The following is a 57,671-nucleotide window of genomic DNA, read 5'->3' as shown; positions in this document are numbered from 1 at the left end:
CCATAGGTCTTATTTTTCTATCCATAACAAAAGACCTTGAAGCTTCCCTTTCCGTCAATATATGCCGGAATCCAAATCCGCAGCAGTCGTACCAGGTGGAATAATCGGCAACCTGAGCCCCCAGAGCAAGAGCGACGCCGGTTGAAACGGCAGTTCTTTTTCCTGCATAGATGTCTTTATCATAAATACAATCTTCTGGAATCATCTTATAACAATGACAGGCAGGATGAACAGTCGTAATAATATTGCTTAAATCATATTTTCTAAGTTTTGCTATTTCAAATCTCATGACATGAACCCACTCGCTGTAATGGACTATTTCTTCCGGAATTACAAGGTCTCTGCCTATTTTGTGCATTATTCTTCTGACTTCATCTCTCAATTCTTTGTTTTCAACAAGCAGATTGCGCATTTCTTTATAATCCCCAAAAGACGTTGCGCAGTGTATTAACGGAAAAAGTCCTAATTCGTAAGCCCTATGCCAATTTCTGACTGCAACCGCAGCAAGACCGACCGGATTTGAAGTTGCGGAACCGTGATAATTCCACGCAGTACAGGAAGTCTGATTTCTTTCGTCAACATACTCCGTACCGAATTTATTCATAAACCATAGAAGCGACACCGGATAGCCGGGGATATTTCCGCACTGTCCGCAAGATTTATGATGCCATAGTTTTGTTGTAGGTATCTTCTTCTTCCAACCAAACAGAGTTTCGGCTTCAATAGGTTTGTGCTCGTCCGTAATGTGAATTACTTTCAGTTCGCCTTTTGCTTCAAGTTCTAAAAGTTCATTATGAATATTTTCAATTTTTCTGCCTGCGATATGTCTAAAGTCTGATTTAACATCGGCAAGCCCCAATCTGTTCCTAATCTCAATAGCCATATTATGTTCTCCCGATTAATTTACTAAAAACGTACAAACAAAAAAAATAAAAAGTATAAATATAATTATTTTTCTCGTTTTATTTATATTTTCTAAAACTGCAAATACAATTGTTTTTCTTGTTTTATTTATATTTTCTATTTGTTGCCAATTAATAAAAAGCGCAAAAAGAAATGTACAATTTTTTAATCCTATTCATACTTTATTTATTTATTTTTTCTATCTGCTTTTTTATTCGCTTCTGACATCATCCACAATATCTTGAATTATCTCATACAGCGAAGGATCAACCACTTCGATAATTTTAAATACGCCTGCTTCCTCAAAAATGGTATAAAGCTCTTTCATTGCTTCAGGAGCAACATCCCACGCAAGATTTGTAACCTGAAGCGTCGGCATAGGAATAGCTTTTCGTTTTAACGGCAGATCCTCGGATGCATAACCTATATGAGGACCCCAGTCAGGAAAAAAATCAGGCTGAATCATATCAGGAGATAACTGATTCCCATATGCAGTCAACTTTAAAAGAACACGAGAATAAGGCTTTAAAACTTTTTTTGCGGATTCAAATCCTCTTCTGACGGATATTTCTCTCAATATCGCAATAACGCCGCCGGGGTTATTTAAGAACGGACAAATCATAGCACACGTAAAACACTGAAAACATGCCCACACGTACTCATCCATCATTCCCCATACAAGCGCGGGGTCATTAGATTTACAATTTTGAAGAACCATCCTTGGAGAAAAATCAAAAAACCTGTGCGGTGGACATCCTCCTGTGCATACTCCGCAATTCAGACAGCCTCTCACATATTCTTCATATCTGAAATCTTTTTTAGCTTCTTCAAAAATTTCCTTTTTAAAATCATTAGAGACAATACTTACACCATTTTCATCATATTCCATTATTTATTGTCCTCCTTTTAATTATAATATTGCATATATTTAACATTTATATACTTATATATTTACATAGTTATATATTTGCATACCTATATGTTTATATATCAATTTAATTTACTAATTTAGTTTAAAACATCGCAATAACGCAGCAATACACTGCTATAAAACAACTTACAGTATAACATATTGTTTCTATTATATATTATGACAAACAACAATGCAATCGTATAATGTATCCTTAATTCTGCAATAGAAAGTTATCTGCTCGGAAAAGGTGTCAGATTAATTTTTTTGCAAATATTTTCTTTGTTAATTGAACTACTCCATATGCAAAAAAATAAAATCTGACACGCTTTCCTTATATTTTGCTTAACCGAGCAAAGAAATACATAAATATTTTCTATTGCAGGATTAAGGTAAATTGTTTCTATTATATATTATGACAAATAACAATATACCGTTATAATACAACTTACAGGGTATCCTCTATATTTTCGACATCTTCAGCTTTTTGTTCCGCCGCTTTGCTGAGCATATCAAGTTCGCTTGACGAATAGAGGCTCATCTCCGTCTTTCCGCCGGCATGAAGTATCTGCAGATATTGAAATATAGTAACAAAGAATAATCCGCCTATCATGTTGCCCAAGATAGTCAGCGGAACAAATTCAGCTAACCATGGAATATAGGTCATCCCCGAACCTGAATTTATTGATATTAATATTTCGGAAGAAGCGACGACTATATGGCTAAAAGACCCTATATAAATCATAAAGCCTACCGTCCAGATTATAATTATTCTTGCCAATGTTCCGCTGGATGCAATTAAAAGCCATGTCATAAGCGTAATGAGCCATCCTGCAAATATACCGCTCAGAACCATAATATAAGGCGAACGGGACATATAACTGTGTGCTACCGTATGGATATGGTCAATAACAAAAACAGGCAGAAGCAGTCCTAAAGAGCTTGCTATAACTATGGCAAACAGAAAAATGCCTCCCATGTTGCCGGCTAAGGTTAATCCCCATAGTTTAAATAACTTATTAATTTTAGTTTTTTTAGCCAAAACGGTAGTTACTGGGAGTAAAAAGTTTTCCGTAAAAAGTTCGCTTTTGCCTATCAGCAGAAACATAAAACCTATCGGAAAAAACAGAGCGCCGAATATTTTAGACGTAGGTCCTCCGACCAATGGTTCAGTAGCTCCTGCAACGTAAGAGGAAGCTATAATACCGAAAGTTACGTTCATTCCGGCTATTAAACCGGACATAAACATTTCTAGCCAGCTCCTCTTAAGTCGTAGCAGCCCTACTTCGGCGGCGGCTTTAAATATTTCCGACGGTTCCTTGCCGCCGGGTTTTTCAACCCTGTTAATAGCGCCTATTCGATTTTTTGTTTTTTCTAAAATCTCGTTTATTTTCTTAGAAAGATATAACGAATGATGAATTTCATCGGCAAGATTATTTTCTATTAATGTTTTAACCCCTTCGTCTTCGATGATTTCTAAAGCAGCGGTATAATCGTTAATAGCAATTTCTTCAAGTTTTAAATCAATCCTCAGCATATCTAAAGGAGCTGAAACCTGATGTGAAGCATCTGTTATTCCCTTCTGGATATCGCGGACTTCGCTTACAGAGCGCGGTTTTCCTCCAAGCTCGGTTATTTTGTCTCTTATGTTTATTATATGACCGCTTTCGCTTGAGGCAAAAGATTTTAAAGTCTGAATAAGCGACGGGTCGTCAAGATTTTTTGATTGCTGAAGATATAAATCCCTTCCGGCGATCTCAGCGTTTAGGAATTTATGCAGAAGTTCTATTATCTGGTCTTTATTGAGGATATTTTTGTGTTCCATAAAATTATTAGTATTTGGTTTGTTTTAATTGTGTTCTAATTATGTTATGCTATGCTACGCTTTATGTTATGTTGCGTTTTATCTAATTGCGTTAATTTATTAAGTAAGTTAAACAACAAATTACAATAGCTATATTTATCGTGTATAATAAATGACTACAAATGACTACAAATGACTACATAGAACATACGCACTATTTCAATTATATCATACATTTTATACTTTTCAACTAAACAAAAGTTTAAGACGTGAATTCAATATCTAATTGACTTTTAAGTCATTTTAGCGTATCATCATCTCAAATAGCTTTATTGTTGTTATTTTTATGCCTGTCATTAATTTATACAGCTGCATAACATATATTTATAAACTAATAATTATACAGATATACATTTATAAACGTTAAAAAATTTCGTAAACCGTAAATAATGAACGGCAAAAAAATTACTATCACAAGTGATTCTGATAAAGCCACAAAATCTTTACTTGTAGCTATACTTTCTACGATAGCTTTGGCAGATTTCGGACTCGGGTTAAACACGGTAGTTTTGCCTTTATACGCTAAAAGTCTCGGCGCAAGCATAGTTACTATAGGTTTAATAATCGCCTCTTTCGGATTAGCACGCATTTTAATTAATATACCGGTCAGTATATTAAGTAAAAAATTTAAAATGCAGTTTATGCACGTCGGCATGTTTATGATTTTACTCGGAGCTGTCGGATACTATTTTTCCACTTTTTACGGTGAATTGTTTATATTTAGATTTTTAGAGGGATTCGGGTCTGGAATTATCAATACGTCTTCGATGATAATGCTTACAAAACATCTCTATAAAGATGAAAAAAGAGCAAAGGTATTAAGTAAATATATGATAGCAAGACGGCTGTCTATGGGATTAGCGCCTTTCATCGGCGCCGCCGTGGCTTTCAAATTTCATTTTAAAAGCGCCTTTCTGCTTTACGCAATATTGATGCTTATAGGCTTTTCAATTTCATTATACAATAGAAAATTATTGAAGAAGTTTTACAATGGGGAAAAAGCAGAAAATAAAGAAAATAAAGAAAAAGAAAATGAATCGGCGGCAGTGATAGAAAAAGCAGGAAAAGAAGAAAAAAATGCAGCGAAAATTAATAAAACAAATACAGGTACAATGAATGAAGCTAATGCAATAAATGGAATTAATAAAATTAGCAAAACCAACACAGTAAATGAAGCAGATAAAATTAGCAAAACCAATATGGTAAATGGCGTCAATAAAATTAGCAGAGATAACGCAGAAGCTAACACAATAAATGAAGTCAATAAAGCAGATAAGAAAGACAAGAAGAAGAAATATATAAATTTAATAACAAATATAAGTTTTATGCTTTTATGTTTTTTAACATTTTCTTTTTTCTTCTCAAGAATCGGCTCTAGAAGAGAACTTGTACCGTTGGTAGGGGTGGGCATAGTACATATAAACCAGGCTTATATCGGACTTCTTGTATCAATATCCGCATTAATAGGCGTGGCGCTGACTTATTACTCGGACAGGGTTATTAATAAATTAGGTATAAAAAGGTCGATAGTAATATCTTTTGCTATTTCTGCCTCAGGCATACTCTGGTTTATAATATTTAATAATTTAGACGGATTTATCGCCTCAATTCTGCTATTAAGTGCCGGAGGCGGATTTTCTGGACCGGCAAGAAATTTATATCTTATGGATAGTGTGGATAAAGTACATTATGAAGAAGCAATAGGAATTTACAGGACATTGAGCGATTTAGGATTTGTATTAGGACCTGCCATCATCGGCTTAGTTTTCAGCTATTACAATTATCTCTCCGCCTATTCTGTTGTTGCGGCGATGCTAATTACGGCGGCAATTTTATTTGGAGCTTTTGCAAAAAGCTACTGACCAGATACTGACCAGTAGATATTAACACGGCTTCACTGCCAATAATAAAAACATTTGATTTTAATATCAGTGAAGTTTGTGTGCTACAATATATGGAACTGATTTGACGTATGCTGCATTGCAAAACATTTGATTATGCTTAAATCAGTGAAGTTTGTGCGGTTAATAAAATGCGATGAACCTCCCAGCAATAAATCCTATCGCCGCTGCAATGCCGCCTATTATAACAACCTCCAGCGCACTTTTGAACGGCTTTGTTTTTGTTATTTTAGATTTTGCAAGTCCGGTAAATATCAGCACGAAAATTGAAAATAAAATGGAAATAACTACGGCAATGGACGAGTTTTTAATAAAAAAATAAGGCAGCAGCGGCGGTATTCCGCCTGCCAAAAAAGACACTCCCGTATATAAAGCAAGTTTTATAGGATTTTCATGATAATCGCTTCCTATACCAAGTTCATCCGATACCATAAAACTTAGCAGCAGCCGCCTGTCAGACATCAATCTTTTTACAATAGGTTTGATTTCTTCAACCGTGAAGCCTTTGTCCTGATATATTTCATATATTTCTTCTTCTTCATGCGCAGGGTCTTCTTTTATTTCCCTTTTTTCCCTGTTTATTTCCTTCATATAAAATTCATTCTGTGATTTCGTAGCAAGATAGGCGCCGAAAAACATAGATATAGTGCCGGCCACAACCTCTGCCATGCCCGACATAAGGACTATTCTGGTATTTACAAGAGCGCCGGTGACACCGGCTACAAAACCTATTGTAGTAACTAATCCGTCGTTGATGCCGAAAACAAACTCTCTGACAAGCCTGCCCTCAGGGGTGTGCCAATTTTCATTATGAAATTTTTTAAGCGGATCTGTCGCCATTACCTAATTTTATATTGTATTGTATTATTGTATTATTGTATATTTATGCAACTTTTTTATTAAATATTGATATATCTATCTATCTATTTATCTATTTATCTATTCTATTCTATTTATTTTATTTATTTTATTTATTTTTTTAACTATATTATTTATATTATTTATTTAACTATACTATTTATTTTATTTATTTTCATTCAGCTATGAATTGTTTTATTTAACTTCTTATTTAACTTCTTATTTAACTTCTTATTTAACTACGAGGATTGAACAAGGCAGAGCTCCTATAAGCCTTTGAGCCGTGCTTCCGAGGAATATTTCTTTAAATTTCTCTTTTGCCTCGCCTTTATATCCTATAACGAGCAGCTTCTTGTCCGTTTGCTCTATAAAATCCGTTATCTCTTTACACGGCGTCCCTTTCCTGACGGCAATATTGAGATTATTTTTTTCTTTAGAATATCTATAGCGCAAATCCTCTATTATACCCTCAAATTTTTCGGCAATGTCATGCTCAAATGATTCAAGCGCGTTTTTGTCTAAATTTCTGATGTATTTTTCGTCTATAACTGTAAACAACGTCATAGTTTTAATGATATCGGACGGTATCTTGTCTAAAACTGTAATTGCTTTAAGGGATGATTCTGAAAAATCCGTCGCAAAAACTACATCGGTAAATGTGTTTTTACAATCCAGATTATCTTTTTCGTCATTTTTTATAAGACTAGACGAATGCATCAAGACTCGCTTGGTTATTAATACCGGTTTACTTGATTTAGCGATTATATCGTAAAGCGGCGAATCGTAAAATGAAAAAAAAGAATTTACCCTTCCTGCGGTTTTTTTATCAAGAACAATAAAATCAATATCTTCCCTATCCGCCTCTTTAACTATTTCATCGGCAATATTGCCTACTTTTATGACGTAACTTACGCCGAAACCGTACTTTTCTAAATTTTTTTTAATATCTTCAAGCCTGATTTCCGATGTTTTTCTTATTTTTTCTTCGTCTTCTTTGTCGTAGCGCGAATAAAGACTATGCTGAAGTTTTTTTATATCAATAACATGAATTAAAACAATTTCTTTAAGTCCAATTTTTACGAGATTACCGAAACAGTCAAGATTCTCAAAAAAGAATTCGCCAAAATTAATGGCATAAAGTGCTGTATTTAACATATTATTGAATTAATATTTTTAAACGACTGTATTAATATTGTTATTGATTGGCACTATACCGCCGCGATTATTATAATATTTTTCATTGCTCTGCATAACTTTGTTTGTTAACGCATTAACACTGCTGACGTCGTTCTGGAAAGAAACCGCTGTTTTACGCGCAACTGCGACAAGACTCGACGTATCCTGTGAAATATTCGGTTGACTTGCTTGCGGCTGCTGAAAAGATGAGATGCCGGCTATCATAATACACACCCTCCCGTGATTATTTTTGTATAATTATGTTAGTATTTTAGTATTTTTCTATTTTATTTTTATTATTTTATTATTTCTTCTTCTAATCTTTTTGTCTTTTTACAACCTATTCTTTATATAATAGTGTAATGTAAACAGAGTATAGAATCAAGCAAAAATTACAATCTGAAAATTATATATAATCTGAAGCATAATGCTATCTTATTTGTGAACTTGTATTTTTTATTCGCCATAGCAAAAAATTCAGATATGAACCGCGTAATATCTGTTTTTTAAATTACTCACGCTTTATGCGGCTTGCGCATACTATTCTAATGTATAAAAAATGGGCAGCAGCGCGTTAATTATTATTAGCATTGTTATTAGCCACTTCATTTTCTACGAAAATAATAGTAGTGGTAGTGGTAGGGCACTCAGTACCGACTTCCGCGCTGACAGACCTGACCGTGCCGCCTGCAAATCCGTTGGATGTAATAATCCAAGTAGATTTACATTGACTGCTTATTGGCGGTTGTGTTGTATTTGGTTGATATTGTTGCACCACAGCGCAAAACGCAGGTGTATAATTATCAACGCCGATATTCGAACCGCCAGAATAAAGATTATAACTATAAATATAATATGGAGGCTGGGTTAAATTTCCATCGGAAACACCGTAAGGCAAAACAACATTATTCGGACAGTTTAGACCGGTCGGTGACGTACCTGAAAAACCGGCAGGATTGAATGCAGTAGTATTGTTACCGTTATTACCGTTATTACCGTTATTACCATTATTACCATTGTTACCATTATTACGATTATTACTGTTGTTGAGCTCATACGCTGCAATTTCTATACCTGATTTAGCAGCATATTTCGCGGCGGCACTTGTTAAGCTCTGTCTTGAATTTATGCTGCTTGAAGCCATAAGATACGCAAAGACGGAACCAGCCAGCCCCATTAAAATAATTATAATAATGGCAAATATTATAGATATTCCGCTATTTGACTTTATAACCCTGTTTTTGATAAATTTTACCATAATATCCTTTAGATTTTTTTCTGTAAATTTATATTAATTTTAAATAAAGTCTTTAATAATATTTTTAGGATTTTTTCTGCAAATTTATATTAATTTAAATAAAGTTTTTTGATAGATTATTATCAATATGGTTATTGAAAATTAATACTGCCGATATTATTCGCAACTGGGTAGTCAGTAGTAGTTCCATTGCTTGTGGTCACCTGTTTATATAATACATCATTATTTATACAAAAAACTATTAATTCTTCATTACTTCCGCCCGCAATAACAGTCGGCGGCGTATATTTATAAAACGCAATTTCGCTTGGCTCACATGGACTTGATTCACCGGGCAAACAAGCTGTACACGTCTGCTGCGAAGAATTTGCTGACGGCGCGGGTACAGAACCGTCGGCGCATGCAAGAATAATGGGACCGCTAAAACCATTTACATTAGAACTTATATCATTGAGGCTATTGGAAGCTAAGGGACATATTGCACCCGCAGACGGTACCGGCGGCTGATTGGTAGTGGGTGGCATCGCCGCTTCTTCAGCGTTTTTTCTTATTACGGAACTTGCATTGCTAAGAGAATTACTCATATAAAGTGAATTTTCATTAGATACATAATTGTTTATTCCAAACATTATTACCTGATATAATCCGACAGCCATTATGCCTGTCAGCAGGATTGTCATAACTAATTCTATGAGCGTAAATCCGCTATTATTAATGTACATGCCGTTTCTAAATATATTATCTTTTTTTGTCTGCTCTTTGTAGTTCTTGTGAAAATCTTCAGATATTTTCAATGTTTTTTTATCTTTTTTATGTTCGGATTGCTCTAAAATTCTTTTCGTCAGATTCATATTTTAAAATTCCTTCTTCTTACTTCTTTAGAGGTTCTTTATAATCTATTCGCATAGACTGCTACCATGCCCTTACGGACGAGTAATTATATCGGCAATGGTAGGTAATATTATAATTATAGTTTTTCCATATTTTTTGTAAATAATATAAATTTATTGCTAATTTTGAGGATTATCTATAATAGTAGAAAATCCGCTCGTCACGCTTCTCTGCTCGCCGCTATTCTTATCGCTCGGATTAACAGCGGTTATCGTAAACTGCGCAGAGCATGATGTTGATATTGCGATGTTATTAGTTGTCTTCTGGGCACATACATTGTTTGCAGAATTACCACCAGCAGCCGGCGGAGGTGATGACGGAGACGGCTGCTGACCACAACCTACAAGACCGGTAGATATGAGAGAAATTAGACCGGCTACCAATAATATTTTTTTTCTTTTTCTTAACATTTTGGTATTTTCCTCCATTAATTTAACTGTCTAAGTACATTAACCGCCGGTATTGGTATTATAATAATTTGTGAAAATCATTGTAAGCGTAACGCTGGGATAATTAGCGTCTGCGGACGGATTAAAAGAAGATGTGCAATTTCCGCCGTCAACGTTATTATTAAACCATTCTGTTTTTACGACGGCTAATAAAATATAACTGGTATCGGCTTGAGGCTGTACAGGTGAAGAAATAGGGGATGGATTTATAGTAACATCGCCTGAATTAAAGCCCGTCGGGTCATTTAAAGTTATATACTGCGTCGGATATTCATTTGTGCCGCTCGGATAAAAAGCGGTATAAAAACATTCATTGTTAATTTGCTGGACCTGAGGAGACTGGAAAATATAGCTGTCTATTGTTGCACCTTTACTCCATATACTGCCACTGCTACCACCCTTCGATGACGCCGCATTAAAATTGCTGCATACGCCGTTTGTGTTGCCTGCTGTATTTATGACGCTGCCGCCCTCACTGCAGTAATTTAAATCAGCCATATATTGTTTAGCCAAATTTGTTGCGGTAATTTCATTCGCAATCCGTACGCTTGCTGCAGAACCTGCTATAAAACTCTCCAGTATAGCAGTTAAAGATATGCCGAGTATTATAATAGTAATTACTATTTCCAGCAAACTAAAGCCTTTTCCATTTTTAAGAATATTTAAATTCATATACTACTAGTAGTTGCCGTTGGGAGACATTGAAGGCATAACTGCTTCCTGTAAAATATCGTTATCCTGATAAATATACTGCATAATATAGATAACCTTGCCAACATCTCTGCCATATTGAAGTTTTTCATATTCATTTGGAACATATCTGAGCGTTCTGAATAGTATCGGATATCCGTACAAATTTTTTTGAATCAGCTGGCTTAACGGTATAACCGTAGAATTATTAGAAACCGCAAATTCCAGCCAGCACACGCCGCCTGTGTTAAATACCGCTTCATATTTTACTTTATTGAAAGTATATTCATACGCTTTAATTCCCGAATTTTTATAATTATATTGCTCAAGCTCATTCTGATAAAAATACAATGTGTTCAGCGGAATTCTTTTCATACGATATTTTTTTTGCATCTGTTTATAAGTATTTCCTACTGCGGCATAAGCATTGATGCTGTTAAAACCGATAAAAGATGCTGCGGCGGCAGATACGGCTAAAATAATAAACATAAAAATCAATAATTTTTTTTTCATAAAAAATTATAGCTCAGATACCCTCATATAGATACTCCCATATTTATACAGGGTAGAAGAGCTGTCCTCCGTGTTTTAAAAGTTTCAATCAACCTTAAATTTATATATTTAACCGAAGCGTTGATTTTCTCTTCGTTTATGGTCTATTTATTATAAATTTATATTTCTATATAATTTGTCATAAAATACTAATATTGTCAATATATTTTTACTTTTTATAAAATTTTTATCTCCTCTGCTTTTTATGCTATATAGATGGCATACACTTATATTCCCTGCAAGATTTTAATCTTATCGTCGTCCGAGAATTTTATTCGTGAACTACCTCGCCCTTACGGACGAAGCTTCTTGCTTCAACGACGGGATACTTTTTAGTGCGTAGATATTGCTATCTACGATGTCATCCATAGAGCCCGTTTCCGCAAGCGTATATTCCGGCAGTTCCTGCCGTATTTTTTCTAACATTATTTTATCTACATTACAGGCGGCGTTTACATCTCTGTCATGTTCGGTATTGCAAATAGGACAAGTCCAGTTTCTTACTGATAATGTCATATCCTTATAGATATATCCGCATATATGACATTCTTTAGATGTATTGCGGGGATTTACTTTCATAAATAACTTACCAGCTTCTTCCGCTTTATATTTTATGTATGAAAGGAACTGTCCCCAGCCTGCGTCAGATATTGATTTAGATAGTTTATGATTTTTGACCATATTCTTAATTTGCAAATCTTCTACGCCTATTGCGTTGTAAGTATTAATTATTTTTCTTGATTCTTTATGCTGAAAATCATTGCGCTGATTAGATATTTTCTTATGAATTTTAGCTAATATAACTTTTGCTTTCTTGCGGTTATTTGAACCTTTTTTCTTATTTGATAATCGTTTTTGTATTTTGATAAGCTTTTCTTCGGATTTACGCAAATGTTTAGGATTGTCTATCGTCTTACCGTTTGATAGAACTGCAAAAGATTTAATGCCGGCATCTATGCCGACATGTTTAGTTATAATGGTATTCTTAACGACTTTAATATCATACTCAACCGATAAGCAGATATACCAGCGGTCTATCTCTTTTTTGATATTACAGGTCTTAATTGTGCCGTCAATATTGCGATGCAGTTTAAGTCTGATATGTCCGATTTTGGATAATTTGAGTTTATTATCTATGATAGCAAAGCCGGACTGAGTATATGTTATAGAGACGTATCTGCCTTGATTTTTAAAGCGGGGATAACCTGCGTGAGCTCCGCTGCCTCCTGCGGTGGTGCCGTTTTTGGCTCTGAGGCGGCGAAAGAAGTTTTGATAAGCTTTTTCAACTCTGAAAAGGACATCCTGCAATACTTGGGAGTGGATATTTTTTAAGTATTCGATATTTTTCTTATCTTTTACAAGTATCTTTTGCTGGTCTATTCTTGATAATCCTTTACCTGTTTCTTCGTAATGGCGGTTTCTATCGACAAGGCAGGAATTATAAAGAATACGGCAAGTCTCAAGCGTCCAGTCTAATTTTTCAGTTTGTTTCTTGGTAGGATATAACCTATATTTATAAGTCTTTAGCATTTTGCGACTCTACGTATTTTTTTAGTATATCAAGCGTTACTTGTCCCGTTGTAGCAAGAAAATAAGAAGGACTCCATAAATGACCGTTCCATAATTGTTTCTTTATTTCGGAAAATTCACGAAATAACAATCTTGCCGAAACAGACTTTAAGCTGTTTACGAATTTGCTAATTTCTATTTGCGGCTTGCTTGAAAATAATATATGTAAATGGTCTTTGTCTGTTTCCTGTTCAATTATATCTATGCCGAAATGCTCGGCTACGCTTTTATTTATTTCTTTCAGTCTTTCCGATATTTTTCCAGTCAGTATTTTTCTCCTGTATTTTACACAGGCTACATAATGGAACTGAAGACAATATACCGAATGATTGCCTTTGTTTGTGTTATATCTCATATGTATAAGTATAGCATAACTGAAATATAATATCAAACAAAAAAAATAATAACGAACAACAAATAATATTTTGTATTGCCTTACATCTCCGCTCTCACGGACGGGGACTTCTCGGCAATGTTAGTTAAATTTAATCCCATTTTTTACCCTCCTATTGACTTAATTATAGTGTCTAATTTTATTCCAGTCAATTAGGGGTTAATACAATAAAAACTACTCGACAATCTGTTATGGCAAGTAATAGAATTAGTACATAAAAAAAAATGCAATTATTTTTATAATTACAATTAATTTAATTATAATTAATTTAATCCAATTAATATTATTATAAAAAACCTTAAGTATATACAACATAAACATATAAAAAATAACGAATATAATAAACATCAAACATAATCAAAATAAAGATATTATTAATGAAGCCTTTTTCTGTTTTTTCCACACATTTTTCTTATATCTTTTCAATTGTTTTTTATAAACATAAAATAATTTAATAAAAATAAAGAGAGGATTAACCTGTAACAGTTGAAACCGAAATACACAAAAGAAGTTTTACGAAAAAAATGCGGCAATATTTTACAGAATTTTCTTTATTTTACCAAGCCGTTTTTACGTTATATTTCCTTATATAGCTGTCTGACGTAATTATCTTCATTTTTTCAGCTAATGCCTGAGCTACTAACATTCTGTCAAAAGGGTCTTTATGAATTTCGGGAAGTTTTGAAATTTCAAGGGCATGCGGGATAGTTACTGGAAGCGGAATATATGCGTATCTGGCTATATTTTCAGCAATAAATTTATTCAGGTCTTTTTTTAATTTTAATTTGCCTATAATTATTTTTATACTTAATTCCCATACTGAAGCAGAACTTAGATATATATTGTTTTTACCGTTCTCGATGATTTCTTTAGCGACGGGCGACAGCTTTATATCGTCGGAAGCAAACCATAGAAATACATGCGTATCCAAAAGATAATTCATGATTATTTGTAAAATTGTTTTATAATTTTATCTGAAAGAGGTTTATCGATATCTTCAGAAAATTCAATATCTTTTTTAAATAAACCGGATATTCTGTTTTTTTTCTTGCCACTAATAGGCACTATTTTTACTAAAGGCAATCCCGCTCTGCCTATTATTACTTCTTCTCCTTCCAAAACATCGTTTATAATTTTTGAAAGGTTGGTCTTTGCCTCGTATATATTAATTTCTTTCATAAATTGTTTAAATCCTCATTTAAATTTTTTTATTACGTATATTAATTATTATAGACTAAGTCATTGGTCAAGTCAATTAAATTAGATGAAAAAATGACCAATAAAGCAATAAGGGAAGCAATAAGGGGACAGATTTATTAGTTTCATAACTAACCTGAAAACAAAGACAAAGGCAGGAGTGAAAAAAATAAATAAATCTTTCACCTTTATCTTGATAACGTTTAATATATCTACCTCATTCTATTACATATCTATATTTTACGCTATTTTAGACCTTCAAGCCAATTTGCTATCTGAGAAAGCTCTTCCGGCGGCATATCCGGACTTGGCGGCATTGAGGAAGTCGGATGTAAAATCTGATTTTTTATCTGGACGTAGCTCAGCAACGAACCGACATTAGAAAGATTTGAGCCGTTCTTATTTCCCTTGTTGTATATTCTGTGACAGTAAAAACAGCCTGCAATTTTAAAATCTTCATATCCTTGCCCGGTAAATACATTAGATGTTTGCGGCGGCGCAATGCGCAGAATCGGCGGAGGATACGCCGCTACTCTTACGTTATTTGAATTTGAACTATTATTATTTACGTTAGAATTAGAGACATAATTTGTCTTCGGCAAAATCGGAACGGATGATGCGGATTGCGTGTTGCTTGTATTGCCGGTATTATTCGCATTATTTATAATATTTGCATTGTTCGCGTTATTTTCATATTTAGTATGTTTAAGTTGATCGGTATTCCTTTTATTCTTATTTTTATTCCTCTTTTCAAGTTTTTCTGCTTTTAATCTGCCGGCTGATTTTCCTTGAGACTTACGGTTATTATTACTGCTATTTGTTGTATTTGTTGTTTTTTTGTTTTTCATCGGCAGATAAATATAAAAATAACCTGCCGCTGCTGAAGATGCGATAAAAATTATAATTCCGGCAATTACCGCTGTTAATGCAATTTTTTTATTGGATTTATTAAAACTTTGCCGAGAGTAAATATTACCGCCGCTATTCGTTATATCGTTATTCGCTTTATCGTTAGCGCCATTAAATCTATTGTCGTCATTACTCGCTTTACCATTACCGCCATTTACATTATTTAAGTTGTCATGCGGCAGGGGCGGCTGACCGTGTAAATTATTCGGCTCTGCCGGATGAGTTGGAGATTTTACCTGAATTTCGTTTATTTTTTCAGGCGGAGTTTCAGGCGTATGTTTAGACACAGAGATATTTTCGGGTACTCTTCCGTCAGGTCTTCCGCCAACGTTAAGCGGCTGTTTATCTATCTGCCGTTTTGCTTCGCAATCATCTAATAATTTAACTAATTCATCAGTATCTTGTATTCTGTCCGGAATTTTTACAGAAAGACCTTTTTCTATTATACTTTTTAATTCTTCACTGATTCCGGCAAAATCTATCGGCACTCCGCCGGCTAATGCAGTGGCTTCAGGCGGAGGCACACCCTTTATACAAGCATACAAAGTTGCACATATAGCATATACATCCGTAAACTTTCCTCGTCTGCCTTTTCCTCCGTACTGTTCAAGAGGCGCATATCCGGGCGTCAAAATTTTTTCGTAAGTTTTAGTTTTACCGTCTGCAAAATCACTTGAAGAACCAAAGTCTATAATTTTAATATCTCCGGAATCCTTAATTATGATATTGTCCGGTTTTATATCTTGATGCAGCAGTCCTTTGTCATGAATAGCTTTTACGGCATCAGCAACCTGCCTTATATATTTTAATCCGTCTTTTTCACTTATTTTTCCAAGAAGTGAAGACATAGGGACGCCGCTGATGTACTCCATTACTATATAGACTGTGCCGTTTTCTTCTATTATGTCGTAAACATCGACTATTCCGGAATTCTTTAATTTTGCTATTGCCCTGGCTTCCTCTGTAAAGCCTTCCATATTTTTCTTATTTTCCAGCGTGGGCGGCATAGTCACTTTATTGCCTGTTCTTGATGCTATTCCATCCGGAAAATATTCTTTTATAGCGACTTTTCTGCCGAGTTTTTCGTCATAGGCAAGATACGTTATTCCAAAGCCGCCCTGTCCGATAACCTTTTCTACTTTATATTTTGAATAAATGATGCTGCCGGTTTCAAGAGGAGTGCAAGACGGAGAATTATCCTGCTCTATTTCTCCTCCGCAGACAGGGCATTTAGCGGAATTATCAGGGATAGACGATTGACAATAAGGACAATTAATCATAGGTCATTAAAATTATTAAAATTAATTATAAATTATGATTAGCATATTATAGACATAATTGACAAATCATAACCACACACAACAGCCCATAATCCATAACCTACAACCTATATATAACATATAAAATTTCACGCTGTTCTTTTAATAATAAGCGCAGACGCATTATCGGAAGCACCATTTTTCACTGCCGAACCCACAAGTAAATCAGCTATATATTGGGCGTCTATTATATCTATATCGTCGTTGGTATCTATATAATCGTTGCTATTTATATTATTTATTTTTTTATACTCTAAATTATTTTCTAAATTTTCAAAATTATTATTTAACTTATTGCTTGAATTGATATTTAGCTTATTGCTTAAATTATTATTTGAATTATTACTTAACTTATCGTTTAAATTGTTGTTTGAATTATTACTTAACTTATTGTTTAAATTGTTGTTTACGGTTGTTTTGCAACGGTTTAATATAGATATTATCCCATCTTCTCCTATCTCAGACCATATTCCGTCGCATACCAATATAAGTATATCATTATTTTTCAGGACTTCTGTTTTTTTACCTATTGTTTTTTGCAAATCGTCAATATATCCTTCCTGTCTATTTCTGACGGCGCCTAAAGATTTTACAATTTTATTTCTGTCGGGACTGTTTTTCGCTTCTTCTTCCGTCATATTGCCGCTCGATACCATTAAAGCAACGTATGAGTGGTCATTAGTGAGTCTTATTAATTCAGGATTAGGTTTAGAACCTGTCCATAAATATGCTCTTGAATCGCCTGCGTGAACTAACGCAAAATTTTCATTTTTAATAACGACACCGATAAAAGTACATCCGCCGTCTTTGCCTTCAAGAAAATCAAAAACATTTTTATTTGCCTGCCATGCCATATTTAAAGCTAAACTATTAATGTCGTCAGCAGCAGTATCAAAGCCGGCGGATAAGTCTGTTCCGGTCTTTAAAAAAGCGTTTACCGCAGCTTTGCTTGCAACTTCTCCCGCCGCCATTCCGCCCATTCCGTCAGCAAGGCAAGCCCTTATGGATAAAACTTTGCCGCCTGAATTTAAAGTATTTTCAATAACAAATCCGCAGCTGTCTTCATCTATAAGCCTGTCAATATTTAATCCTACAGTTGAAGACATACCGATATCAAATTTTACAGGCATTTTCATTTCCTCCGCAATATTTTTTAAATAATCAATGGCTTCTTCAATAGTAAATCTTTCGTTGCTATAAGCCAATGTTTTTGACAAAAATTGTGGAAACCCAGGTATGTCAACATCAGAAATGCAATTCAGAACACTTATATCGTCATAAGGATGCAAATTTTTTCCTAATAGAAATTTGACGCATAAAAGCCCTAAAACATACACTCCTTCCTTTCCTGTTGCTTTTCTGCGTCTTAAAACTTCAGGAGCAACCATATCCTTAGATGAATACATTTCTTTGTTTATTTCGCATACATCTGGAAAAATCTTTAATTTTATCTTGCTGCTGCGATTATACATTAAATCAGTTGCGTCAGTGTCAGTTGTATCAGTATTAGTTGCGTCAATATTAATAGAGTCAGGATTTATATATAAAACCGATAGATTGTTTTCTTTAAAATTTTTAATGAGTTTGGCTATATCAGACAAATAACCCACTATTTTATTAATGTCTTCTTTTTTGGAGGGTTTAACAAATTTATATTGTTTATACCTCAATTTGCCGATATCTGCAATAACAACTTCGTTTTCAGAGTAATACAAAACTTCAGGCAGCATTGAAGATTTCGGAAAATTTTCAAGCAATTCACGATTGCCCTCATAATATAATAATCCTTCTCCGGAGCTGTTATAAACAAAACGCCAGCCTGAAAAAAGATAAGCGCCTAATTTTAATTCTGAATTATTTACGAAAAATGTATCCCCATACTTAAACCGCGCAGAGTCGTCTTCAATTGGATATATCTTTTCTTCCAGAACTTCAGGGCTCATTATTCCTCGATTATAGAGATATTTATTTAATATATTATATAAATTCGTTTGATAATTTATATTTAAAAATAATCATTAAAAAATTGTACATATGCATCATATACATATACAAGTGAATAATATATTGCATTAACTCGTTTGACTATTTATACCTTTCGATTCATTATATATGCTTGCTGTGCCTTTTTATTTCTTTATTTCAATAATATATTGTATTAACTCGTTTAACTATTTATACAGTGAACAAAAAAATTATATCCCCTATAGAAATCTGATCCCTGTTTCTTAATTCAGTCGGTTCGGTAATCCTTGAGGAAAATTCTGAAGCATTGCCGACCTTTACAAAAACTCCGTTCGTTGACTTTAGATCCTCTATAAACCATTTTCCGTTTTCAAAAGTAAACCTTGCGTGTTTTCTTGAAATATGTTCTGCGTCGGGTAATTTGCTCAAATCTATATCCACATTCCCCGTTGATTGGTCAAATCTTCCTATAATCATACTTTCAGAATTTAAATCAAAAAATTGCTCAGTTAAATTATTATCATGTTTTAGCGTAATTCTGGCGTACTTAAATTCATTAGTCGTCGCAGCATTTTTATCTGCAAAAAATGTGTCTTTCGAAAGTATGTCAGAAAAAATATCGCCGTCACGGTCTTTATTTACCGCACCTTGATTGTCTATATTATCATTATCTGTATTATTATTCTTATTAATTTTATTACCAGTCCCGCTATTATTAATAACACCATCACTTATCTTATCGCCGGTAATGTTGACAGCGTCATTAGCGTAAGGGTCTTCAAGATGTTCTTCTGACGCCGTCTGTTCGGGTATTGCAGCCTCTTCAGGAATTTCAAGCACAATTAACTCTGTTCCGTCCAAATTACAGAACTTTTTATCATCGGTAAACTTTTTGCCGCATGAAGGACATGTTTTCATTTATCTCCGCTCCTTTAAATATTTGATGAATTGATTTAACTAAATATATCAAATTCCGGCGAGTTTTCTGATCTGTTCATCGGAAAGTCCTTGTCCGGCATCTAATTTTACGGTCTTTGTTCTTGAACCTATTCTTAAAGTTTTTGATGTTCCGAGACTTATGGTTTTATTTTCTTTTATTTCATTCTGAGCCTGTTCTATCATCCTTGTCATTGCGCCGTTCCCTAATTTTACTGTCATACGCCTTGCCATATCAAGAGTTTTTGCTGCATTAGAAGGATTGCTTGCGGCTTCTTTTATTGCTTTTTCAACCAATCCGCCGACATTTCTTTGCTGCACCCACTGCATTACTTCCTGGTCTATAACCGAGGCTTTGGATTCATCCATAGTGAATTCGACTATAATATCTTCAGGCGGATTTTCATCTCTAAAATTTATTCCTGGCACATTATAAGTTAAACCCAACTGCATAAGACGGGATTTTAACGGCTGCCGCTCCGGTATCGTGGCTTCTATTATAAATACCGTACTGTCTGTTTTGCTGATATTACCCAGAGAATGCGGTTTTATATTTATATCTGCTTCAGATACCTCAGGATAGACCCTTGTTATTCTGTCTATTTTAACATCTTGCACAGCGTTTATAGTCAAAGAAACTCCAGTGAGCGATTCGCTTACCGCGCGGTCTAATTCTTTTATCATAACTTCAGGTATGTCGGAAGGCTTAATGGCAATATTGCCGTTAGCGTCTGCTACCGGTACCGGTATTACAGTAGTTTCAGTCGTGGCATAAAAAGGTTTTCCCTGCGTTTTGTCCGTTATATCGGTAATCAAATCTTCATTCCAGTCTTCGCCTATGCCTATAGCTATTACAGGCGTATTTTCTCTTGCTAATTCAGACGCAGTTTCTCTGACTAAATCTTCATCGGAAGTTTGACCGTCGGTAAGCATAATAATTCTTCTGCTTGACGTTTCTTTAGACATTAACCCTAAGGCAGTCTTCAATCCTGCTCCCATACTGGTGCCGCCGCTATATTTCAATAAATTTTCAATAGCTTCCGTTATCATATTTTTATTTTTATCGTCAACGTCTGTGAAGGGCAGAAGAACTTTTGCATCATCGTCAAACTTGACAATGCTGATTCTATCGGTTTTTTTCAATTTCGACGAACCGACAAATTTTTTTAATCCATCTATAATAATTCCTATCTTAGATTCTCCTCCCGTAACCAGATTATAAGTATTGCCGTCAATAGTTTGGGTTTGTCCGGTAAACTGCGTTGAGCCTGAGACAATTTCGCGCATTGACCCGGACGTATCTACAACAAATACAATAGATAAAGAAGAAGCGCTAAGTGCATGATTGGCGGCGTCACCGCCTGGAAATGAGGCAGCATCTATATTTAATTTATTTGAACTGAGTTTTAATTCAATAAACAGTTTCTGGTCAGGCGTATCTGCCATTAAATAATTTCTATGAGGAACAATTTTTACGTCAAGCATTTTAGACATAGCGTTCTCCAGAGTAAAATAAAATAGATAAATCCGATATAAAGGCTTATCAGTATAAAGGCTTAATATAAAATAAGGCTAAAATAGTTAATCTTGTTTTTATTTTTATTTTTTTGTTGTTTTCGTTATCGCAATAAATAAATATTATTATATGATTTGATAATTTAGTCAATCTTAAATCTATTTTCAATATCTAATCTATTTTCTTATTTAAATAAGGAAATATTTCTTCCAAAGATGTAATACCGCTGAAAAATTTTTCTTTTGCAGAATCCGACAAGGTCTTCATGCCGTTTTTAACAGCTATCATTTCTATTTCCGATTCGGTTGCGTTATTATTTATCATTTCACTAATTTCATGGGTTATATTGAGCATTTCATAAATTGGAACTCTCCCTTTATAGCCTGAATTGTTGCATACAGGACATCCCTTAGCCTTATATAGTTTAAAATAATTATTACAATCAGCGATTATTCCAAGTTTTTTTATTGCTTCATTAGATAATTCTTCCTTACATTCCATGCAAAGTTTTCTTATGAGTCTTTGCGCTATTATCAAATTAAGACTTGAAGCGGCTAAAAAATTTTCAATTTTCATATTTATAAGTCTCGTTATCGTGGAAGAAGCATTATTTGTATGAATTGTGGAAAGCACGAGATGTCCGGTGAGCGCAGATTGAACTGCTATTAAAGCTGTTTCGGTATCCCTTATTTCTCCTACCATAATTACATCGGGGTCTTGTCTTAAGAAAGACCTCATAACTTCGGCAAAATTAAAATAGGTATTTGTTTTTTCGTTTCTAAGTTTTTCATTTATCTGAACTTGATTGATACCGGGAAAATCGTATTCTATAGGATCTTCGGCAGTAGAAATATTTAAAGAATCAAAGTTATTCAGTTCGTTTAAAATACAATAAAGAGTCGTAGTTTTCCCTGCGCCTGTCGGACCGGTTACTAAAATCATACCATAAGGTTTATGTATTGCGGTCTTCAAAATTTTTAAATGCTCCTGAGAAAAACCTATTTTATTTATGTCAAATATAAGTGAAGATTTGTTTAATATTCTCATTACTATTTTTTCACCAAACATAGTCGGAAGACACGATACTCTTATATCTACTTCATGTCCCCCTAAAGAAACCGCAATTCTGCCGTCTTGCGGAAATCTCTGTTCTGTTATATCAAGATTTGCCATATTTTTTATGCGCGATATTATGTTTAATTTTGCTGTGGCGGGGGTAATTTTTGAATATTCGGTTAATTTGCCGTCTGTTCGAAATCTTATTCTCGAAAATTTTCTATAAAATTCAAAATGTATGTCGCTAGCGCCAACTTCAACAGCATCGCTTATTACTTTATTTATATATTTTTCTACTGCGCCTGCACTGCTTTTATTTACAGATATGTCGCTTATTTCATCCGATTCTTTAGTTGTTTGCCATGCATTTTCGCCATTGCCGCCATCAGCGCCAAATCCATTTTTGAGTATAAATGAAGCATTATAGTATCTGGAAATAATGCTTAGTATCTGTGAATAAGATGTCACTAAATACTGCGCCGGAATTCCGGCATAAAAAGAAATTTCATCTATTATTTCGTTTATTGTAGGGTCGGCGGTAGCCACATATAAAAAACCGTTTTCTTTCTTACATGGTATAACACGGAACCTTACAGCCATTTCGGGTGAAATGCTGCTTATTATATTTTTAGGAATTTCTAAATCGTTTATATTAACAGAATCTATGCAAAAAGCCTTTGATAAAAAATCTACAAGTTCACTTTCACCTATTTTTCCCTCATCTATAAGTATTTTTATAAACGGTTTTACAGGCAGTTTTTGTCTGCTTACAGCATCATCTAATTCTTCCCTTGTTATGAGAGAATTAGAAACGAGCATTTCTCCAATATTAGAACTCTCGGTCCTCTTTTTAGAAATATTGCTATAATTACAGCTCCTGTTTTCTATCTGAGAAATCATAAAATTATTAATTTTTTTTATAAATAATACATAAAAAAACAAAAACAATTCAAAACGTTTTAAATTTTCATAATTTCATTATCATTGTTGTAATTGTTGTAGTTGTAACATTATTTAATTATTTTGTAATTGCTGCATCAAAGCAATATTAAATTTTTTAACATTTGAATAGGCATCTACAATACTCCATATCCATAATACCAAGAATATTGGATATAATAGAAATCCTACCAGTACAAACATTAAGACAATAGCCAAAAAAAGCGTAATATACGTGCTAAAGAAAAATATTATACCTTTACCGATATACCCTGTAACCAATTGTCCAAGCCCAGGAATAAAAAATGATAAGACAGCGGCAAGCACCTCGCTCTTTTTTTGTGTCATATAAATCATCATCTTTTGATTATCCATGCTACCGTCGGATAAATTCTGAGCAGTCATTAAATCTAAATCGTCGGACATAATAATAAATCTCCCTAAAAATAAATTAATTAAAGTTACATATTAAAATTTTTAACTTGCCTGATTTATTAAAGTCTTTTCATATAAACCAATACAGCGGTTAAAAATTAACAATTTTGTATCGCCTTACATCCCCGTCCTGACGAACGGGGCTTCTCGGCGATGTTAGTTAAAAATATACAAATAATAACCATCTATCAGACAATTCATTTGTCTGCGCTATATTTATTGCAGTTTCAAGTATCCTGCTAATAAGAATAAATTTAAAATTTCAACTATATATATTATTTATTTTTTAATAAAATAAGCAGCTTTATTAGCTAAATTGACAAGCGCTACATCATTTTTATGTTTAAGTATAAAATACTGCCCATCTATAGTGTTGCCGCTATAATTAAATATAGTCCGGCTCCCGCTGATAGTCATAATATCTCCGTAAATTTTAAACCGATACTTCTCCGGTCTGAAAAGATGCTTATTTTTAGAAGATAATAGAATTTTATTTTTGCCGCTTATCGTTAAAATGACAGGTTTATTGGATGAAACCCACTGCAGATAACTTCCTCCAAACATACCCCGTTCCATTTTTTTCTGATATATAGACATAATGCCTTTAAATTTTCCCTGAACTAAGCCATGATTTTGATTAGCCAAAGACTTTAATTGAAACTTTTTTACAAATATCAAGTCTACTTTAAAAGGTATCTTATCAATGACTTCAAAATGATTTATTTTGCCTTTTACTTTTAGATACAATGCACCGTTTAAATACTTAAAATGCAAAACCGCGGAATCCGCCTGCATAGTAATCCTATTTTTATGCATGTACCATTTTCCCATAGAATCAACATAATTTGTATGTATATAGCAGCGTCTTTTTTTAAATAATTCCACATAGCTTTTTTTGCTTAGAGTAGAATAATATGTTCCGTTTATACCGCCGACCCCGTTAGTGCAGCCGGATAGCATAAAACTTGAAATAGCAATAGAAAAAACAAGCAAAAATAATACCAAAACTGATTTTTTCATAATTTATCCTCCTAAATAGGTTATTTTTAGTTACTAAAAACAAAATTTTGCGCAAACTAATTAATTAATCATTGTTGAATTTTTAAATTAGCAGCCGCCGACTCTTCTATAGTAGCCGTTGAAGTTACGGTCAAGGTATAGTTGTAAATCCCTGTCGGAAAATCAGCAGGCACGCTTATTGACAATGCTACCGAATAAATCCCCGGTTTGGTAACATTAACATGTGAATTATTATAGGCTGTAAAATCGTTACCGTATATTTCATATGTTAATTTCACGCTTTGCGAAGAAAAATCAGCCGGAGTTTCGGCGTAAAATTTTGAATGCAGAACGATAGTCTTACCCTGAGCTGCATTTGCTCCGTTTGCTAAAACATTTGAAATTATTACAGCCGGCGCATCTCCCACTCCTGAATTATTAAGGGGCGATATGCCGGTTATATAAGCCCTTGCCGAAGCTAAAGAACCTTTAAAAAGCGTTAATCCGTTGCCGCTGTTAGCATATGAATGCTTTGTGCTTACATTATTACTATAGACATAAGTAGGAGCAGAATTCTGCGCTGCAGTTTGAGGGACAGCGCTTGACGCAGGTGAAACTGAGGCTGAGGATTGCGATTTTGATGTTTCATTTTTTTTCTTAGATACCTTAGATTTCTTTAAAGCTTTTTTCGACTTTGTCTTTGATGAATTTAGCGAAGATTGATGCTTTTTATGACTTGATTTATTTTGTTTAATATGCAGAACCCTGTATATCTCTTTTTTATATTTGTTAAGTCTGCCTGTTTTATAAAAATATATAAGAGTTCCTGCCGAGCCTAACACTATAACCATAAGAACGATAAGAACGGCAAGCAATCCTTTCCCATGTTTATTGCTATTGTTATTTTTAATTTGCTGCTTCTTAATTTTAACTGGATGCGGAATGTTTCCGACAGGTGCAGGGTTAGACGAAGAATTTATCTTGTTATTAATATTGTTATTATTGATATTATTATTATTCTTATCAGATTTTTTAATTTCGTCTGCAATAGGAGGCTGTGAAATATGCGCCGCTTTATTAAATTTTTCGGCAGCGTTCGCATTATTATCGGTACTTTTAACCGGCTGATCATTCTGTTTAGGTTCAAATTTCTGCCCGCATTTAGGACAGAACTTGGCATTATCGTTATCTATTTTTGCGCCGCAATTCTTACAAAAAAACATAGTTCGCTCCTTTTTCTATAATGGCTAACTAATTTACTGACTTACTTATGATTTACTTACCTATCAACATATTTTTGTACTCTCATTTATTTTTTACACTCTCATTTTTCGGTATTCATCAGATTTATTAATCAGTATTTAATTTAGTATTTAATTTAGTATTTAATTTAAATTTAGTATTTAATTTATCGGCATTTATTGTTATAAATTATATTAAACACATATTAAACATATATTAAACATATATAAATACGTTATAAAATCCATATGTTGATGAAAATAATGGTCGCAAAACTGAACTTAGTTTTGTTTAGCCTAATTTATTACCGCAGTTTTCGCAAAATTTAGCGTCGGCAGGATTCTTGGTGCCACAGCTTGTGCAAAATATAAATTCGCCTTCAGTTTTAGAATGTCCTGTTTGAGCCGGTTTCTGGTCAACCGAATTTTCACCGGTATTTGTATTGCTCTTTATGCTCATATTTGCAGCTTTTTCTTTATATTTGTCAATATTGGACTTTACTCTTGACGCTGCAGAATTAAATTGAACTTCGGCATCATTAAAATCCATATCCTGCATAACATCGATATAAATATAACATTGACCGAGCATCATATATACCATTTGCATAACAACCAAAAGCATATATATAATGGCAATCCCAAATCCTATAAACTCTCCTAACATCATAATCGATGAAAAAGAACCAAGCCCCATAAGGGAACTCATCGGATTTCCGTATCCGCCGTATCCGCCAAATCCCATTCCGCTATTGCTATTAAATAAATATGTCGGATGATTCAGCATTAAGATTGAGGATACTACACTTAAAGACCCTGTAAAAAATGCAAAAAATATGATACCTACCATAAAAGACACGATGCTTATAAATATAAAATATCCAAAAATTAACGTGTTGTGTTTTTTAAATAATGCGTATGTTTTAACAAATATCTCTTTTACAGTGTTGCCTTCAAATACCATAGGGGCAATCATAAAAGATATCAGCACTATACCCAAGAGAATAATTGCGTAAATTATTGTAAATGCGGGAATGCCGATGAACGCCAAAAGAGAACCTATTGCAGGTATTCTGGCAATTAAAAAATATATAAAAATAATTACAGCCGCAATAAAAGGAATAATAAACAATATTATTTCGGAAAGAATAATTTTAAAAAATGAAAAAATTGAAAATATAATTGCGTCAAAAATCTTTATGGAAGATTTAGTTTTAGCAAATTCCATTAAAATTTTGCCTGCCGCAGTATATCCTATCAAAAAAATTATGGAAGCTATTATAATTCCGATACCTAAAACAAAAAACGATAATGCTCCCGACCTGTATGCTATTACGGTTGCCTCTCTGATTGTGCCCACAAAAATAGCGGCTGAAATAATAATCGTAATAAGCAAAAGAATAATTGCTTTTATTTGCTTGAAGGCTTCAAAAGACTTGATTAAAATTGCAAATTTGAATACGGATTCATTCTCGGTACTTTCCATATACCCTCCTAAAGAATAGTTAAAAAATATAAATTGCGCTATCTATTATGTAACTTTATTTAAATTAAAACATATTAACCGCAGGCGTCAATATTGTTTTTTTATATTAGCGAATTTTATTATACCGATGGAAATTTAAATTAAAAAAAGCTAAGCGTACTTAAGAAAACATATGCATTTAAAAAAATATATAAATATATTAAACTGAATAAACCTACTCGTACTATATTATATCGTATTTATTATAATACAGCGGGTATTATGTCTGAGCAAAATAATTTTAATAAAAATAACTAAAAAGTAAAATTCAATATTTATGATAATAATATATTTTAAAATAATTAAAGTCAACTTATTTTTTAAACTTAAATGAGTAATATAAATCAATTTATATTTATACGGCATATTATATATATTATTTATATTAACTTTTTAACATATTTAATATATTAATAATAAATATGTTAAATATGTTAAAATTGATTGCATTATGTTAGCATATATTTATTAAAATTTTATGACATTTATGTTAAATTTTTGTTACATTTTATGATATTAGAATAGTTCAAGAGTGCAATATCTTAAATAAAGAAATAGAATAGTTTAATGCAGTTTAAGGATGTAATATCTTAAATAATGAATAGCGTAAGAATGGAATAGTTGAAGAATTGAATAGCGTAAAAACCGGTAAAAAATTTTATTCTGTTGTAAAAAATTTATTAAATGATTTATAATTTACATACATTATTATTTTAGGTTTCGCCTAAATATAATATAATATAAATTAAATAATCAGCGGGGACTGTACTTTGCAGCATACGAAACACTATGCGGTTATTCTTTCATCCGGAATCGGCAAAAGGACGGGCTTTGATATACCAAAGCAATTGGTTAAAATAGGCGGGGCAGAACTGCTTTTGAGAAGTATTGCGATTTTTAACAATAAAAATTCAATGGTGAATTTTGATAAAATAATTATAACCGTACCGCCAAGCAGTACTTTTGGCTTTGACTGGAAAAAATTTATAGCGGACAATATATCTCTGAATGTAAATCCTGAATTAAATCAACTGCAAACAGACAATAAAAATTATCCGAAAGGTTCAGAGTATCGGCAAGAACCGCAGTGCCGAGATGTTTTTGATAAAATTGCAATAATAGAAGGCGGGGATTTAAGGCAGAAATCGGTTTATAACGCATTAAATTATATTGAAAAAAATTTTATCGGCTGCAATACCGGCGATTCAGTTCCGGATTTCGACCTTAATTCAAATACCAATTCTCATTCTGATTCTGATTCAACTACCAACCTTCATTTAGATTCTAATTCCTGTTCCTGTCCTGATTATATTTCTTATTCCGATTCTGATTCAGATGCTGATTCCTATTCAAGTTCGGATTCAATAGTTTTTATACATGATTCCGCAAGACCGTTTGTCACAAACAGTGAAATATATATGCTGAATGAAGCCGCATCTGAATTCGGAGCGTCATTCCTGTTTGGACTGGTAACAGATACGATTAAATCTGTCGAGTGTCGTAAACATAAGAAAGATTATTTAACTGAAGAAAATTCTGGACGTAACTATCCTGAACTAAAATATTTTAATACATTAGATAGAAATAATCTGATAGCCGCCAAAACACCTCAGGTTTTTAAATTTAATATAATTAAAAAGGCTATGGATAAAATTTTTAAAAAAGACGGCTATTTAAATAATGATGAAATGCCAAGAAGCTGCAAAAACGTAAAAAACATAGAAGATACGGAACAGTTTAACGGTCATGCTGCAGAAATTACCGGCTCGGTTAACTCGGTGAATAAGGCCTGCAGAAAAAGTATAGAAACAAACTTAGAAAAATTTACGGACGATATATCATTTATTGAAAATTGCGGAATTCCGGCAAAGCCTATTCTTTCAAATGAATTTAATATAAAAATAACATCGGCATCGGATGTAGAATTAGCAGAGTTTTTTTTGGATAAATTTGATAAAATAAATAGAAAATAACAGGTGGTAAATAATAAATGATAAATGATAAATTAAATGCTACACATTATAAATATGTAAATTATAATAAAAAATTATAAATAATAAATTAATATAATATGACGACTTTAAAAATTGGTCATGGCTATGATATCCATAAGTTTGATCTGACGCCTAAAAATAAACACATTAATAAGGATGTTATAGATATCGGTTTTGATAAAAACAATAAATTATTCCTTAAAATTAAACAAAAGAATAATTCTAAGCCGCTTTATTTAGGAGGAATTTTAATAGAAAATCATTGCGGTACCGTTGCGCATTCCGACGGAGACGTGATTTTACACTCGCTGACCGATGCTTTGCTCGGGGCAGCCGGTTTAGACGATATAGGCACTTTATTTCCCGACAATATTGAATCAACAAAAAATATAAGCAGCGTTTTTATGCTGCAGGAAGCACATAAAATGATCCAAAATAAAGGATACTGTATAATTAACATCGATATTACAGTAATAACGCAGACGCCGAAAATAAAAGTCTATAAAGATAAAATGATCCTCGCAATTTCGGAGGCATTAAATATACAGCAATCATGCATCAATATAAAAGGGAAAACTAAGGAAGGCATGGACAGCGTCGGCAGAGGCGAAGCAATTGAATGTTTTTCCGTCTGCTTAATAAATAACAATAAAATAATTTGAATCAAGAATATAAATTTTAGACAATATCCCAATTTTTAAACTTAAACCAATGTATTAAAGAATATTTAAAAATAGAACGCGGATATTATTTTATAAAGTTCAGCATATTATAATAAAACACCGCTCACTAAACTATATCATTAATTTTGATAAAACGCGTTCTTTGCCGAGTAAAACTGCAATTTTAAGTATAGATGGTCCGTTAGTTTTTCCGGTCAAAGCCATTCTTAAATTTTCGTAAATATCTTTTATATTTTTTTTGTTTTCTTTTGATATTTTCTGTATTGTATTTTTAATTAAAACCTCGTTAAAATCTGATATTTCTGGGTTATTTCCGACCGTTCCTCTAAGGTTTTCAAACAGCAGCTCCGCTATTTCTTCATCTAAATAACTATATTTTCCTTTATATAAAAAAACATTATCAAGTTCTAAAATTATTTCTTTTACTGTTTTATATTCATTTTTCAGAAAATCTATAATACATCGTAATCGTTCTTTTCCGTATTCTTTTTCCGCATAATTTATAACGTCAAAAATCTCAATGCTTCTATTTCTTATATTTGTATTGTTATTTTTTATCTTTAAATCAGCCTCATTGTTTTCTAAATCTGTATCGTTATTTTCTATACCGGTGTCTGCGCTATTAATGCTGTCGCTGATATTTATGCTGTTTATATCGGATAAATTTATATACTCCGTAAGTATAAATTTTTCTTTAATTGCATAAATTAAATCGTCTGTATTCAGCTGCTGCAGCCATTTCTCATTCACAAATTTTAATTTTTCTTCACTGAATATAGCTCCTGAACTTTTAGTCCTTTTAATATCGAAATAATGAGCCATTTCATCAAAAGAAGTAAAAATCTCGTCAGAGAAACACTCGTCGTTTACAATGAAAGTATTGCCTGTTATAGCAAGGTAGTTAAGAACTGCCTGCGGTAAATAACCTTCCTTTTTATAATGTTCTAAGTTAGCGTTAAAATCTCTTTTTGACATTAATTTGCCGTCTTTTCCGTATAAAAGAGAAATATGGGCAAACATCGGGCTGCCGATGCCCAATGCCTTGCACAGCAATATCTGCCTCGGCGTATTGGAAATATGGTCCTCTCCCCTGATTATATGCGTTATGTCTAAATCAATATCATCTACTATTGAAGCAAAATTATATGTAAATCTGTTATCGGAAGTTTTTAGAACAAAATCACCTAGAAGCTTAACATTGAAAACAACTTTTCCGTGAACCATATCGTCAAATTCTACCTGCTCGCAACCTAATTTCAGCATATTTAATCTTATTGACGGTACTAATCCCGCATCTGCCAGCTTTTTTCTCAGATTTTCTTTTTCAGCGCCGCTAAGATGAAGACACCTGCCGTTATAGATATAAGGCTTTTTAAGGCTGATAGACAGTTCCTTTGACCTTAGAAGTTCTTCTTCCGTACAGAAACATTCATATACATAATCCTTTTCTTCAAGGATTTTTAAGTATTTTTCGTATATATCTTTTCTTTCCGATTGCCTGTAAAATTCATCATATTTTATATCAAACCATTTTATATCGCTTATTATTGAGTCTTCATATTCTTGTTTGCTCCTTGCAATATCGGTATCATCTATTCTTAAAATGAGTTTACCGCTATTTTTTTTAGCAAACAAATAATTAAAAAGAGCCGTTCTTAAACCGCCTATATGCAAGTGTCCTGTAGGACTCGGCGCAAACCGCACTCTAATATTATTATTCATCTAAACCTTTTACCTCTCAAATTGCTAAAAATATTTTTTACTTTATGCTTATTGCTTCTATAATATTATTATTCACCTAAACCCTTTCCCTCTCATGGTTTATTCTGGCAAATATCATTCTGCCGCTTGATGTCTGAAGTATGCTTGTTACCGCAACCTCAAGCTCCGTGCCGACTAATCGCATAGCGTCTTCAACGACTATCATTGTTCCGTCATCCATATAACCGATTCCCTGATTTTTTTCTCTTCCTTCTTTTGCTATCAGGATGTTCATGGTCTCGCCAGGAAGGAGAATCGGACGCAACGATTTCGCAAGGTCATTGATGTTCAGCACCTGAATATTCTGAACTTGCGCCACTTTATTTAAATTAAAATCATTTGTAATAATTTTGGCATTCATTTCTTTTGCAAGAGCCGTTAATTTTGCATCTACTTCTCTAATTTTTGGATAATCTTTATCTATAAATTCTATGTTAATATTTTTATCTTCCCTCATTTCATTCAGCATATCAAGCCCTCTCCTTCCTTTGACTCTTTTCAGAGGGTCCTGGGAATCTGCTATATGCTGAAGTTCGTGCAGAACGAATGTCGGAATGACAAATTTGCCTTCTATAAATTTTGTCTTTGCAACATCTAATATGCGCCCGTCAATTAGAGAGCTGGTATCTATTATTTTTATACCGCATGAAAGGTTTGAATTTAATTCTCTTCTTGAAAAGCCGCCAAAAGAATCTGAAATATATGATTTTGCAACCGAAGCCGCAACCTCTTCGCTTGCCCTTAGCCCAATAATTAACCCTATATATCCTGCTACAAAATTAATAAATGCGTATGATGCGTATCCTAAAATGCCGCTTGTAAAAAAAGTTTTAAATAATTTATAAGTTAAATAATTGACTACGTAAAGCGAAATGAATAGTCCAATGCCTCCGCTCAATATTTTGCGCGTGGAAATATTTTCCATACTTTTTTCGAGGGTAACAACTATAAATCCGGTAATAAATCCGAATAAAAGCCCTACATATGCTAAAAAATCATTATGCCAATATTCTTTGCCTATCAAAAAACCTAAAACAGAAGATACTAAAATAAGAAGCAGCCTGACGAAAAAAATAGGTTTTTTTTTTGATATATTTATATTATTTAACTGCAATTTTATGAGCCTGATTAGTAGATTAGAATTATACTTGCAATGTGATTATAAAAAATATACATATTTTATTAATTAGATTTAAATAAAGCTCAACAAATTCAACTAAATTACAACAGACTTTTAGTATAGCTCATCATATAATTTATTGTATAATTTATTGTATAAATTTTAAATAGATTATTGTATGAAAATTCTTCTTATCTGATCCTCAACATAGCTAAAAGGTCTTTGCGTAACCGTAGATATTTCTGTGACAATCAAATGCTTTGCTTTTTCAAACATTTTCTTCTCAGCAAAGGAAAGGTCTTTTTCAGCCTTTAATATATAAAGGTCTCTCAATACCTCCGCCACTTCAAAGAGGCATGCAGAGCACAATTTCAAATTATATCCGTTATACCTTTTGTTCCATGATTCTTTTTTGCAAAAAGAATGTTTATCTTCCTTGCATTCAAGAACATCAAATACTTTTTGAATATCTTCAGCGCTTATCAGCTGCCGTAAACCGACCTCGTCTGAATTTTTCACAGGAACCATAATTTTCATATTGTTCTCAATTACAACAATATTGTAAAAAGCAATTTCAACCGACCCTACTTTTTGCACGGTAGTTTCCTTCACAATCCCGACTCCATAGCCCGGATAAAAAATAAATTCATTTGTTTTAAACATGACACACCTCCTAAGTTATTAAATTAATTACACAAATAATCTTATATTATATTAATTAAATTAATTAAAATTTATAAGCATAATTTTATTTAATATGATAATATCTAATAAATCCAAAAGAATTCACTGTAATTATACAACAAACACAAGCACACCGCACCTTGATATATTAACTGTATTATGTTGCCGGACAGACATAACAGATCTCCCGCATAAAACAGCCAGACAATGCAGCCGCAAACTTGCCGCAGCATAAAATGTATAGCGTTCTTAAATATTTAAATATAATGTTAAAAGTATATAATATTACTCAAACTGACTCGGTGTAAAACGTATCGCGTTCTATCGGAATTTTTCCGGTTTCTTCAATAATTTTCTTTAGTCTTTTAACGCTTAAACCTTCTTCTGTATCGGCTCCTGCGCTATGAGATATATTTTCTTTTATAAGGGTTCCGTCAATATCGTCTGCCCCAAAAGACAAGGAAACCTGAGCTAAATTTATACCTAAATTAACAAAAAAAGTCTTTACATGTTTAAAATTATCCAAGTAAAGCCTAGAAACGGCTATCACTTTCAAATCGTCATAACCGGAGGTTTTATGAGAATTTTTTATCGCAGTATTTTTAGGCTGGAATGCGAACGGAATAAAAGATTGAAATCCTCCGGTAATATCCTGGGCATCTCTTAGGATTTTCATATGATTAATTCTATCTTCGTAAGATTCTTTCACTCCATACAGCATAGACGCATTTGACGGTATTCCGAGATTATGCGCTGTTTTATGAATCTTAGTCCAGAGCTCGGCATTTATTTTCTGAGGACACAATTTTTTTCTTAATTTATCGTTAAATATTTCTGCGCCTCCGCCCGGCAGACTTCCTAATCCGCAGTTTTTCAAATCAATAAGAACTCTTTCAATGGACAAGCCTGATATTTTTGACATATAATCTATTTCAACCGCCGTAAAAGCTTGAATATTAGCATATGGAAAATTTTCTTTTATCGCACAAATCATTTCAAGATAGTATTCGTAAGGCAAAGACGGATGAAGTCCGCCGACTATATGTATCTCTCTAAAATTATTTTCTTTTGCATGAGATTTTATAAAATTAATTATTTCATCTATACTTAGAGCGTAAGCATCTTTTTGACTTTCTTTTCTGTAAAAAGCGCAGAAAGCGCATTGATTGACGCAAATATTAGTATAATTAATATGTATATTTACGATATAATATACATTGTCGCCGTTTATTTGAAAATTTTTATAAGCGGCAAGCTCGCCGAGCGTTAATATATCATTGGAAGAAAATAAAAATAAACCGTCCTCATCACTCAATCTTATATTATTATAAACCTTATTTTTAATAATTTCAAAGTTTGTCATTTTTACCGTTTTGCAATTTACCGTTTTATATTTATTATTTTATAAGCAGTTATTTTTATTTATCAATAGTTATCAATAATCCGGATTCCATCTTTTATATATATTATTTTCGATTCCGAAAGAATCCATAATCTTGCCGATTATGAAATTAATTATATCGCTAATAGTTTCTGGTCCATTATAAAAAGCCGGGGTCGGAGGCAATATTACGGCTCCAGCTCTGCTTAAAGAGAGCATATTCTTTAAATGTATATCATTTAAAGGTGTTTCTCTCGGACAAATTATTAACTTTTTACGCTCTTTAAGCATAACATCGGAAGCTCTTTCAATCAGATTTCCGGAAATTCCGTTTGCAATTCTTGATAAACTCCCCATAGAACAGGGAATAACAGCCATTCCTTTAACATCCGCCGCCGAACCGCTGGATATTTTTGCTTCGATAAACATTTCATCTAAATATTCATAATTATTCCTGTTGCTGTCTTTGTCTTTGCAATCTATATTAAATTTGGATTTGATTTCATCATAAACTATGTTTCTGCTATATGCCGGATAACCCCCGCCGGCTGTTTTACCTGCAAAATCATTGTCCGTGTCTAAACCTTCAAACAAACCTTCAAACATATTTAATTCATTTCTCATTACTTTGAAAGCAGGCTTCGAAATAATTAAATAAACATAAAAATCATACTTTATCAGCTCCTCTAAAAGTCTGAAGCCGTATATAGAACCTGAAGCGCCTGTAATAGCAACTATATATGCTTTACGTTTCATTCTTTAATTTTAAAAAGATTTGAATATACCGCATAGTAATTAGATATTATAATTATGCTGCGATTAATTGCTTCAATCTAAGAAGCGTGAATATCCGTGTTTGTTTTTTTGTAAAGTGTATTTGCCTTTAGCTCTAATTCTCCAATTAAGACAAAATCCTTAATTAAAATTTTAAAAATATCCTGCTTAAAATACTGACGGTTATAAATAAAAAAAAGCTTAAAGAAATATAGCCGTTCATATTAAAAAATGCCATATCTATATTTTTTAAACTCTTATAAATTAAATAATGTTCGTAGATAAAAAAACCGGCAATTAAAAATAATCCGGCAATATATAAATAGTTTAAATTGAATACAAAATAAATATAGACAAGAAGACCTATCGTTGCAATGTGAAGAATTCTTGACATTATAACGGCATTTTTTATTCCAAATTTAGCCGGAACGGAAAAAAGATTGTGCGCTACATCGAAATCGTAGTCCATAGTTGCATATAAAATATCAAAACCCGCTCCCCATAATAATACCGCTGTTCCAAGTACAATAATTTTGTAGTCTATACTGCCTGTTACCGCAATCCAAGCGCCTATAGGACCGAACGCCATGCTTGCTCCGAGAACAAAATGCGAAAAAAAAGTAAATCTCTTCGTGAATGAATAAAATGTAATAAACACAATTACAAAAGGCGATAGCGCAAAACATAAAAAATTAAGCTCATGCGCGGAAAATATTAATACTGCGTACGATACTAATCCGAAAATTATGCTGTATAGCATAGAAAGCTCGCCTTTAGGAAGCGTTCTTGACTTGGTTCTGTCATTCTGAGCATCTATTTTTGCGTCTATAATGCGGTTAAAAGCCATCGCTCCGCTTCTCGCAGACGCCATAGCTATTACAACCCACAATATTTTATAATAGAAGAAATATGTATTTATCTCCGTCGGGAATTTTATATAGAAAGCAAGCAGAAAAGCGCTCAAGGCAAACGGAAGAACAAATATCGTATGCGAAAATTTTACAAGTTCTAACGTATTTTTAATTTTTTTTGATATCATAGCAATATACTTAAATTTAATAATTGATATCTATATTGACAATAAATTCTTTATTTCTTTGAAAATAATCACGACAACATACTTAAATTTAATAATTGGTATAACATAATAACGGTGGGTTAAAAGCCATACTCTTTCCATCTGCCGTCAACTAATTTTTTAATTTCGTCAGACATAACTATATCATCCGGCCATTTCCTTTTATAGCCCTCCGTAGCCCATTTTTTTGTGGCGTCTATACCCATTTTAGAACCGTAATTAGGTATATCCGAAGCATGTTCTAAAACGTCTATAGGTCCTTCAACAAAAGAAACATCGCGTTTCGGGTCTATGTTATTGCAGAGCCTCCATATTACCTCGCCTTTATCCTGAACATTAACGTCTTCATCAAGAATAACTATAATTTTTGTAAACATCATAAGACCCAGACCCCAGATACCGTGCATTATTTTTTTTGCATGCCCTGGATAGCTTTTTTTGATGCTTATAAAAGCAAGGTCATGAAAAATACCTTCAAAAGGCAAATTCATATCAACAATTTCAGGAAATATTTTTTTAATAGCAGGCAAAAAGAATCTTTCTGTTGCCTTACCTATGTAACAGTCTTCCATAGGAGGCTTTCCTACTATAGTAGCAGGATAAATTGCGTCTTTTCTGTGAGATATCAATGTTACATGAAAAACAGGATAATAATCTTCTAATGAATAATAGCCTGTATGGTCGCCGAAAGGACCTTCTATTTTTAAGTCTTCTTCCGGGTCTATATATCCTTCTATAACAAATTCTGCATTAGCAGGAACATACAAGTCATTGGTTTCGCATTTTACCAATTCTACAGCTTCTTCCCGTAAAAAACCTGCAAACATCATTTCTTCGATATCAGGAGGAAGCGGAGCTGTAGCAGAATAAATAACGGCAGGGTCTGACCCCAGTACTACGGAAACAGGAATCTTTTTTCCGAGCTCTTTATATTTTCTGAAATGTCTGGCACCGTCTTTGTGAATATGCCAGTGCATTCCGCATGTCGTATCGTCATAAACCTGCATCCTGTACATCCCGACATTTACGGAACCGGATTCAGGGTCTTTAGTAAAAATCAGCGGCAGGGTTATAAAAGGGCCGCCGTCTTTGGGCCATGTTTTAAGAACAGGCAGTATATCAAGAAACGGAGGCGTTTTTATTATAACATCCTTGCATTTGCCTGTTTTTACAATTTTTGGCATGTAATCAGCCAATTTTTTTAATTTCGACAGAGACTTAATCTTTTCAAAAAAGTTTGTCGGTATTTCGGGGTCAATAATTTCAGAAACACGTTTTCCGACGTCATCAAGACTTTCAACCTGAAAAGCTTGCAGGATTCTTTTGTGAGAACCGAACATATTCATCAATACAGGAAATTTAAATCCTTTAACATTTTCAAATAATAATGCCGGTCCTTCCTGTTTAACTATCCTGTCCGATATTTCCGGAATTTCTAAAATTCTGTCAACTTGAACGTCTATTTTTTTTAAATCGTTATTTTGAGAAAGGAAATTAACAAAATCGTGCAGGTCTCTATAAGCCATTTTTAATTTTTGATATTATTTTCATTGATAATAAATTAGTATGATTATCTGTATATTATATATACAATATTTATATAATATACAGACATATATATAATAATAAAAAAACCTCAACATATTATTATATTATATATTAATTTATTTTTTATCTCAACAAAATAAATTTCAACCCAACTTTGCCGCAATTATAACAACCCATTGGTATTACTATATTTATAGGGCAATAAAAATGCCTATGGGTGCGCTACAAAATAAAAAAATTAAATATAACAATTCAATGAGCTATAATTTTAGAAAAGATATCTTTTCCTTAATACTCATTTTGCGGCTTTTATTCTGTAATTTTCTTTCTTGACGGTAAAGCCGATACCGTCAAAATATTCTAATAACGGAATAGCGTATTTTCTGGAAACATTAGCTATATCCTTCATATCTTTAGGTTCAAGTTTATCATTTATTTTGAAAAAGTCGTTCAATTCTTTCTGAATCAAATCAATCTGGTCTTTTAAATAATACAAATCAAATTTTATTTTAACCAATTTTTGAGATTTAACCATTGTGCTTATAAGAAAATTTAACAGCTTTTTATTTATATTTATTTTTTTTTCTATTTCATCTGGCGAAGGGGTGCTGTTGCCGGAAGATTTAAAGATGCTTTCTATTTTTTCTATCAGTTTATTATATTCTTCCGATAATTCATTTTCGGTATTTTTTACGCTGCCGGCAATATAAATATTGCCTTCTTCGCTGACAACTAATTTGTCGTCAATCAATTCGTTTAACGCAATATCTAAAATTGAGGTATGAAAATTTTTTTCATACAGGCGGTAAAGTTCTTTTTTTGATATCCCAGTCTGAATTGATTTTTGAATTAATTTTTTTTCACTGAGTAGTTTTATATTTTCATTTAAAGTCTTTTTTAAATCAATATATTTTTCTTTTAAAGCGGCAAATTTATTTTTTGAATCTGTAATGATCAATCCTTTTTCTTTTAATTTATTTATATAACTTGTAAAATTTTCATAGGTAAAATAAAATTTTTTATAAATATTGTCTAAATCGGCAGAATTTCCTGACAGTCTAATAAAACCCATAACATTATCTAATACATCATCCGACAATATTTCTTCAAAATATTTTTCTTGACTGATGTAATATTTAAAATCCATAAACGGGTCTATTATAATACCTCCGCCAATAGTCCCTGCAATGCTGTTATCCCTTATAATAAATCTTTCTTTCGCAACTGAAGAAATTTTTTTGTCTAATTTAATTATTATATACGCCCATTCACCTGGCATTATTTTTTTGTTATTTTCATGTCTGGGTATAATGATAATTTTTGCAAATAAATTTAAACTGCCGGTCATAAAAGTAATGTTTATCAAATTTTTTAATTCTTTTTTATTCGATTTCAGATAATAAAATTTAGCAAGAATTTTATCGGACGGCAATAAACTGTTTTTTAATGAAACAACATCTCCTGTATTTATAGCTTGTTTTTCAACACCCGGAATGTTTAAGGCAGTTCTTGTAGAATTAAATGCAACCTGAATATTCTCGTTATGGGATTCGATGCTCTTAATCTTCGCTCTTATGCTTTCCGGCATTATCTCAATCTCGTCATTAACTGAAAATTTGCCATATTTTAATGTACCTGTTACAACCGTACCTATGCCTTTTAAAGAAAAAACCCTGTCTATAGGTAAAAATGGCTTTGCATTTAATTTTACGCCTGAATCAGCTGAACTTAAGAGTTTTGAAGCAAAATAGTCCAATCTTTGAATTAAATTATTAATTCCTTCCTTTGTTTTTGACGAAACCTTGATTATATTCCTATCATTAATGTTTAATCCGTTATTTTCATAAAATTCTACAATTTCTTTTTCTCTTTGAATTACAATATTGTTATCAACCGTATCAATTTTTGTAAGAACCGGAATTATAATATTAACGCCCAGTATTTTTAAAATATTAAAATGCTCTATCGTCTGTGCCATAATACCGTCATCTGCGGCTATAAGCAAGATAACCATATCCATTCCGGTTGAACCTGAAACCATTGTTTTTATGAACTTGGCGTGACCGGGAACATCAACTATCCCTGCATGAATTCCTGATGGTAAAACTATATCGGCATAGCCTAAGACTATACTGATGCCTCTTTTTTTTTCTTCTGTAAGTCTGTCGGTATCTTTGCCGGTAAGGATTTTTATAAGCGAAGTCTTACCGTGGTCTATATGTCCTGCCGTTCCTATAATAATAAATTTCTTCTCATGCATGATAGGTCTATATTTATAAAGAATAAAAAAATAATCCGGTCCCTTTCGAGACCGGATTACCTTTAGGAGGAGTGTGATGTAAAGCTTACAGTTTTAAAGTTAAGTTAAGCTAAGTTAAAATCAGTGAAGTTAAATAATTAGTTCACCGAATTTATTTGTTCGATATATTAATTTAATTATCTTTAATTACAATTACCTTTAACTTCCAACAAACATCGGCAAATCAATTTATTTTGAATAAGCCAGATACAGCTTCATGCTTCCGCGTCTGACAAATAATAAATACTGGTTCTCTTTCTCCGCATTTTTTATTTCCTGTTTATATTCAGTTATGTTGCTGCATACGGAATGATTTATTTCCTGTATAACATCGCCCGGCATTAACCCCATCTTCTGAGCAATACTTCCCGGTATAATTTTTGTAACAATAACTCCGTGATGTACATTTTGAAGTCCATATTTTTGCATATTAGAGGCAGTTAAAGGGACAACAGCTATTCCAAACTTATCGGTTGTAACCTTTTTTGCTTTAAATACATTCTTAGGACTTTTCCAGTTCCCTACCGTGATATTAAGGTTTATTTTTTTTCCGTTTCTTAAAATTTCCATAGGAACGGTAGTTCCAGGTTTAGTATTACCTACGAGCCATGGCAATTGCGACATTTCTTTGACTTTATAACCGTTATATTTAATTATAATATCTCCGCTCTTCAATCCTGCTCTTGACGCTGGACTATTCGGCAATACTGATGATACCAATGCTCCATATGTCGTATGAAGATGAAATGCTTTTTCAAGGGACGGGCTGATTGCCTGTATTTCAATACCAAGCCATCCTCTGGTAATTTTTCCCGTTTCAAGCTCCGGCAAAACTTCCTTGACAACGTTTATAGGAATTGAAAAACCTATCCCCGTTGCGCCTTTTATTATCGCGGTATTTATGCCGACGACCTGCCCTTTCATGTTAATTAGAGGTCCTCCGCTATTTCCAGGGTTTATTGCAGCGTTAGTCTGTATAAAATCTTCATAAGGACCACCTATTGCGCGTCCTTTAGCGCTTATAATGCCGTCTGTTACCGTCCAGCCTAAACCAAAAGGATTACCTATGGCAAGAACCCACTCTCCGATTTGAGACTTAGCAGAATCCCCGAGCACAGCCGCCGGAAGACTTTTGTTCACATGAATCTTCAGTAATGCTAAATCAACATTCGGGTCTTTACCGATAACACGCGCTTTATAAGTCCTGCCATTGTAAAGTTTAACATATATCTTGGTAGCGCCTTTTATAACATGATTATTTGTTATGATATATCCGTTTTTACTTATAATAACTCCGGAACCGAGACTTTCTTCAGTATATGAAGATTGAGGCTGACTGTTGAAGAAATTATGAAAAAACTGACCAAATGGATTCGGTTCATTCCCAAACGGATTCTGATACATAATAGAAGGTCCGCCTTTTATCTGTTGAGTAGTTCTTATATTAACTACAAAAGGTTTATCCTGTCTAATTAACGCGATAAAATTCTTAGGTCCATTTTGAGCCGGCATCTCAGAATTTTTTGTCGTATAAATCAACGGCGGATTTGCTGCGGCATTGGATTTTTTAAGCAGATGCAAATTTGCCGTAATAATAACCCCTGCTATTAAACCGATAAAAACAGCAACGGCTGCACCGATAATTTTAGCGTCTGGTTTGAACTTTAATTTCATAATTCTGAATACCTCCGTGAAGTTAATTTAAAAATAAAATACACATTAATTTCTAATTAAATGAATAAATAAAGAATGTTCAGTAATGACATAATTTTAATTTTACATTAACCTTATTAATATTTTAATTTTCAAGTCAATGTATAGTATGCATTTTTTATGCCAACAGTAAATAAATCAGATTTTAAAAACTTCGCTACATATAAACAAAACCGAATATATTTCTTTTTTGCATAAAACACAATATAATCAACTAGTTATTTATATGTATTTTTTTTACTTATTTCTATAATCATGCTCTTATAAATCAATTTATCAATTAATTTCAACATGACAAAAAAAATTATATTGTCATTATGACAAGCATATAATCCAATTTTATTGTCATTATGACAATTTTTTCTATTTCTATTCTTACTTTTTATTAAAAACAACTTCATTGTTATTAATATAACAATTTTTTTCAACAGATAAATTTTCGGTAATATATTACTTTTTATTAAAAACAACTTCATTGTTGTTTTCATCATATTCTGCAATTATTGAATCATCGGAAACAATTTCGGATGAAAGAAGCTTTAATGCTAATTTATCTTCTATAAATGTTTTTATCGCTCTTTTTAAGGGTCTTGCTCCAAATATAGGGTCATATCCTTCCATAGCAATAAATTTTTTCAAATTATCGGTAAATTCAATATCTATATTTTTTTCTTTTAACAGCGCGGCTAAATTTTTTAACTGAATTGTAACGATTTTAAGAATATCCTCTTCTCTAAGAGCGTGAAATATTATAATATCGTCTAATCTATTAAGAAATTCAGGTTTAAAATAATTTTTTAAAAGTCCCATCACATTATTTTTCATTTCTTCATATTGCCCGCCAGTGTAATTTTGAATCATATCCGAGCCGATATTGGAGGTCATAATTATAATGGTATTTTTGAAATCTACCGTTCTCCCTTGACCGTCCGTAAGACGACCGTCATCAAGAAGCTGCAGAAGAACATTAAAAACATCGGGATGCGCTTTTTCTATTTCGTCGAATAAAATAACGCTGTAAGGTCTTCTTCTTACACTTTCCGTGAGCTGTCCGCCTTCTTCATATCCGACATAACCCGGAGGAGCGCCTATCAATCTCGAAACAGAATGTTTTTCCATATATTCCGACATATCTATTCTCACTATATTGTTTTCATCATCAAACAAAAATTCGGCAAGCGCTTTGGCAAGTTCAGTTTTTCCGACGCCTGTCGGTCCTAAAAATATAAAAGAACCCATAGGTTTTTTAGTATCGGAAAGTCCGGCTCTGGAACGTCTTATAGTATTTGCAACGCTGCTTATGGCTTCGTCCTGCGATATAACCCTGTTATGCAGATGTTCTTCTATCAATAAAAGCTTCTCCTTCTCTCCTTCAAGCAATTTCGTAACAGGAATTCCGGTCCATTTCGCAACCACTTTTGCTATGTCTTCCGAATCAACCTCTTCTTTTAATATTCCTCCGTTTTTTTGCAGTTCAATTAAAGAATTATTGTATTCGGCTAAATTTCTTTCTAATTCATTCAATTTGCTGTATCTGATTTCTGCAACCTTTTCGTAATTTCCTTCTCTTTCATATTTCTGTTCTAATGTTCTTAGCGAGTCTATTTCTTTTTTAACATCGCCTAACTTTTTGATTAAATCTTTTTCATTCTGCCATTTTGCCCTTTTGCCGTTAAATTCTTCTTCTAAATCCGCAAGCTCTTTATCTAAATTATTCAATCTTTTTTTAGATTCGGCATCTTTTTCCTTTTTCAGCGCCTCCTGTTCTATTTTAATCTTGATAATTTTTCTTCGTATTTCATCAATCTCCGTCGGCAATGAGTCTATTTCTATTCTTAGTCTGGCTGACGATTCGTCGATTAAATCAATTGCTTTATCCGGCAAAAATCTGTCGGTAATATATCTATGCGAAAGGGTAGCCGCTGCTATGATAGCCGAATCCTTAATCCTTATGCCGTGATACGCCTCGTAGCGTTCCTTAAGTCCTCTTAAGATAGCTATGGTATCTTCGACAGACGGCTCATCCACAAAAACAGGCTGAAACCTCCTCTCTAAAGCTGCATCCTTTTCTATGTATTTTCTGAATTCGTCAAGCGTAGTCGCTCCTATAGCCCTCAATTCGCCTCTTGCCAGAGCCGGTTTTAAGAGATTAGAGGCATCCATGGCGCCCTCCGTTTTACCGGCTCCGACAAGCGTATGAAGTTCGTCTATGAAAATTATAATTTTCCCTTCGGAAGATGTTATCTCCTTAACAACAGCTTTAAGCCTGTCTTCAAATTCGCCTCTGTATTTAGCTCCGGCTATCAGCAGACCCAGGTCTAACGATAGAACAGTCTTATCTTTTAAAATTTCAGGTACGTCCCCGTCGGCTATTCTTCTTGCCAGTCCTTCTACTATTGCGGTTTTACCGACGCCCGGGTCTCCTATTAGCACAGGGTTATTCTTGGTTCTTCTTGATAAAACTTCCATAAGCCTTCTAATTTCATCGTCTCTGCCGATAACAGGGTCAATCTTTCCGGCTCGAGCCATTTTTGTCAGATTTACCGTATATTTTTCTAAAGCCTGATACTTGTCTTCGGGATTCTGGTCAGATACCCTTGTATTGCCTCTTATCTCTAAAAGAGCCTTGAGGACCATATTCCTGTTAAGCCCGTTGTTTTTTAAAATATCAAAAGATTTTGTGTCTCTTGCGTCGAAAAGAGCAAGAATTAAGTGTTCGACGGAAACATAATCGTCCTTCATGTTAGTCTTATTTTTGTCTGCAAAATCTAATATCAGCCGCATTGAAGAAGAAAAATTAGGCTCTAAAGCGCTTCCTTGAACAGAGGCAAGCGACGACAACGCACTTTCAACTTCGCTTAGTATGCTATTTGTATCCGCTCCGACTTTTTTAAATAAAGAAACCGCCATGCTGTCGTCGTAAGTCAGAAGCGCAAAAAGCAGATGCAGGTCGGTAACCTCCGGATTTTTTGCTTCTTTTGCTTTATTTATCGTTAATTCAATGACTTCTTGCGATTTTATAGTAAAATTATCTAATCTCATTTATGATACTCCTTGTAATATATTCTTGCGATATAGTATCCGATATTTTATTTATTTCTCATTTTTATTTTTCATTAACATAAAACATTTTTAAATCATACAGTATATTCGTCATCAGTTTTGATTCGTTTTCATCAAGGTTGCCTTTTGTTTTGTTTGAAAGCATGTCAATCGTATCAATTAAATATCTTGCTGTTTTTAAATCTTTTTCATATTTTCCGGTCATAGGATTAGGCAGCTTTCCAAGGTAAAATAAAGCCTGAGCGTTAAGGGAATAAACGAAAGTCGAAAAATCGGCTTTAAGTTCTTCAATACTGTTGCCATTTTTATCGGCATCGCTATTGCCTCCGGCGTTGAATGAACCCTTTTCTTTGCCGCCTATTATTTCGTTTTCTTCAAATGTATTTGCGTGCGAAAAATTTTGCGTATTATCATGCAATTCTGTTTTCATTTCAGAACTTGCAGTTTTTTTTTCTTCATGCGCTCCGCCGTTGGAGACAGATTCCGATGATTTATTTGATTCTCCGTCTTTTGAAAATAATCTTTTATCTACGACTTTAAAACTTTTTTCTTCAGAATTGGAATTCTCATCCTTACCGTTGTCTTTAATATTATTTTTATTATTATCATCTGCGGAATTTTCAAACATAATTGGGCTCCTCTTCAAGTGTTTCTTTGATTATCTCATTTTTTTTATTATTTTTATTATTATTTTTATCAGATTTTCCGTTTTTATAATTTTTATCGGCTTCTACACTAACCTCACCGTCTTTTAATTCGGCGATAAATATATCTCCGTCATTCCATTTTAATGTAATTGGAACTTTTATTATGTCATCTATCTTTCTTTTTAAAAATCTTGCTCCGTATTTAGCGCTGAAACCGAGTTCAACAAGTTTGCCGAGAGCATCCTCTTCTACAATTAATGATTTGTCATACCCTGCCATACTTTTATTAATGCTTTCTAAATGCAGCAATGCAATTTTCTTAACTTCCTCTTTTGTAAGCGGAGAAAAAATTACAATATCGTCTATTCTGTTGATAAACTCAGGAGAAAAATTGTTTTCCACTTCTTTATTGATGGTAGATTTTATAGACTTGATAACATCGGTAGATTCAATAAAACCTAACGGTTTTGTAAATTTTGAGAATTCATGCGAACCGAGATTTGAAGTCATTATAATTATAGAATCTGAAAAATATACTCTTTTTCCTCTGCCGTCTGTTAAAAATCCTTCGTCAAAAACCTGCAAAAATAGATTAAAAACCATATCGCTTGCTTTTTCTATTTCATCCAGCAAAATTACGGAAAAAGGGTTATCTTTTACCTGATTTGAAAGAATGCCACCCCTTGTAGAACCCACTATTCCTCTCGGCATACCTATCAGCTTATCTACCGCCAGTGAACCGTCTTTATATTCTGACATATCAATCCTTATTAAATTTTTTGGAGAACCGAACATATATTCTGCAAGGGCTTTTGCAGTTTCAGTTTTGCCCACTCCGGTCGGGCCTAAAAAAAGCAGCACTGCATCAGGTTTATCATAATTGCTCTTCAGAGGTCCTTTATTAAGCCTTATATGTTTGGCAAGAGATTTAATCCCTTCGGTTTGTCCGACTACTCTTTTAGAGAAAAAATCTTCCATATCCTGAAATCTTTCAAGAACGTCTCGTTTAATTAAATCAACAGGTATATTCGTCTCTTGCGACACGACCTGATAAATATTTTCTTTTCTTACTATTTTATCTTCGGAATATATTTCCGCCTTGACGCATCCGGTATCTAACCAGCCGATTACCTTATCCGGAAGCCTTAAAGACCTGCTGTATCTTGAAGAAAGATTAAGCGATTCGTCGATTGCTTCTTTTGATATTTCAACGTTATAGGTATCTTCAAATCTTCTTTTTAATCCATACATAATTCTTTTCGCGCTTTCGAGAGACGGTTCTTTAACGTGAACTAATCTGAACCTCCTTGCAAGGGCTTCGTCTTCGGCAATAACTTCTTTGTATTCGGATAAAGTCGTAGCGCCTATCATCTGAACATCGCCGCGGGCAAGCGAAGATTTTAGAATATTAGCTGCATCGCTGGGAACGCCGATTGCAGAACCGGCTCCTATAATTGAATGAACCTCGTCTACAAAAAGAATAATATTTTTTCTTGATTTTATCTCATTTATTATTTTTTCCATCCTGTCTTCAAACATACCTCTGAAAACAGTGCCTGCTATAAGAGAGTTCATTTGAAGGTTGACAATCACTTTATTCCTGAGTCTGGGCGGAACATTATACGGTTCCAGCTCTATCTTCCTTGCTAATCCTTCTACTATGGCTGTTTTACCGACACCGGGTTCGCCTACTATCATGACTGAATTGGACCTGTCTATATGGCATAATATCTCCATAACTTTAGTAATTTCGGCATCTCTGTCAAAAACTAACGGCAGTTTATCCATAACAGCCAGCTTGCTTAAATTAGTAGCATGCTGCCTTAAAGTGTAAGGAAGGTCGTATTTTCTTCTATTTTCATCGCTTCTATTTTTTCTTTCCCTTATTTTTTGAAATACTTTATCGGCTATAACAACCGAGTCAATGCCTATGCTGCTGAAAACTTTCGCAATTACTGAATTCGATTCCTGAAACATTACCATAAGAAAATCAGTAGAATCTATCATATTTCTTCCGGAACTCTGAGCGTAATCGTAGGCGCTTTTGAAAATATTTCTGGTCTGAAGCGGTATTTTAAGACCTTCTCCTATATACTGCTCTTGAGACATCATGTAATCGTTTAATAATTTCAAAAGCTTTTTTTTATCTATTTTAAGGTCTTCGAATATATCGTTCATCAAATCTTCGTCGACTATCGTAAGAGCATAAAATATATGTTCTAAACCAAGATAGTAATGCTTTCTTTTTTTTGATTCTTCTATGGAGATAGTAAGAACTCTGAATCCGCTTTCCGAGAGTTTGTCTTCATAATTGTCAATGCTAAACATAATATTTGTACCGCCTATTTTAAAGTTTTAGTATTTTGTATTAAATTTTAATAAAAAATATTAATTTATTAAATTTTTTAATTTATATAATTTAATTTATATGGTCTAATTTACATAACTTAGTTTATATGATTTATTTCGCATAACTTTAGTTTATACGGCTTGTGTTTATAAAGTTTAAGTTGCATAATTCATATTGCCTGTATTACGATATAACTTATTCCGGTATAAAATTATATTAATAAATTTTTATTTTTTTCGAATTGATATCAATATTTTTGGGAATAACTATTTCCAGCACTCCATCTTTAAAAGAGGCAGTTATACCCTCCGCATTTATATTTTTAGGCAAATAAAACGAACGCTTAAAAAAACCGTACGAACGCTCCATTCTTTGATAATTTTCTTCTTCTTGAGACCTGCATTTAGTTCTTATCCCGTTAATTTGAATAATACCGTCGCCCAATTCTATATTGAGATTCTCTTTTTTTACGCCTGATAATTCCACCTGAATAACTATTGTTTTTGCAGACTCGTACATATCGGCAAACGGTTTAAAACAATAAGAATCGTCGTCGTATTTTTTATTTTTGCCATTAATAATAAATCTTAAATCGTTATTTTTTTGTTTTTCGAAGTTCATTTTAAAATGCCCCTTAGTTCAAATGATTTGCATGTAATGTCCGCTCGTTTAACATATCTTATTATAACAAATAAAAGCTGAAAAACCAAATTTTTATCTTTAAATTTTAATGATTGTGGTATAATATTTTAAAATTATAAAAAAAATTAAAAAACAAATATTGAAATTGTTAAAAAGTATTATAAAAGTATTAAAATATCAGGAAATATTTAAATCTATATGCAATGATTATAAAATATATACAAATATTAAAAATATCGTAACTGATTTAAATTTATTTCAATCATCGTAAAATATATACAAATACAAATACAAATATAAATATTAAAAGGACAGGTCTAGAATGCAGAGTAAAAATGTTAACAGATTTTCATATGTTGTATCTTGCTTAAATCGTGATTTTTTTAATATATATAACATCAATATTCTCCGAAATTTAATTATTATGACTATTTTTTTATTTACTTTTTTATTTTTATCGGGACTGTTTATAAAAAATATTTATGCATTCAGCGTTAAAGCTAATACGTTCGTCGTTGTTCCAAAAAAAAATTATCAGCTTATACAGACTATAGGTATAAAAAAAGATTTAACCGTCGCACTTAAAAAAACCGTCGCTCTGCTTATCGGCAAAAATACTTCCGATAATAAAAAAAATAAAATAATTCTGGATAAAGCTATATATTCCAGATCTAATAAATTTATTTATTCTTTTAAAATTGTAAAATCAAAAATTTATTTGAATCTTTTTTATATAAATCTTATATGTAATATTAATATAGGTTATTTAAAAAAAGAGCTCGCAAAATTAGGTTTTAAATTACAAAAAATTAATAATAAAAATAAAATTATATACAATATCTACAGATTAAGATTTACGGGTCACTTTAAATATGCATACGCCGACAAATTTATGCAGATGATGATAAAATCTTCACCGGATTTAAAAAATATATATATATCTTCATTTTCCAATGATTATGTAGGCGTGAAAATCAAGTATGCCGGCGGCATTTTAAATCTTTTAAAAAATATAAAATTAAAACTCTCTACATTTCTTAAATATAAAGAATATATAAATAAAAATAATATTATCTATATTAACATTAAAAAGGCAAAACGCCAAATCAAATAAATTAAGGACGGACACCGGTTTCAGTTTGCTCAACGCAATGCCCTATATTCAGCTATTCTGACAGATAAATATTAATCGCATTTCCGCCATTACCGCAGAGTTTGAAAAATTGAATCCTTGAGCAGATTCAAATTAATATTGTTTTTAGCCGATACCGGTACAACCACGCCTCCCGTAATTTGTTCAAATTTATTTTTCAGATAATCCGCCTGTTCCTGCGGAATAAGGTCTATTTTATTTAATGCTGTTATAATTTTATTCTCTCCGGCGCCTATTTTTTCTAAAATCTTAATAACCTCTTCGGCTTTTGCAACCGCTCCATTTTGCGTAGGATCGACAACGTGAACTAAAAGCGAGGAAAACACGGCTTCTTCCAGCGTAGATTTGAACGATTCTATCAACAATAGCGGTAAATTTTGTATAAAACCTACCGTATCGGATATAATAACTTTTTTGTTTCCGTTTTTATTATGCATAGCCTCCATCTTAGTGCCAAGGGTAGCAAAAAGTTTATCTTCGCCATGTTCTTTAGAGTGGGTCAGCGCTTGCAATAGCGTAGTTTTTCCTGAATTGGTATAACCTGCAAGCGTAACGGTATCCAACCTCTGTTTTCCTCTGTTCAATCTCTGCAAAGAGCGTGTTTTTTTGGCAAGCTCAAGTTTATCTTTAATATGTTTTATTTTAAGTCTGACTTTTCTTCTATCCGTTTCTAATTTAGTTTCTCCAGGTCCTCGCGTTCCTATGCCAGCCCCTGTTCTTGAAAGCATATCGGCGCTTCCCTTAAGTCTGGGCAAAATATATTGCAGCAGGGCCAGCTCAACCTGCAGTTTGCCTTCAGCCGTTTTGGCTCTGGTTGCAAAGATATCAAGAATAATCCTCGTTCTGTCTAAAACATTTACTTCAAAAAAATCGGATAGATTTCTTTCCTGGGCAGGCGAAAGATCGGCATCAAATAAAACTATGTCTGCGCCGTTAGACTGTATTATCTCTTTTAATTCATCAGCCATGCCTTTTGTTATGTAATAAGCAGGACTAATCGTTTTAACATTTTTTAAAACCTGCCCTATATTTACCGCTCCGGCAGTTTTTGAAAGCATGCCGAGTTCTTCCAGCGAATCTAAACTTAATTCTTTTTTTCCCCGGTTAATTCCGACCAAAAACGCTTTTTCCATATGATAGTTTTTATTAAGTTTGCATTAGTTAGGTTTTAAACGACAAAGTTAAATCACGTACAGTTTTACTAAGTTAAGTTATGCCAAAAAAATATCTATATTTTTCTTAATAATACTTAATCTTTCATCTTCATTTATAGTTTCAATAAAAACGGCATTTACTGATTTTCTAAACCACGTTATCTGTCTTTTTGCATATTGCATTGTTGCTTTAACTATTTCCGAAAAAAGTTCGTTTTTAGACGGTATAACGCCGTTTAAATACATCAGCGTTTCTTTATATCCTATAGAATTAAACGGTTTTAAATCAGAACTGTAACCCATGTTAAGAATTTTTTCCGTTTCTTCTATTAAACCGTTATGTATTATATCTTTTGTCCGCTCTTCAATCCTTTTTTTTAAAATTTCTCTGTTCGGTATAAAAATAATATTTATAAAATCATAAGCCGGTTCTTTAAAAGGATTTAAATTAATAAAATACGACAGCGGTCTGCCTGTATGGTAAAAAACTTCCATCGCCCTAATTATTCTGCTCTTATCGTTAGAAGAAATTCTCATGGCATATTCAGGGTCAACTTCTCTTAATTTTTCATAAAACTTTTCCGCGCCTTCTTCTTTAATTGACTCGGATAGCTTTTTTCTGATTTCATCGCCGGATATCGCAGGGATAGGCGATAATCCATAAATTAAAGCCCTTGTATATAATCCAGTCCCGCCCGCAAATAACGGCAGGTTGCCGTTATTTATAATGTTTAAAATCACTGATGAAGCGTCGTTTGAAAAATCAAAAGCATTATAACTTTCATCCGGAAATTTTATATCAATAAGATGGTGCTTTACCGCTAACATCTCTGACTTCTCAGGTTTAGCGCTGCCTATGTCAAAATATTTATAAAAACACAGCGAATCATAATTTACAACCTCCAAAGGATAAATTTGCGCTAAGCGGAGAGAGGAACCCGTCTTGCCGGAACATGTCGGACCGCCTAAAATAACTATTTTCTGTTTTTTATTATTATCCATTAAAAATTAAAATGCAACATCTTCAATTTTTTGCAATCTTTTAAGCTCTTCCATTTCCGATGCGAAAGAACTGTCGGTTCTGCCCATAAGAAGATAGGCAAATTTTTTGCCTTTTTCGACGCCCGGCTGGTCAAAAGGATTAATTTCAAGCAGATTTCCGAGCACAGGTACCATCTCCATACAGATAAAAGAGAGTTCACCCATTGTAAATTCATTGATTTTGTCTACCGTAATCCGGAAAGACGGTCTGCCCTTCATTGCAAGCGCCAACTCGACGCCGCTCAGTTCATTCAATAATAATTCCGAAAGTTTTTTACCGTTTAAATAAGCATACTTTTCAAAACCTTTTGAATTAATATTATAATCAAATCCATAATCTTTAAGACATATAAAACATGACAGTTTATCTTGCGGTCCGTCCATGTAAAGCTGTAATTGCGAGTGCTGGTCTGTTGCTCCCGTCGCTTTTACCGGCGTGGGCGATTTTAAATCTTTGCCTAGACTTTCAGCAAATAATTGTCTAAACCATCTTCCAAATTCATTAAGATAATCGCCGTAAGTATCGATAAGAAACATGTTGCGTTTTTTTTGGGTATAGTAAAGATATATTATAGATGCGGCGGTGTAAACAGGATTAGCATCTAAAGGTTCTTTAGCCAGTATATCGTTTCTGGCGGAAATTACGCCGTTTAAAAATTCATCGATGTCTAAACCCATACAGTAAGCAGGAAATAAACTTCCTGCGGTAATTATAGAATATCTTCCGCCGACATTAGCAGCAATATCCAGAACTGAAATATTATTTTCATCGGCAAAATTTCTTAAAAAACCGCTTTTTTTATCGGTTATAAAAATCATATGCTCTTTATAAGCATCTTTAAATTTATTTTCTAACTTTTCTTTTATAATAAAAAATTGGGATACTACTTCTATAGTGCTACCGGACTTTGAAACAAAACAGAATAAAGTTTCATCAAGATTTAATTTTTCAATACTATTACTTAGATAGGCAGGATCAATATTTTCAGAAAACAATACCTTCATTTTTTTATTTACGGTTTTATCTATTGTCTGTTTCAAAGCATTCTGAAGAAAAATAGCCCCGAGGGAAGATCCGCCCATACCGAACACAAATAACGTTTTTATATTATTTGAGAAAAATTTTTCTGCCATATTTTTAATGTCTTTAACCATCTGCTTGTCTTCAGGAACATCGTATAGACCGATTGCACCGTCTTTCCTCAATGTTGCCAAATTCTTTTTAGCATCAGTCAATTTACCTTTCAATAATTTAATATCGTCATATGAAATACCGCCATCTCCTATAGCAGGTGACAAAGCAAACTTGAAATTAAATTCAACCATGTAAACCCCCCTCCTTATAAATAAAATTAATTTAATTGATTATTAGATGCAAATAAAGTTAATAAATACACTATAGTTTAATCATGTTTTATATTATATTCGGTTTTTATATATTCAATTTCTTCTTTCCTGCTTTTGATTGCGCCGTCAATCTTTAATAGCTTTAACATATTCAAAATTTTGCCAATTTCAGGTCCTTCTTTAAAGCCCAGCTTTTTTAGATCTTCTCCTGAAACGTCTGATTTGACATTAATAATTTCAAAAAGATAAATCTTTAAATATTTATCAATTCTATTAATATCGCTGCCGCTATTATTATTATATCTCATTATAAAAAAAATAATCGAATATAAATTAAAAGGTTTCAGAACCGAATATAGTCTGCTTTTGAAATTTGCGCTGCTTTCTGCGGTAATATTCATCATAATATTAGCATTGCCGATATATTTGTTGCCGATATTTTTTGCGCCTGTATTATTTGTATCCGCCGTATTTATAGATAGATTTATATTTTCTTTATTGTTTATATCTATTTTATTTATATTAATATTTATATTATTTTTATTATTTATATCTATCTTATTTATATTTATATCAGATATGTTATTTATTCCTATCTTATTAATATTGCGGACAATCTTTTTAATAGATTTGATTTCCGCTTTTATTGATAAAAATAATTTTTTTATATTTTCGCCAAAGTTTAGTCTTTCAAGAATAGAAACTATTTTTTCATCTTTTAATCTGATTAAGAGCTCCATTAAATACAATAATTCAATATTTATTTTTGTTGCGTTCGCATTTTTAATCTTCGTCTCATTTATTTTAATTGTGCTAATTTTTTCTTTATTTGACTGATAAAAATTGCGTATCTTTTCAAAATTTCTTTTATTGCATGATGTAAATTTTAAGTCTTCATCAATGCTTTTCAGTGCGCCAAGCTTTTCAAGCCTTAAAAAATAAACTTCGGGACGGCTTTCATGAAAAATTAAATTAAGTTCATTGCTTATCCTCTTTCCTGAGATATTATCCATTACCCCTTTTGATAGGGCATCTATTAATAATTTTTTGGTGTTTTCTTCAATCCTGAATCCTAATCTTTTTTCAAATCTTACAGCTCTGAATATTCTTGTAGGGTCGTCTATAAAACTTAAATCGTGCAGTACCCTGATTTTTTTATTTAAAATATCTTTTACGCCATTATAATAATCTATTATTTTAAAAAAATTATCCGGTCCTAAATTAAACGCTAAAGCATTTATCGAAAAATCTCTCCTTATTAAATCATGTTCCAAGTCTGAAAATTTTACCGAAGGAAGCACCCCTGATTTAGCATAAAACTCCCTGCGGGCTGAAGCAAAATCTATATTAATAATATTTTCATGAACAATAGAAAAAACCATGCTTACCGTTTTAAATCGTTCGTGCTTTTTTATATTGCAAATATAAATATTATTTTCAAATTTATATAATTCCTGCTTCAATATTCCCGCAAAAATAATCGCATCCCCTTCCACGCATATATCAATATCAACCGGTTTTTCTAATAAATCGCAAGTCTTATGACGGTTATGAATTTTATAAATCAGTAAATCACGGACAAAGCCGCCTACAATATAAATTTTAAACCCGTGCTCTTCCGCAATTTTACCGAAAGTTGCGTACAAATGCATAGCTGTGCGGCTGCTTAAATGTATATCGTCTGCTATATTTATATTAAAATTTAAATTTGCGTTTAACATCTTACTTTTTTATATTTTCTTCCGCCGCATCTGCCGCATCCGTATCTGTATTTCTCGGATGATATTTTTGATGCTGCTCTTTCAAATGTGTTATATCGGTATGTGTATAAATCTCGGTAGTTGAAATATTAGAATGACCTAGCATTTGTTGTATGGAACGTAAATCTGCCCCTCCTTCAAGAAGATGCGTGGCAAAAGTATGTCTTATAGTATGCGGGGTTATATTTTTGTCGATACCGGATTTAAGCGCCATTTTTTTTATTATCTTCCATAGACCTTGCCTTGTAAGCGGTTTGCTTTTTTTTGTGACAAAAAGATAATTACCGGCGCCTCTTTCTATTTTACCCCGTTCTTTAAGATACTCTTTAATATATTTTGCCGCCGAAATATTAAACGGAATAATTCTTTCCTTTGAGCCTTTTCCTATCACTTTAACAAAATTCATTTCAAAGTTAAAATTTTCGAGTTTTACGGAAGCAATTTCCGATATACGCAGCCCGCTGGCGTATAAAAGCTCTATAAAAGCTTTATTCCTTAATCCCTCGAAATTATTTTGAAATTTAACCTCCAGCATTTTATTAATTTCATCTTTAGTGAGAAATTCCGGCAATTTCCTTCTGACAAATGGATATTCAATATCTTTGAAAGGGAATTCGTCTATTTCGGAATTTCTGTATAAAAATTTATAAAAACCTTTTATAGACGAGTAAAATCTTGCTCTTGTTTTAGCGGATAGATTTAAGGCGGATAGAGAAGAAAGGAAATTCTGAACCGATAAAGGCGCTACTGATAAAAAATCTTCATTCTGTTTATGCAAATAATTAAGAAAAAAATTTAAATCTTTATAATACGCAGAAAAAGTATTCTGACTGTAACCTTTTTCAATCTTCAAATATGTTATATATTTGTCAATTAACGCTTCTGCCTCTTGCATTTTTATTTTGCCCAACCCTTCTTTTTGTGATACTTCCTGCTGTATTACTTCTGTATTTTCAGCCATGTTGATATGATAAAACCTCTTATACTATACCTTTTCTTTATTTTATATTAGAACAAAAAAAATATAAATATGTATAATTAAAAGGTGTCTGACACCTTTTCCGAGTAGATAACTTTCTATTGCGGGATTAAGGTATATCGCAGTAATATCGCAATTATATATTATAATACATTAATAAAAGTAGATTTTATTTTTTTAATTTTTAAAATACTTTTAATCTTCCTGCCTTTTTCATCTTTTACATAAAAAGTATCTAAGGCTTTGTTGCCCATAGTCGTTATCTTCGATTCAAATATATCAATCCTGAAATCATTAAAAACTTTTGAAATATCATAGAGCAGACCTTTCCTGTCTAATGCCGTAATCTCAATAACAGTGAATTCTTCGCTTAAATTATTGTAAAAATCGCATGCAGAAGAAACATGGGGCGTGGATTTTTTATAAATTTTATAACTCTCAATCTTTTTATTAAACATATCTGATATAGACATTGATGTTAGAGCGCCATTGAAAATTTGACCGATAACGTTTGCTATTCTGTCCCATTCTATATCAGAATTAATATCTTTATATATATGGTTAATAAAAAATGTATCTATAAAATTTCCGTCTTTTCTTGTATTGATATCGGCGCTCATAATATTAAAATCATAATATGATAATGTTCCGGTTATATCGGAAAAAATATTTTTTCGTTCCCTGCCGCAAATAGTAAATTCAAAATAATTTGCTTCTTTGTTAGGCGACACCGCATAATCAAATATACGTTCATCATTAATTCCAGACAATAGTTTAATATGCGATACAATTTTTTTCGAAGAATTTCTCTGAATATATTTTACCGGATAATAAAAAGAATTTAAATAATTCTTTATGTATTCCTTTACTTTTTCAGGATTAAAACTATTTTCGCCGTTTAACGATTTAATATCGAAATTAACCGCTTGATTTTTGTTTATCTCTGAAACCGTATCGTTATAGATTTCATCTACGTAAAATGAAAAATCCTGATTGTGATTATAATAATTCATACTGTCTTCGATATAAGAATATGTTTTATTGTACA

46 protein-coding genes and 1 pseudogene (2 of these 47 running past the window's edge) are annotated in these 57,671 nt (G+C 32.8%); 4 read left to right on the top strand and 43 right to left on the bottom strand.

Annotated elements, in window-relative coordinates:
* The 3 genes from EVJ46_07155 to EVJ46_07145 all read right to left on the bottom strand — a co-directional run.
* Window positions 1-883, bottom strand: the 5' portion of a protein-coding gene (locus EVJ46_07155) for a heterodisulfide reductase subunit B (GenBank protein ID RZD15967.1). 314 nt of this gene lie to the left of the window's left edge; 883 of the gene's 1,197 nt are visible here — the first part of the coding sequence; it begins with the start codon at window positions 881-883; its stop codon lies beyond the left edge, outside the window.
* 231 nt (window positions 884-1,114) lie between these two features.
* On the bottom strand, window positions 1,115-1,792 hold the full coding sequence (locus tag EVJ46_07150; protein ID RZD15966.1) for a heterodisulfide reductase subunit C: 678 nt from the start codon (window positions 1,790-1,792) through the stop codon (window positions 1,115-1,117).
* Window positions 1,793-2,261: 469 nt separating this feature from the next.
* Window positions 2,262-3,638: a hypothetical protein gene (locus EVJ46_07145; GenBank protein ID RZD15965.1), complete on the bottom strand. Its 1,377-nt coding sequence runs from the start codon at window positions 3,636-3,638 to the stop codon at window positions 2,262-2,264.
* A gap of 428 nt (window positions 3,639-4,066) precedes the next feature.
* Between EVJ46_07145 and EVJ46_07140 the strand changes: the two genes are divergently transcribed.
* Entirely contained in the window at window positions 4,067-5,539 is a 1,473-nt protein-coding gene (locus EVJ46_07140) for an MFS transporter (protein RZD15964.1), read from the top strand.
* 162 nt (window positions 5,540-5,701) lie between these two features.
* Here EVJ46_07140 and EVJ46_07135 read toward each other — a convergent pair whose 3' ends face one another.
* The 21 genes and pseudogenes from EVJ46_07135 to EVJ46_07035 all read right to left on the bottom strand — a co-directional run bounded on the left by EVJ46_07135 (window position 5,702) and on the right by EVJ46_07035 (window position 27,413).
* Window positions 5,702-6,418 carry a hypothetical protein gene (locus EVJ46_07135; GenBank protein RZD15963.1) on the bottom strand — a complete coding sequence of 239 codons (717 nt, stop codon included), beginning with the start codon at window positions 6,416-6,418 and terminating at the stop codon, window positions 5,702-5,704.
* 249 nt (window positions 6,419-6,667) lie between these two features.
* The gene (locus tag EVJ46_07130) at window positions 6,668-7,591 is read right to left on the bottom strand and encodes a universal stress protein (protein RZD15962.1); all 924 of its coding nucleotides are present in this window, start codon (window positions 7,589-7,591) and stop codon (window positions 6,668-6,670) included.
* Window positions 7,592-7,609: 18 nt separating this feature from the next.
* Complete coding sequence (locus EVJ46_07125) at window positions 7,610-7,837, bottom strand: hypothetical protein (protein ID RZD15961.1); 228 nt, start codon at window positions 7,835-7,837, stop codon at window positions 7,610-7,612.
* Between the two features lie 349 nt (window positions 7,838-8,186).
* A complete protein-coding gene (locus tag EVJ46_07120) occupies window positions 8,187-8,870 on the bottom strand; it encodes a hypothetical protein (GenBank protein RZD15960.1) in 684 nt (227 codons plus the stop codon).
* Between the two features lie 131 nt (window positions 8,871-9,001).
* Complete coding sequence (locus tag EVJ46_07115) at window positions 9,002-9,721, bottom strand: prepilin-type N-terminal cleavage/methylation domain-containing protein (GenBank protein RZD15959.1); 720 nt, start codon at window positions 9,719-9,721, stop codon at window positions 9,002-9,004.
* A gap of 159 nt (window positions 9,722-9,880) precedes the next feature.
* On the bottom strand, window positions 9,881-10,171 hold the full coding sequence (locus tag EVJ46_07110; GenBank protein RZD15958.1) for a hypothetical protein: 291 nt from the start codon (window positions 10,169-10,171) through the stop codon (window positions 9,881-9,883).
* A 39-nt stretch (window positions 10,172-10,210) separates the two neighbouring features.
* A complete protein-coding gene (locus EVJ46_07105; GenBank protein RZD15957.1) occupies window positions 10,211-10,882 on the bottom strand; it encodes a prepilin-type N-terminal cleavage/methylation domain-containing protein in 672 nt (223 codons plus the stop codon).
* A 6-nt stretch (window positions 10,883-10,888) separates the two neighbouring features.
* The gene (locus tag EVJ46_07100) at window positions 10,889-11,413 is read right to left on the bottom strand and encodes a hypothetical protein (GenBank protein RZD15956.1); all 525 of its coding nucleotides are present in this window, start codon (window positions 11,411-11,413) and stop codon (window positions 10,889-10,891) included.
* 474 nt (window positions 11,414-11,887) lie between these two features.
* Window positions 11,888-12,982: pseudogene (locus EVJ46_07095) on the bottom strand (transposase).
* Window positions 12,966-13,376 (bottom strand): IS200/IS605 family transposase, encoded by a 411-nt coding sequence (tnpA, locus tag EVJ46_07090; GenBank protein ID RZD15955.1) that lies wholly within the window; start codon window positions 13,374-13,376, stop codon window positions 12,966-12,968. Before tnpA ends, EVJ46_07095 begins: the two are co-directional and overlap by 17 nt.
* Before the next feature lie 595 nt (window positions 13,377-13,971).
* Window positions 13,972-14,358, bottom strand: a complete 387-nt coding sequence (locus EVJ46_07085; GenBank protein RZD15954.1) for a type II toxin-antitoxin system VapC family toxin — start codon at window positions 14,356-14,358, stop codon at window positions 13,972-13,974.
* 2 nt (window positions 14,359-14,360) lie between these two features.
* Window positions 14,361-14,594: a type II toxin-antitoxin system prevent-host-death family antitoxin gene (locus EVJ46_07080; GenBank protein RZD15953.1), complete on the bottom strand. Its 234-nt coding sequence runs from the start codon at window positions 14,592-14,594 to the stop codon at window positions 14,361-14,363.
* Between the two features lie 263 nt (window positions 14,595-14,857).
* Window positions 14,858-16,801: a hypothetical protein gene (locus EVJ46_07075; protein ID RZD15952.1), complete on the bottom strand. Its 1,944-nt coding sequence runs from the start codon at window positions 16,799-16,801 to the stop codon at window positions 14,858-14,860.
* A gap of 128 nt (window positions 16,802-16,929) precedes the next feature.
* A complete protein-coding gene (locus EVJ46_07070; GenBank protein RZD15951.1) occupies window positions 16,930-18,783 on the bottom strand; it encodes a serine/threonine-protein phosphatase in 1,854 nt (617 codons plus the stop codon).
* Window positions 18,784-19,015: 232 nt separating this feature from the next.
* Window positions 19,016-19,723: an FHA domain-containing protein gene (locus EVJ46_07065; GenBank protein ID RZD15950.1), complete on the bottom strand. Its 708-nt coding sequence runs from the start codon at window positions 19,721-19,723 to the stop codon at window positions 19,016-19,018.
* Window positions 19,724-19,771: 48 nt separating this feature from the next.
* Entirely contained in the window at window positions 19,772-21,235 is a 1,464-nt protein-coding gene (locus EVJ46_07060; GenBank protein ID RZD15949.1) for a VWA domain-containing protein, read from the bottom strand.
* Between the two features lie 193 nt (window positions 21,236-21,428).
* A complete protein-coding gene (locus EVJ46_07055) occupies window positions 21,429-23,213 on the bottom strand; it encodes a type II secretion system protein GspE (protein ID RZD15948.1) in 1,785 nt (594 codons plus the stop codon).
* Between the two features lie 114 nt (window positions 23,214-23,327).
* Window positions 23,328-23,600 (bottom strand): hypothetical protein, encoded by a 273-nt coding sequence (locus EVJ46_07050; protein RZD16234.1) that lies wholly within the window; start codon window positions 23,598-23,600, stop codon window positions 23,328-23,330.
* 366 nt (window positions 23,601-23,966) lie between these two features.
* Window positions 23,967-24,707, bottom strand: a complete 741-nt coding sequence (locus EVJ46_07045) for a hypothetical protein (protein RZD15947.1) — start codon at window positions 24,705-24,707, stop codon at window positions 23,967-23,969.
* A 68-nt stretch (window positions 24,708-24,775) separates the two neighbouring features.
* Window positions 24,776-25,909 (bottom strand): zinc ribbon domain-containing protein, encoded by a 1,134-nt coding sequence (locus EVJ46_07040; GenBank protein RZD15946.1) that lies wholly within the window; start codon window positions 25,907-25,909, stop codon window positions 24,776-24,778.
* 310 nt (window positions 25,910-26,219) lie between these two features.
* A complete protein-coding gene (locus EVJ46_07035; GenBank protein ID RZD15945.1) occupies window positions 26,220-27,413 on the bottom strand; it encodes a zinc-ribbon domain-containing protein in 1,194 nt (397 codons plus the stop codon).
* 809 nt (window positions 27,414-28,222) lie between these two features.
* On the opposite strand from EVJ46_07035, the gene EVJ46_07030 reads away from it, so the two are divergent.
* Together EVJ46_07030 and ispF are read left to right on the top strand one after the other, a co-directional pair.
* Entirely contained in the window at window positions 28,223-29,425 is a 1,203-nt protein-coding gene (locus EVJ46_07030) for a hypothetical protein (protein RZD15944.1), read from the top strand.
* A gap of 98 nt (window positions 29,426-29,523) precedes the next feature.
* Window positions 29,524-30,108: a 2-C-methyl-D-erythritol 2,4-cyclodiphosphate synthase gene (ispF, locus tag EVJ46_07025; GenBank protein RZD15943.1), complete on the top strand. Its 585-nt coding sequence runs from the start codon at window positions 29,524-29,526 to the stop codon at window positions 30,106-30,108.
* Window positions 30,109-30,240: 132 nt separating this feature from the next.
* Here ispF and EVJ46_07020 read toward each other — a convergent pair whose 3' ends face one another.
* From EVJ46_07020 to EVJ46_06960, 13 genes are all read right to left on the bottom strand, one after another.
* Window positions 30,241-31,851, bottom strand: a complete 1,611-nt coding sequence (locus EVJ46_07020) for a glutamate--tRNA ligase (protein RZD15942.1) — start codon at window positions 31,849-31,851, stop codon at window positions 30,241-30,243.
* A gap of 76 nt (window positions 31,852-31,927) precedes the next feature.
* On the bottom strand, window positions 31,928-32,815 hold the full coding sequence (locus EVJ46_07015) for a PIN domain-containing protein (protein ID RZD16233.1): 888 nt from the start codon (window positions 32,813-32,815) through the stop codon (window positions 31,928-31,930).
* 366 nt (window positions 32,816-33,181) lie between these two features.
* Complete coding sequence (locus EVJ46_07010) at window positions 33,182-33,673, bottom strand: CarD family transcriptional regulator (GenBank protein RZD15941.1); 492 nt, start codon at window positions 33,671-33,673, stop codon at window positions 33,182-33,184.
* A 310-nt stretch (window positions 33,674-33,983) separates the two neighbouring features.
* Complete coding sequence (mqnE, locus tag EVJ46_07005; protein ID RZD15940.1) at window positions 33,984-35,057, bottom strand: aminofutalosine synthase MqnE; 1,074 nt, start codon at window positions 35,055-35,057, stop codon at window positions 33,984-33,986.
* Window positions 35,058-35,129: 72 nt separating this feature from the next.
* Window positions 35,130-35,831, bottom strand: coding sequence for a UbiX family flavin prenyltransferase (locus EVJ46_07000; GenBank protein RZD15939.1), 702 nt, complete (start codon window positions 35,829-35,831; stop codon window positions 35,130-35,132).
* 163 nt (window positions 35,832-35,994) lie between these two features.
* Window positions 35,995-36,888 carry a 4-hydroxybenzoate octaprenyltransferase gene (locus EVJ46_06995; protein ID RZD15938.1) on the bottom strand — a complete coding sequence of 298 codons (894 nt, stop codon included), beginning with the start codon at window positions 36,886-36,888 and terminating at the stop codon, window positions 35,995-35,997.
* 119 nt (window positions 36,889-37,007) lie between these two features.
* Complete coding sequence (locus tag EVJ46_06990) at window positions 37,008-38,453, bottom strand: menaquinone biosynthesis decarboxylase (GenBank protein ID RZD15937.1); 1,446 nt, start codon at window positions 38,451-38,453, stop codon at window positions 37,008-37,010.
* Between the two features lie 317 nt (window positions 38,454-38,770).
* On the bottom strand, window positions 38,771-40,735 hold the full coding sequence (selB, locus tag EVJ46_06985) for a selenocysteine-specific translation elongation factor (protein RZD15936.1): 1,965 nt from the start codon (window positions 40,733-40,735) through the stop codon (window positions 38,771-38,773).
* Between the two features lie 228 nt (window positions 40,736-40,963).
* The gene (locus EVJ46_06980) at window positions 40,964-42,448 is read right to left on the bottom strand and encodes a Do family serine endopeptidase (GenBank protein RZD15935.1); all 1,485 of its coding nucleotides are present in this window, start codon (window positions 42,446-42,448) and stop codon (window positions 40,964-40,966) included.
* A gap of 489 nt (window positions 42,449-42,937) precedes the next feature.
* Window positions 42,938-45,529 (bottom strand): ATP-dependent chaperone ClpB, encoded by a 2,592-nt coding sequence (gene clpB / locus EVJ46_06975; protein RZD15934.1) that lies wholly within the window; start codon window positions 45,527-45,529, stop codon window positions 42,938-42,940.
* Window positions 45,530-45,593: 64 nt separating this feature from the next.
* Window positions 45,594-45,980, bottom strand: a complete 387-nt coding sequence (locus EVJ46_06970; protein RZD16232.1) for a DUF1844 domain-containing protein — start codon at window positions 45,978-45,980, stop codon at window positions 45,594-45,596.
* A 190-nt stretch (window positions 45,981-46,170) separates the two neighbouring features.
* A complete protein-coding gene (locus tag EVJ46_06965; protein RZD15933.1) occupies window positions 46,171-48,525 on the bottom strand; it encodes an ATP-dependent Clp protease ATP-binding subunit in 2,355 nt (784 codons plus the stop codon).
* A gap of 238 nt (window positions 48,526-48,763) precedes the next feature.
* A complete protein-coding gene (locus EVJ46_06960) occupies window positions 48,764-49,168 on the bottom strand; it encodes an Hsp20/alpha crystallin family protein (GenBank protein ID RZD15932.1) in 405 nt (134 codons plus the stop codon).
* 445 nt (window positions 49,169-49,613) lie between these two features.
* Here EVJ46_06960 and EVJ46_06955 point away from each other — a divergent pair, with 445 nt between their 5' ends.
* Entirely contained in the window at window positions 49,614-50,303 is a 690-nt protein-coding gene (locus EVJ46_06955) for a hypothetical protein (GenBank protein RZD15931.1), read from the top strand.
* 89 nt (window positions 50,304-50,392) lie between these two features.
* Here the strand turns inward: EVJ46_06955 and hflX are convergent, their stop codons facing one another.
* From hflX to EVJ46_06925, 6 genes are all read right to left on the bottom strand, one after another.
* Entirely contained in the window at window positions 50,393-51,475 is a 1,083-nt protein-coding gene (gene hflX / locus EVJ46_06950; GenBank protein ID RZD15930.1) for a GTPase HflX, read from the bottom strand.
* Between the two features lie 78 nt (window positions 51,476-51,553).
* Window positions 51,554-52,498 (bottom strand): tRNA (adenosine(37)-N6)-dimethylallyltransferase MiaA, encoded by a 945-nt coding sequence (gene miaA / locus EVJ46_06945; GenBank protein RZD15929.1) that lies wholly within the window; start codon window positions 52,496-52,498, stop codon window positions 51,554-51,556.
* 6 nt (window positions 52,499-52,504) lie between these two features.
* Window positions 52,505-53,863: a hypothetical protein gene (locus EVJ46_06940; protein ID RZD15928.1), complete on the bottom strand. Its 1,359-nt coding sequence runs from the start codon at window positions 53,861-53,863 to the stop codon at window positions 52,505-52,507.
* Window positions 53,864-53,940: 77 nt separating this feature from the next.
* The gene (locus tag EVJ46_06935; protein RZD15927.1) at window positions 53,941-55,605 is read right to left on the bottom strand and encodes a CCA tRNA nucleotidyltransferase; all 1,665 of its coding nucleotides are present in this window, start codon (window positions 55,603-55,605) and stop codon (window positions 53,941-53,943) included.
* Window position 55,606: 1 nt separating this feature from the next.
* On the bottom strand, window positions 55,607-56,605 hold the full coding sequence (xerD, locus tag EVJ46_06930) for a site-specific tyrosine recombinase XerD (GenBank protein ID RZD15926.1): 999 nt from the start codon (window positions 56,603-56,605) through the stop codon (window positions 55,607-55,609).
* A 161-nt stretch (window positions 56,606-56,766) separates the two neighbouring features.
* A protein-coding gene (locus EVJ46_06925; protein RZD15925.1) for an HD domain-containing protein crosses the window boundary here: on the bottom strand, window positions 56,767-57,671 show its 3' end. It continues 1,867 nt past the right edge of the window; only the last 905 of its 2,772 coding nucleotides appear in the window; the start codon falls outside the window, past its right edge; it ends in the stop codon at window positions 56,767-56,769.

It is taken from the genome of Candidatus Acididesulfobacter guangdongensis (assembly GCA_004195045.1).
GTDB classification, from domain to species: Bacteria; SZUA-79; SZUA-79; order Acidulodesulfobacterales; family Acidulodesulfobacteraceae; genus Acididesulfobacter; species Acididesulfobacter guangdongensis.
The sequence above is the reverse complement of the archived record's forward strand: the minus strand, read 5'-3'. Positions and strand labels throughout refer to the sequence as shown.

What these genes read in the sequence shown, in the direction of transcription:
- miaA (RZD15929.1), bottom strand. Translation starts at nt 52,498, where the DNA reads ATGGATAATAATAAAAAACAGAAAATAGTTATTTTAGGCGGTCCGACA.
- clpB (RZD15934.1), bottom strand. Translation starts at nt 45,529, where the DNA reads ATGAGATTAGATAATTTTACTATAAAATCGCAAGAAGTCATTGAATTA.
- EVJ46_07020 (RZD15942.1), bottom strand. Translation starts at nt 31,851, where the DNA reads ATGAATAATAATATTAGAGTGCGGTTTGCGCCGAGTCCTACAGGACAC.
- EVJ46_07000 (RZD15939.1), bottom strand. Translation starts at nt 35,831, where the DNA reads ATGAAACGTAAAGCATATATAGTTGCTATTACAGGCGCTTCAGGTTCT.
- hflX (RZD15930.1), bottom strand. Translation starts at nt 51,475, where the DNA reads ATGGAAAAAGCGTTTTTGGTCGGAATTAACCGGGGAAAAAAAGAATTA.
- EVJ46_07035 (RZD15945.1), bottom strand. Translation starts at nt 27,413, where the DNA reads ATGGAAAGTACCGAGAATGAATCCGTATTCAAATTTGCAATTTTAATC.
- EVJ46_07085 (RZD15954.1), bottom strand. Translation starts at nt 14,358, where the DNA reads ATGAATTATCTTTTGGATACGCATGTATTTCTATGGTTTGCTTCCGAC.
- EVJ46_06980 (RZD15935.1), bottom strand. Translation starts at nt 42,448, where the DNA reads ATGAAATTAAAGTTCAAACCAGACGCTAAAATTATCGGTGCAGCCGTT.
- selB (RZD15936.1), bottom strand. Translation starts at nt 40,735, where the DNA reads ATGCATGAGAAGAAATTTATTATTATAGGAACGGCAGGACATATAGAC.
- EVJ46_07110 (RZD15958.1), bottom strand. Translation starts at nt 10,171, where the DNA reads ATGTTAAGAAAAAGAAAAAAAATATTATTGGTAGCCGGTCTAATTTCT.
- EVJ46_07135 (RZD15963.1), bottom strand. Translation starts at nt 6,418, where the DNA reads ATGGCGACAGATCCGCTTAAAAAATTTCATAATGAAAATTGGCACACC.
- EVJ46_06940 (RZD15928.1), bottom strand. Translation starts at nt 53,863, where the DNA reads ATGGTTGAATTTAATTTCAAGTTTGCTTTGTCACCTGCTATAGGAGAT.
- EVJ46_07015 (RZD16233.1), bottom strand. Translation starts at nt 32,815, where the DNA reads ATGGAAAATATTTCCACGCGCAAAATATTGAGCGGAGGCATTGGACTA.
- EVJ46_07105 (RZD15957.1), bottom strand. Translation starts at nt 10,882, where the DNA reads ATGAATTTAAATATTCTTAAAAATGGAAAAGGCTTTAGTTTGCTGGAA.
- EVJ46_07065 (RZD15950.1), bottom strand. Translation starts at nt 19,723, where the DNA reads ATGAAAACATGTCCTTCATGCGGCAAAAAGTTTACCGATGATAAAAAG.
- EVJ46_07150 (RZD15966.1), bottom strand. Translation starts at nt 1,792, where the DNA reads ATGGAATATGATGAAAATGGTGTAAGTATTGTCTCTAATGATTTTAAA.
- EVJ46_07145 (RZD15965.1), bottom strand. Translation starts at nt 3,638, where the DNA reads ATGGAACACAAAAATATCCTCAATAAAGACCAGATAATAGAACTTCTG.
- EVJ46_07055 (RZD15948.1), bottom strand. Translation starts at nt 23,213, where the DNA reads ATGATTTCTCAGATAGAAAACAGGAGCTGTAATTATAGCAATATTTCT.
- EVJ46_07050 (RZD16234.1), bottom strand. Translation starts at nt 23,600, where the DNA reads ATGACACAAAAAAAGAGCGAGGTGCTTGCCGCTGTCTTATCATTTTTT.
- EVJ46_07080 (RZD15953.1), bottom strand. Translation starts at nt 14,594, where the DNA reads ATGAAAGAAATTAATATATACGAGGCAAAGACCAACCTTTCAAAAATT.
- mqnE (RZD15940.1), bottom strand. Translation starts at nt 35,057, where the DNA reads ATGACAAACTTTGAAATTATTAAAAATAAGGTTTATAATAATATAAGA.
- EVJ46_07125 (RZD15961.1), bottom strand. Translation starts at nt 7,837, where the DNA reads ATGATAGCCGGCATCTCATCTTTTCAGCAGCCGCAAGCAAGTCAACCG.
- EVJ46_07130 (RZD15962.1), bottom strand. Translation starts at nt 7,591, where the DNA reads ATGTTAAATACAGCACTTTATGCCATTAATTTTGGCGAATTCTTTTTT.
- ispF (RZD15943.1), top strand. Translation starts at nt 29,524, where the DNA reads ATGACGACTTTAAAAATTGGTCATGGCTATGATATCCATAAGTTTGAT.
- EVJ46_06955 (RZD15931.1), top strand. Translation starts at nt 49,614, where the DNA reads ATGACTATTTTTTTATTTACTTTTTTATTTTTATCGGGACTGTTTATA.
- EVJ46_07010 (RZD15941.1), bottom strand. Translation starts at nt 33,673, where the DNA reads ATGTTTAAAACAAATGAATTTATTTTTTATCCGGGCTATGGAGTCGGG.
- EVJ46_07045 (RZD15947.1), bottom strand. Translation starts at nt 24,707, where the DNA reads ATGAAAAAATCAGTTTTGGTATTATTTTTGCTTGTTTTTTCTATTGCT.
- EVJ46_07075 (RZD15952.1), bottom strand. Translation starts at nt 16,801, where the DNA reads ATGATTAATTGTCCTTATTGTCAATCGTCTATCCCTGATAATTCCGCT.
- EVJ46_07040 (RZD15946.1), bottom strand. Translation starts at nt 25,909, where the DNA reads ATGTTTTTTTGTAAGAATTGCGGCGCAAAAATAGATAACGATAATGCC.
- EVJ46_07100 (RZD15956.1), bottom strand. Translation starts at nt 11,413, where the DNA reads ATGAAAAAAAAATTATTGATTTTTATGTTTATTATTTTAGCCGTATCT.
- EVJ46_07070 (RZD15951.1), bottom strand. Translation starts at nt 18,783, where the DNA reads ATGAGCCCTGAAGTTCTGGAAGAAAAGATATATCCAATTGAAGACGAC.
- EVJ46_06965 (RZD15933.1), bottom strand. Translation starts at nt 48,525, where the DNA reads ATGTTTAGCATTGACAATTATGAAGACAAACTCTCGGAAAGCGGATTC.
- EVJ46_07060 (RZD15949.1), bottom strand. Translation starts at nt 21,235, where the DNA reads ATGTCTAAAATGCTTGACGTAAAAATTGTTCCTCATAGAAATTATTTA.
- EVJ46_06995 (RZD15938.1), bottom strand. Translation starts at nt 36,888, where the DNA reads ATGATATCAAAAAAAATTAAAAATACGTTAGAACTTGTAAAATTTTCG.
- EVJ46_06960 (RZD15932.1), bottom strand. Translation starts at nt 49,168, where the DNA reads ATGAACTTCGAAAAACAAAAAAATAACGATTTAAGATTTATTATTAAT.
- tnpA (RZD15955.1), bottom strand. Translation starts at nt 13,376, where the DNA reads ATGAGATATAACACAAACAAAGGCAATCATTCGGTATATTGTCTTCAG.
- EVJ46_07140 (RZD15964.1), top strand. Translation starts at nt 4,067, where the DNA reads ATGAACGGCAAAAAAATTACTATCACAAGTGATTCTGATAAAGCCACA.
- EVJ46_06990 (RZD15937.1), bottom strand. Translation starts at nt 38,453, where the DNA reads ATGGCTTATAGAGACCTGCACGATTTTGTTAATTTCCTTTCTCAAAAT.
- xerD (RZD15926.1), bottom strand. Translation starts at nt 56,605, where the DNA reads ATGGCTGAAAATACAGAAGTAATACAGCAGGAAGTATCACAAAAAGAA.
- EVJ46_07120 (RZD15960.1), bottom strand. Translation starts at nt 8,870, where the DNA reads ATGGTAAAATTTATCAAAAACAGGGTTATAAAGTCAAATAGCGGAATA.
- EVJ46_06970 (RZD16232.1), bottom strand. Translation starts at nt 45,980, where the DNA reads ATGAAAACAGAATTGCATGATAATACGCAAAATTTTTCGCACGCAAAT.
- EVJ46_07115 (RZD15959.1), bottom strand. Translation starts at nt 9,721, where the DNA reads ATGAATCTGACGAAAAGAATTTTAGAGCAATCCGAACATAAAAAAGAT.
- EVJ46_06935 (RZD15927.1), bottom strand. Translation starts at nt 55,605, where the DNA reads ATGTTAAACGCAAATTTAAATTTTAATATAAATATAGCAGACGATATA.